The following is a 55,962-nucleotide window of genomic DNA, read 5'->3' as shown; positions in this document are numbered from 1 at the left end:
GCCGTTCTACGAGTCGTTGCCTGGCTCCCTGGACAAGGCGTACCTGGAGCTCAACAACGCCACCCACTTCACGCCGAACTCGTCCAACACGACGATCGCGAAGTACAGCATTTCCTGGCTGAAGCGGTTCATCGACAACGACACCCGCTACGAGCAGTTCCTCTGCCCGCTGCCTCGGCCGAATCTCACGATCGAGGAGTACCGGGGCAACTGCCCGCACAACTCCTGACACTGACGAATCGTCAGGGAGTGGAGAGTCGTCGTCCGTCGCCGGGGAGCCGGTGGCGGGCGACGCCTGCGTGTCCGGCGCAGGCCCTCTCGTGTCCGCTGCACAGCTGTCGCTTGTGCTCGTGCACACCCTGGTGCGGACGCCGGTGGTGGCGTGCCCAGAGCCGCGGACTCGGGGCTTCCAGGCCGTGTTACGCGACAGTAACGTGCGGGCGTGACCCTTTCGACGTCGTCCGTATCGAGCGTGCTCGGGCCTCCCGGACTGTATGGCCGCCGCGAGGAGATCGCCGCCGTGGAGTCCCTGGTGGGGCGCGTACGGGACGGCCACGGCGGCGTGCTCGTGCTGGCCGCGCCTCCCGGCCTCGGCCGTACCGCCCTGGTGGAGCATGCGCGGGCGATCTGCGGCCCGGTACCGTCCGTACAGCCGACCGCACCAACCCTGCCGACAGAGCTTGCGCACGAGGGGCCGCAGCTCGTCTGTATCGACGACGTCCACCGCTGGGATGCCGCGTCACGGGGCGCCCTCTCGGCCGACCTGCGTCACGTGTCCGCCTCGGCCCCGGTGGCCGTACTTCTCACCCTCGCTGAACACCGCACCGGCGCGGACGAGTTCGCCGGGCCGACGACGTTGCGCCTGGGACCGCTCGACGACAGCGCGGCCGCCGCCCTGCTCGATCGGCTCACCCGGGGCGCCGCCGACCCCGTCGTCGGAGCCTGGCTGATCCGCGAGGCCGTGGGGAACCCCCGCCTGCTTACCGCGCTCGTCGCGGCCCTCACCCCGGGCCAGCTCACCGGACGTACCCCGCTGCCCGATCCGCTGCCCGGCGGCGAGAGCCTCCTCGGCGACTACGCGCTCCGCATCGACGAACTGCCCGGCGCCGCACGCGCGCTGCTGCTGCTCGCCGCGGCGACCGAGGAGCACGAGCCAGACGGGGCGGGCGCGGACCTCGCCCTGGTGCTGCGGGCCGGTGGCGACCCTGCGGCGCTCGCCCCCGCAGAGGCGGCCGGGATTGTCGTCAAGGCGGGCGGCCGGATCCACTTCACCCACACCCTGCTGCGCCGAGCGGTGCTCCGACGGGCCCCGCTCGCCCGCCGCAGAGCCACCCACCTCCGCCTCGCCCGGGTCTGCCGCGACCGTCTCCCCCGCCTGGTCCAGCTCGCCTGCGCGGCGGACGACCACGACGCGCGGCTCGCCGGATCCCTCGCCGCGGCGGCGACCGCGCACCCGCCGCACGCCGAGCGTTCCGCCGCACTGGCCCGCGCCGCGGCGCTCACCGCGGACCCGGAATCCCGTACCGACCGGCTCGCCGAGGCGGCGGAAGCGGCCCGGCTGGCCGGGGACCCCGTACGAGCCCGTGCCCTCCTCGCACGGACGGGCGCCGCCCCCGCGCACGGTGGCGTCCATCGGGTGCGCGGGCTGCTCGCCCTCGCCGACGGTCCTGCCGACGACGCCAGGGAGTCCCTGCTCACCGCCGCCGCGCTGCTCCCGCCCGCACGGGCCCGCCGCGCGCTGCTCGGCGCGGCGGAGGCGGCCTGGGCGATGGGCGACGCGGCCGCCTACCGGGAGGCGATGACGCGATTTCCCGCCTGCGACGACGACCCGGTGCTGGAGGCGTACCGCGCGGGGATGTGCGCGGTTCTCGCTGGCCGCAGCGCCGAGGGCCACGCTCTGCTGCGTCGCTGCCTGGCCGGGTTAGGCGGGTCGGGCAGGACTGGCGGGGTGGGTGGGGCGAGCGAACCCGGCGAGCTGTTGCGCGCCGGTGCCGCCGCCCTCGTGGTCGGCGAGGTCGAGACCGCCTGCGAGGCCGGGGCGAGGGCGCTCGCGGCCGTACGCGCCTACGGCCCCGAGGTCCTGCTGCCCCGCGCCCTGGAACAGCTGGCCTACGGGGAGTTGCGCGCGGGACGCCACACCGGCGCCCGGGCGCACGCCCTCGAAGGGCTCAGGGCCGCGCATCGCATCGGGCAGCCCAACGTAGCCGTCTCCCTGCACGCCGTCCTGGCGCTCGCCGCATCCGTCGAGGGCGGTGCCGAACCGTGCGCCTCGCACGCGGCGGCCGCGGCGGCGGGTGCCGGGCCACACGGACTGACGCAGGCGGCCACCCTCGCCGTCTGGGCCGTCGCCCGTACGGAACTCGCCGCGGGGCGCCCTGCCGACGCGGCAGCGCGGCTCGCCCCGCTGATCGCCCCCGGGCCGCGGCGCGGTCATTTCGCCGTCAGGATGCTGGCCGTCCCCTGCTTCGTGGAAGCCGCCGTCCAGGTGGGGCGCACGGCGGAGGCCCGGCACGCCACGGCGGAGTTCACCCGCTGGAGCGAGGCCACCGCTGACCGGCTCGCGTCGGCCCAACTGGCTCGCTGCCGAGCCCTGTTGTGCCCGCCGCAGCAAGCGGCCGCCGCGTACGAGAGCGCGCTCGCGCACCACGACCGCCTGCCGGGCGAGTTCGAGCGCGGCCGTACGCAACTCCTGTACGGCCAGTGGCTGCGCCGTCGGCGCCGCACCCGCGAGGCGCGCGGTCCGCTGCGTGACGCGCTGGTCTCCTTCGAGCGGTGCGGGGCACGGGCCTGGGCGGACCGCAGCCGCGCCGAACTGCGGGCCGCGGGCGAGGCGGTCGCGGGCGAGCCGAGCCCCGGGCCGCTGGCCACGCTGACTCCCCAGCAGCAACGCATCGCCCGGCATGTGGCGGAGGGCGCCACCAACCGGGAGGTCGCCGTGCGCCTCTCGGTCAGCCACCGGACGGTCGACCATCACCTGCGCAACGTGTTCGCCGCGCTGGGCGTACGTTCCCGCGTCGAGCTGTCGCGGCTGCTTGCCGGGGAGGGAGGAGTCACGGAAGTGCCGGGCAGCGGCGTCGTCAGCGTCGGATGAGGCCGAGTTGCGTGCCCGTGGCGACGGCGGCCGTGCGGGAATCGACGTCGAGCTTGGCGTAGATGCGGGCCAGGTGGGATTTCACGGTGCCTTCGGTGAGGTGCAGGCGGGCGCCGATGGCCTGGTTGGACAGGCCATCGGCGACGAGGGCGAGGACTTCGGTCTCGCGCCTGGTCAGGGCGGTGCCGGGGGTGCGCAGGCGGCTCATGAGTCGGTCGGCGACAGTGGCCGCGAGTGTGGTGCGGCCAGCGGCGGCGGTACGTACGGCGGCGGCCAGCTCCTCGGGCGGGGCGTCCTTGAGCAGGTAGCCGGTGGCGCCTGCCTCGATCGCGGGCAGGGTGTCCGCGTCGGTGTCGTACGTGGTGACGATCAGGACGCGCGGTGCCTGCGGGCGGGCGGTGATGGCGGCGGTGGCCTGCGCGCCGTTCATCCCCTTGCCGAACTGCAGGTCCATGAGGACGACGTCGATGTCGCCTTGGGCTGCGCGGGTGATGGCCTCCTCGGCGGTGGCCGACTCGGCCGCCACGGTGATGCCCTCCTCGGTCTCCAGGACGGCGCGCAATCCGGCCCTCACCACGGGGTGGTCGTCGGCCAGGAGCAGGCGGATGGGCGTGTCGGTCACGGGTGGGCCTCGTGTGTGGGGTTGGGGGCGGGTGTGGCGTCGGGGGCGGGTTCGGAGGGCGGTTGGGGTGGGTCCAGGGACAGTCGGACGGTCAGGGCCGTGCCGTCGCCGGGTGACGAGTCGACGGTGAGCGTGCCGCCGAGCGCGTGGACGCGGGCGCGCATCGCGGCAAGGCCGAATCCGCCCGCCTCGGGGTCGGGGGCGGGCAGACGGTCGGGGTCGAAGCCGCGTCCGTCGTCGACGATGTCCAGGGCCACGCGGTCACCGAGGTAGCGGAGGGTGAGGTCGGCGGTGCGGGCCTCGGCATGGCGGACGGTGTTGGCCAGGGCGGACTGGGCGATGCGCAGCAGTGCGACCTCGTGGGCGGTCGGCAGTGGTCCGGGCTCGCCGGTGAGGCGGAAGCGTGCGGTGACCTGGTGGCGGGTGCTGGTGGTGGCGCACAGGCGTTCCAGGGCACCGGCCAGGGTGGTGCCCTCCAGGGCGGGCGGGGCGAGGGCGACGACGAAGCGGCGGGCCTCTGCGAGGTTGTCGACGGCGGCTTGGCGGGCCTGGTCGACGTAGCGTGCGGCGTTGTCCGGGGCGGCGGGGAGGGCACGTTCGGCGGCGCGCAGCAGGAGCTGGATGCTGGACAGGCCCTGGGCGAGGGTGTCGTGGATCTCGCGGGCGAGTCGTTCGCGTTCGGCGAGGACCCCTGCGGTGTGCTGCGCCGCGGCGAGATCGGAGCGGGTGGCGGTGAGCTCTTCGATCAGGCGTCTGCGCTGGTCGCTCTCCCGGTACAGGGCTTGGTATCCCCACACCACCGCGACGGCGACGGCCGCGCCCAGGCCAGGGCCGATGGCCATGGCCACGTCGAAGGTGCCCTGGTGGGCGGCGTACCCGGCGATGGCCGCCACCGCGGTCGCCGCCACTGCGGCGATTCCGGCGCGCCGCGGCAGCAGGTGGAGCTGGAGGAAGTACAGCGGGAACGCCACCCACACCCCGTCACCCGACAGGGACAGGAGCACCAGCCAGACAGCGCCCACGGCAGCCAGCCACAGCGCGGCCGCCCGCCGCGAGCGGCTCACTCCCGGCAGCGCCGGGCCGACCGCGTAGACCAGACCGCACGCGGCGGCCGCGGCGATGACCCATCCGGCGTGCGGGCGGCCGTCGGCCACGGCCCGGCCCGCGGCCAGCGCGAGCAGCCCGACCACCAGGAGGTGCAGGCACCAGGCCGAGGCCCGGGTGGTGGGGGTCAACGCCGGGGCGGTCGGAGCGGTCGGTGCTCCCGGAGCGGTCGAGGAGGTGGGGCCGGTGGTGTTCACAGTCCTACCAGCCTAAGGAGAACACCCGCGCAAAGCCTCCATCGAAAGTTAGAACTCGCGTGCCGCCTTTGGATGCGCCGAATGCTGTCCTGCGCCAGATGCCCTGCCAGGGGGCCGGAGAGCACGGTGGAGACACACCGATTCCACCACCTCCACCTGCCAGATTCCACCCACACGTTCATCCCTGAATTCCACCCCGAATTCCACCCCTGAAAGAGCGGGCCCAAGCCGTGTTCGTCGCCTGGAGAGACCTGAAGTTCGCCAAGGGGCGCTTCGCCCTGATGGGCACCGTGATCGTGCTCATCACCCTGCTGGTCGGGCTGCTTTCCGGGCTGACCGCCGGGCTGGGCCGACAGAACATTTCGGCGATCACCGGTCTGCCCGCGGACCGGATCGCCTTCAATGCGCCCGACAGCGGTGAGGACTTGTCGTACGCCAATTCCACCGTCACCGAGCGGCAATGGCAGCGGTGGGCCGAGGCGCCCGGTGTGCGGAGCGCCGAACCGCTGGGCATCACCACGACCAAGGCGACCGCCGGAAACAAGAGCGTCGGCGTGTCCGCTTTCGGTGTCCTGCCAGGCTCCGTGCTCGCCCCGGACGGCGACGAGATCGACGAGCACTCCACGGTCCTTTCGAGCGAGGCCGCGGACCACCTCGATGTGGCCGCGGGCGACACCGTCGTCTTGGCCGGGCAGAAGCTGACCGTGGCCGCGGTGAGCGGTGACGCCTCCTTCAGCCACACCCCCGTCGTGTGGACCAGCCTCGACACCTGGCAGAAGACGGCACCCCCTGTCGGCGGCAGCGACGGACGGCCGACCGCGACCGTCATCGCCCTCGACACCGCCTCCGACCTCGGGGCCACCGATCAGGCCGCAGGCACGAAGACGGTCTCCAAGGACGACTCGCTCTCCGCGATCGGCTCCTACACCTCGGAGAACGGCTCCCTGCAACTGATGCGCGGCTTCCTGTTCGCCATCTCGGCCCTGGTCATCGGCGCCTTCTTCACGGTGTGGACCATCCAGCGCAGCGGTGACATCGCCGTACTCAAGGCGCTCGGCGCCTCCACCGCCACGCTGCTCAAGGACGCGCTGGGCCAGGCCCTCGTGCTGCTGACCGGGGGAACCGTGATCGGCACCGGCATCGCCGCCGGTATCGGGGCGCTCGTCGCAGGCTCCGCGGTGCCGTTCCTCCTCACCCCCGCCACCGTCGTCGTCCCGGCCGCCGTGATGATCGCGCTCGGTGCGCTCGGGGCCGTGCTGTCCGTCCGCCGCATCACGTCCGTCGACCCGCTGACCGCGCTGGGGAGCGTCCGATGAGCCTCAACCTGACCGACATCACCCTCACCTACCCCGACGGCGACACCCGTCTGACCGCCCTCGACCATGTCACCCTCGACGTGCCCAAGGGCAGCCTGACCGCCGTCCTCGGCCCCTCCGGTTCCGGCAAGTCCAGCCTCCTCGCGGTCGCCGCCACGCTCATCACCCCCGATACCGGCACCGTCACCATCGACGGCACGCCCACCGCCGGACTGCCCCGGAGTGAGCTCACCGCCCTGCGCCGCCACAAGATCGGCATCGTCTTCCAGCAGCCCAACCTGCTGCCTTCCCTCACCGCCGCCGAGCAGTTGCAGGTCATGGCAGAGATCGACGGCCGCAAGGCACGTACGGCGCGGAGCCGGGCCGCGGAGCTGCTCGGCGCTGTCGGCCTCGCCGACCAGGCCGGACGACGCCCCCACCAGCTCTCCGGCGGCCAGCGCCAGCGCATCAACATCGCCCGCGCCCTGATGAACGACCCCACAGTGCTCCTGGTCGACGAGCCCACCAGCGCCCTCGACCACGAGCGCGGCGCCAGCGTCATCGACCTGATCACGCGCCTCACCCATCAACGGGCCACCGCGACGGTCCTGGTGACCCACGACCGCACACACCTCACCGCGGTCGACCAGATCGCCGAGGTCCGCGACGGGCGGATGCGTGTCAGTGCCGATCCGGTGCGCCCGAGATGAGGTTGGCGCCACACCTGGGGCAGTCCGCGCTCTTCTTCATCTTGATCGGATCCACGAGGAGATCGCACACCCGGCAGATGTAGGCGTTGACCTCGGAGGGGCGCCTGCCCCGGGCCCCTTCCAGGAAGACCTGGCCGTCGAAACTCCTGACGCAGAAGCTTCCGCACTGGTCGCAGCTCCAGCGCTCGTCGAAGGTCGTGGACAAGGTCCGGCACACAGGGCATCCGGAATGCCGCTCCTCGGCGGTCCATGGCCGTTCGGCCACCGGGGATTCCGGATCACGTATCCCGGAGGTGAACTGCAGGAGCGCGTAGGCGCTGTTCTCGACGAGTGACTTCGGCATGGCCGTGCGAGGGCCCCCGGGCAAGACTGCGAGGCTCGGCATGTCCGCGAGCGGGACGGTGCCCTTGGAGGGGTCGAGCACCGCTTCGAGCCACTGATAGAGGAGGGCACCCACCTGGGCCATGACCACTCCAGGGTCGGCCTCCTGCTGTGCCTGCTCTGTCACGAACACCTTGGTCTGGGACAGGGCGCTTGCGATCGCCTCCGGACTCCGGAAACCCGCGAGCGTGCCGGACAGCGCACCCTCGGAGAGGTCCCGGCCCCGGGCGTCTTCCGGGTCGGTCTCCGCTTCACCCGCACGAGCCGGATCCTTGGCGGCGCCGCTTGGCGCCAAGGGCGGTGCGGCCGTGGGGGCGCCGGGCGTTTCCGCACGGGTGCGAAGGACCCTCCGGGCGGGGCCTGCCTTCTGCTCGGCACGCTTGACGTTCCGCCAGCGCTCGCGCCACTCCTGCAGCAACGCCGGGTCGTCGGGGCTCAGTTGCCGGACGAGTTCGACGATGAAGTCGAGCTTGGGCAGTCGGCGCCCCTGGAACACCTCGGTGAGCGACGAAGCGGGCAGCGAGCAACGCCCGGCAGCCTTCGCGCCTTTGGTGAGGTCGGACCGGGGCGGGGCCCCGCAGTCGATGTGCAGCAGGCCAAGTGCCTCGGCGAACTCTTGGAGGGACCGGTCGTGGGCTGCTATCAGCTCAGCCGCTTCCGTCTGGGCCAACGCGCGGTCGGGCAAGTCCGTGTCCCCTCCCCTGAGTAGGGGAAGCATAGGGGCCGCACATCGAATATTCCCGCCGTACCGCGAATTCCCTCGAACTTCCTCGAGGTTCGGTGCACTTCGGCGATTGCTCCGCGATTTCGGCGGCCGACCTGCGCTCTTCGGGTTCGTGCGGGTCCGGACCAATTCCTGGGTCGGCGGCAGGTACCCGCGGTGCCATGGAGCCAGCCGCACATCCTGCCCGGCGTCCGGGGCCTCCAGGCAGCGCGGAGAAGAGGAAGAGGGGCCGTGAGCGAGAACAAGAAGAACGAGCCGCCGACCTGGCAACTGAGTCTGGGGCGTCAGGGACTGCGGGTAGATGCCGGGAGGCACCTTCGGCTGTCGATGTCGCTGACCCTGATCGGCTGGTTCGCCAGCACGGGCGGCTTCGTGGGAGCGATCTCCCACTGGAATCTGTTCGTGTAGCGGGGCAGGTGATGGGCCCCGCGAGGTTTGCGGGGCCCATCAGGCTCTCAATGCGAGGAACTCCGTCCGGAGCGGTCGGTGATCAGCCAGCGGAACGGCATGCCGGTGCGGCGACGTTATGACTCGCCGGTGATCCTGGCCGACCCGATCGTCGCCGCGGCGATCTCCCTGGCGGCGGTCCGGGTCGACGAGTTGGAGTTCAGGTTGGTCAGCGAGGCCCGGTTGAGTGCGTAGACGACGAACTCGTAGGTGTTCACTGTCGAGGGCGAGCACGGTCCCTGGTAGCCGTAGAGGTTCGCGCTGCCACGGTAGTAGACCTGCCTGGCTCCCGCCGGGGTCGAGGGCCGGTATTCATGGTCGACGTTCTGGGGGAGCGAGGTCGTGCCAGCCGCGATGTCGTAGATGACCCAGTGGATGAGGCTGGCGTTGTCGAGATCCCGCATGACGATCGCGTAGCTCTTGGCGGCGGTCGGAGCCCCCGACCAGGCCAGGGCAGGGGATTCGTTCTTTTTGCCGGGGTCGCTTCCCCCGCCGCTGGTGCACTCGTGGACCTTGGGGATGACGCCGCCGTCGGCGAATGCGGTGCTGGACAGGGCGAACGCGCTCCGGGGTGCCGACGGCGCCGCCGAGTTCGGCGAAGCGGTGGCTGGCGAGAGGCCGACGGCCCCGGTGATGAGCAGAGCACAAAGCGCGATTCTTGCACTTCTCACTGGAGGCTCCCGAGATACGTGGGGTCGCTTAGGTTTCCTTGGTGTGAGAGTGGGGTGTGGTGCGTGCCTGCGGCGGAACCAGCGTATGTATCTTGGATTCTGACGTCATGTCACTTATCGATCCGATCGAGGTACTTTTCACTTTCGGCTTTGTCATCTCGGACGGGACTGTCAATTTGACGGCCCCAGAAGGCCGCGGAGACCGTGGCCAAGTCCTCGCGGGGATTCGGTCCGGGCAAGCGCATCAACGGCCGCAAACGGCACGTGGTCGGGGACCTGGAAGGGCTTCCGCTGCTGATCAGCATCACGCCCGCCGACGTCCACCACACCCGGGCGGCCCGCATGGCCCTGTCCCGGCCGCGCCGCCATCACGTCGGCCGGGAGTATGCGACCTCCCCAGCACCCAAGGGCCATGTCCACCCGAGATGCGGTCGAGGCAAGCGGCCGTGCCTCCTCTGCGGGCGAGAGCCGTCACGCTCCTCGCCCGCAGGCGTTTCTGGGCTGTGCCTCGTGCGGGAGGCTGGTCCGCCCGGCGAGGGTGCGGGGTCAGGAATCGCGGGATTCGGTCCTGCTGAGGCGCTGTGCATTCTCCAGATAGCGGTTCCGGGCGTCGCCGATCCGTTGGAAACGCTCCGCGTGATCCTTGATCGCCTGGTGTTGCAGGGCGGCGTCAGCGCGCCACCACACGGGTACGACGTGTGCCTTGAGCTTGCATGCGACGTCGTCCTGGGCTGTGGCGGTCTCTGCGTGGGTGGGGTGTTCTCCCGTCCACCGGGGATCGTCGTTCGGAGCCATCGGATCGAGGTAGTCATGGCCGCGGCTCCGCATGCAGGCCCGCCATGCGGCGAACACTTTCTGGACGGCGGGTGCTTGCTGGGACTCCTTGTATGCGGTCAGGGATGCTTCGTTGACCAGATCGGAGTTCACCTTCGGTACATCGCGCATCAACTCTTGCTGGGCGCGCGCCGCGCAGCCCGATTGGCCGTCGGCACCGTAGGCGGCCTTTTGCTGCTGTGTGGTGAGGCCTGCGTCCCGTCGTCCCATCAGCTTTTCTGCGGCCGCGGAAGCCGGGTCGGGGATGGGGCGGTAGCCGTAACGTGCCGCCACCGCAGGTTCAGCCAGGCCGTATCGGCCGCGGTTCGGCCATGTTTTCGTTGCCGGGTGCGGAATTTCAGGCCAGTCGAGTCCCTGACGCGCCATGCATGACGTGGTCAACTTCTCCTGCGCCGTGGCGATAAGGGCAGCATTGCGGCCGTCCAACTGGTAGGCGTCAAGGGGCAGGACGAGGGTGCGGACCTCCCGGCTGGGAGCGGGCGGCGGACCCGGTGGGCGGGCGCCTTCGCTCGCCGGGGGGCCGGCACAGCCCACGGCGATCAGCAGCGTGAAGACAGCCGCGGTCGTCCTACGCTTATGCATGGTCATCAGCTCCCGGTAAGGCGGGGGCGACAGATGGTGCCGTGCCCCCGCCGAACGTGTGGGTTCACCTCGTGCGATGCGGTCGCGCAGTTGGCTCTGGGGTCAGGGGCACGACTTGTACAGCGAGCTCGTCTTGTACTTCACGCGGGTGTCCTTCAGGTCGCTCGACCATGTCCAGGGGTGGAAGGTCCAATGGGATCCGCGGTTGTAGTAATTCGTCCACAGCGTCCAGTAGCAGCCCCGGGTGAGGTTCTTCACCGAGCGGAGGTTGTCGTTGACTTTGTGCCCGTTGTTGTACTTGTTGTCGGACAGCTTCATGTCCGACTTGCAGAACGCCTTGTATCCGCCTGTATAGCGACCGTACTCATACGTGTGCAGTGGATTCGGGCAGGCCGCCGCGGTCGGTCCCGCAGCGCTGTCCGCGACGGACGCGGGCTGCGGGCCCCTCGGCGCGGTGTGGGCCTGTGCGGTGGGCGCGGCCAAGGCCAGGCTGGCGCCCAGGGCTACCGCGGCGGTGGCCAGAGAGAGGCTCTTTCGTGGATTCATGGACTGACTTCCTTCGTGACTCTTGGTCTGGGGCCGGACTACTGTGCCGCGCCTCGCACGGGTACGAGGCGTGTGTCTGGCTGCGCCGGAGTGTGGTGCCCGCCTGGCCCGCGCCCTGGTTGGCCGCGTATCCGGGCTTGCTCCACGGATTTCAGTGACCGTGGCGTTGTTCCACGGCCCGGATTCGCACTGCGGGACAGAACAGTGGTGGCGCTCGGGGTGGCCGGTCGGAATCAGAGCGGAGGCTACGGGTGGGGTGTCGTGAGAAGCAGCTGGACCCGGACACCCGATCTGGGCAGGTCACCCACTTCGTCGTGCTGCGGGCGGTTGTGCCCCGGCGTGGTCAGCAACTTAGGGCGTTCGTAGCCAAAGAGCGTCAACCGGGCGGTGTAGTTGTGGCGTCAACTCTCGCGGTACAGCGGAAAACGGCTGCAACTCCCGACGTACCTCGCCAGTCGGGCGTCAGGGCCCTGGCGTGCCAGGTGTCCACATGGGCCTCGTTCTGACTGAAGCCGTGCGGTGTCGGCGTACACACGAATGTGGCCAGTGACGTACGGGGGCACGGGATCTTGGAAGATTTCCGTGAAGAGGTGACAGGGCGTCACGCCGGTGCCACCGTCGTTCGTGGGTGCTGACCTGCTGGGGATCGTGTTTCCGCATCTGGATGCGGTCTTGGTGGAGCGGGTGCGGGTGGAGGGTGGGGCGGTGCGTGTCGTTGCCCGTACCCGTGACGGAGTAGGGGTGGTCTGCCCGGACTGCGCGACCACCGCATCGGCCCCGCCCCCGACCACGCCCACGCACTAGTCCGGCTCCGCGCCGTCCAGACCGGCCTCTTAGGACCGGGTCGGAAACGTCACCCAGCAGGCCCGGCCCGGCCAGGATGCGACCGGTCGCAAGGGGCACCGGCAACCGGGTCCGCCGCATCCTGCACCGACCTGCACCGAACACTGCGGCCGCCGCCATCGTCACCGGCAGCGGATCACCACACTCCCGGCAATACCGCCGAGTCGTCCCGCCAGCCCCCACGCCACAGATCATCCAGCCGTCTCGGCCTCACGGCCAGAGTTCAAATACACCTACTCAGTTGCCGCCCATGCCGTCGTTGGAGGTAAGCGCGGTGGTGAATGCCTCGATCGTGCGGCGGCGCGCGGTGAGGAAGGCGAGCCAGCTGCCGTCCGCGTAGTGGAGCCGGAAACGAGCCATGAGCTGGAGGCGGGGGCGGCGCTCCACGCGGGCGGACCAGGTGCGGGGGATCTCCCAGACGGGGGTGCCGTCCATGTGTCGTACGAGGCCGACCCGCTGGTCGGTCACCCGCATCAGCAGCGCGCCGGACGTGGGCGGCATGGCCGCGGCGATGCTCTGCGCGCCGCCCGACTGGGCGCCATAGCGCTGCATCAAGTGGTCACCGAGCATCCCGCCCGCCTTGCCGTGCTTGATCTTGATGCCCTCGGCGCTCTTCACAGGGACGACGATTCCGTAGGCGAGAAGCTGCTCACCCGGCGCCAACTGGCTTTCGGCGGACTTCTGCTGGATGGACATGACTTCCGGCATGCAATGTTCCCCGTGATCGTTTCGGCTTCGACGGGGGATCGTATCGGCCGAGGGTGCCGCGGCGGACGGCGCCCCTTGCCGTGCCGTCCGCCAGTACCGGTGTGAAACTGGCGCCGTGACACACACCGAACGGCAGACAGAGCAGCGGCTGGAGCGCGCCATCCTGGACCTGCTGGATCGTCGTGGACCGACTGCCACCATCTGCCCCTCGGACGCCGCGCGGGCGGTCTACGAAGGAGATGACGGCGGCTGGCGTGCGCTCATGGAGCCCGCCCGCCGCGCGGCCCGGCACCTGGTGGCGACCGGCGAGGTGGACATCACCCAGGCCGGTCGGACCGTCGACCCGGCCGAGGCACGCGGTCCGATCCGCATCCGCCGCGCCCGCCGCATCCGCTGACCTTGTGCCCTGGGGTGACTGTCCCGACCGCCCTGGCCGTCCTGCCTGTCGGACCTGCCTGCCTGTCCGTCCCGGCTGGGCCCGTTCACACGGCGTTCAGCGCACAACCATCAGCCGTTTCCGCATGTCTCTCAGGTGAATCACATCCGCGCACACGCGTTTCGAGCCTCGTGCGCGCTCTAGGAGGAACCGTGGGCATCCGCCGACCCGCCATATCTACCGCCGTAGCCGCCGCTCTGATCGGCTCGTTCGGCGTGCCGCTCGTCGCGGGCACCGCGTCCGCGCAGGACGCCGCCGCCACCGTGCGCGAGGACTTCGACGGCGACGGCCACCAGGACGTCGCCGTCGCCGCCCCCGGCGGGACCGTCGGCGGTCATGCCTGGGCCGGGTACATCACCATCAGCTACGGCTCCGCGCACGGCATCGACCCCGCACGCACCACCGTCATCACCCAGGACACGCCCGGCGTGCCCGGCTCCTCCGGCGACGACCAGGCCTTCGGCTACGCGATGATCGCCCGCGACCTCGACGGCGACGGCCTGACCGACCTGGCGGTGACCGCCCGCGGCTACCTCCCGGAGAACAACGTCAGCGGATCGGTGATCGCCCTGTGGGGCCGGAAGGACGGCATCTCGGGTCAGGGCGCCGTCCGCGTCTCCGCACCGGCGAACGCCCAGGTCGGCGAGGACATCACCGCGGGCGACTTCAACGGCGACGGGCACCCGGACGTGTTCATGGGCAATGGCGAGGACCGCGACTACCACGACGTGCTCTACGGCCCCTTCACTCGTGACGGAGCTCCCGCCCGCGAGCAGCAGGTGCAGGTGTACAGCACCGACAACTTCATCAACTCGACCGCCGCGGGCGACTTCAACGGCGACGGCATCGAGGACCTCGCGACGTTCTACGTGTACGAGAACCACGCCGAGGGCGGCAAGCTGTGGCTCGGCGCCAAGGACGGCCTGTCCACTGTTCCGCAGCGCCTGAACTCCTCGTCCGGCACCGCCGTCGCCGATTTCGACCAGGACGGCCGCGCCGACCTCGCCACCCGGATCTTCCCGAACGGCGACACCGAGGGCACCGAGGACGACCCCGGCACCGTCAAGATCTACTACGGTTCGCCGTCCGGCCCGAGCCAGTCCCGTACGCAGACGATCACGCAGAACACCGCGGGCGTGCCCGGAGCCAGCGAGAAGGGCGACCAGTTCGGCGGGCGGCTGAGCGCGGGCGACGCGAACGGCGACGGGTACCCCGATTTGGCCGTCGGCGTCCCCGGCGAGGCGATCGGCACGAAGAAGAAAGCCGGTGCGGTCGTGCTGCTCAAGGGGGGCCGGGGCGGTCTCACCGGCCAGGGCGCGCAGGCGTTCCACCAGGACACGGCGGGCGTGCCGGGCGTCGCGGAGTCCGGCGACGTGTTCGGCGGGTCGGTACGGCTGCTCGACGTCACGGGTGACGGCAAGGCGGACTTGGTCGCGGGCGCCCCGGGCGAGAACCTGGGTGCCGTCGTGAACGGCGGCGCGGTGTGGCTGCTGCGCGGCGCCACCGCCGGTCTGACGGCCTCGAATTCGGTCGCGGAGAACCCGACGGACATCGGCGCACCCGCGGCGAAGGCGCTGTTCGGCGAGAACCTGAGCGGGGACAACGGCACCGGAGTGGTGATCCCTTAGCCCTCCCCTGGTCCCCCTGGTCCCCTTGGTCCGGTAGTCCGGCGGCTGCCGCGGCTGCCGCGGCTGCCGCCGGACGGGAGCACCAACCCGCTCGCCCGCCCGGCGGCCCTGCGGCCCACGCAGGTCAGGAGCGTGCTCGCCGCGAGTGACGGGCGGTGCCGTCCGGGTCCGGGTCCACCCGCTGGATGCGGGCGCGCTCCACGACCTTCGGTCCCACCTCGGCGGCCTTGCGTACCAGCGCGCGCCCGTCCCAGTCGGTGGGCCAGCCGTGCCACAGCCGCAGCTTGCCGTCCACGAAGACCGCGCTGATCTGGTCGCGGTCGGCCAGCCGGACCAGTTCCCACGACAGGTCGTAGGACGGGGTGAGTTCGGGGACTTGGAGGTCGACGAGCAAGAAGTCGGCGGCCTTGCCGACCGCGATCTCGCCCGTCACCTTGCCAAGCCCGACGGCGTCGGCGCTCCGGGCGGTGGCGTGGGTCAGCCACGTACGTCCTGCACCGCACGAGGAGTCACCGGAGTTCATGCCGTAGGTCAGGCGCTGCGCGCTCTCCGCGGCGTCGACCAGGCGGAAGCCGCCGCCGCGGGTGCCGTCGGTGCCGGTGCCGAAGCAGATGCCCATGGCCTGCCACATCAGGGCGTGCGCGACGGCGTTGCCCTTCCAGGCGCTGGCCACCGGGTTATAGCTGACCGCGGCGCCGGTGTCGGCGAGCATGCGCATCTCGTCGGGGGTGAGCAGGGTGGCGTGGGCGCCGAGGGTGTGTGCGTTGAGGGCGCCGATGTGGTGCAGGTAGGACACCGGGCGGCGGCCCACGCTCTTGAGCGAGCGTTCCACCGCGGCCAGGTGCTCGTTGACGTGGACCTGGAGGACCGCGTCGGCCTCCGCGCACAGGTCGGCGGTCTTCTTGAGCACCTCGGCTGTGGCGTCCTCGGGGACGGGTATCGCCAGCGAGGGGTGGACCAGCCGCGAGTCCTGGAAGCGTTCCAGGTGTTCCTTGCCGCCCTTGCCGTCGGAGACGACCTTCGACAGCACGCAGCGCAGCCCGGCCTCTTCGGCGGCCTTGGCGATGACACCCACGTCGATGGGCGCGCGGGTGCCCGCGTCGGCGGCGGTGGTGAACCCGCCGCGCAGCGACTCCAGGGCCGCGAGCTTCGCCGACAGGTGGGCGGTCTCCTCGTCCAGGGCGTGTTCCAGCGGCTCCCAGACGGTCTTGAAGATCTCCGAAGGCTGCCCGAACGCCTGGGCCTTGCCGAAGCTCTGCGTCAGGTGGTGGTGGGCGTCCACGAAGCCCGGCATGAGCAGGTGGCCCTTCAACCGCACCAGGTGGGCGTCCCTATGCGCCTGGGTGAGCTTGCCGACCGGCCCGACGGCCCGGAACGTGCCGTCCTGGACGAGTACCGCGCGGTCCTTGACCGGCCCTTCGGGCAGCAGGACGACGTCCGGTACGAGCAGCAGCCGCCGGGCGCGGAAGTCCTTCGGGCCGAAGGCGGCTCGGCCGTCGTGTCCGGCTGCGGCCGCCGGTGCCGCGGATGCCGGTGCCGCGGCCGCCGGTGCCGCAGCCGCCGGTGCTGCCCCGGCGGCGCCGAGCAGGCCGCCGGTGCCGACCAGTCCGGCCCCGACGACGAAGCTGCGACGCCCCACGCCCATGTCCGGCACCTGGCCTGCCTGGCCTGCACGTTCCTGGGGCTCCGCACTCGCGCCCCCGTCCCGTCCGCCGATGTCGTGCCCCTCGTCCTCGTCCTCGCCCGACGATCCGTCCAGCCACACCTGCCGCACCACCGCACGCTCCTTCGCGTTCGCACAGGGAAGGCCCGGCCGCGCGGGGCGGCCGGGCCGGGGGCGCCGACCCTAAGCGAGTCCGAAGGGCGGAACAAGGGTTTCGACAGCCGGAAATGGAGGGGGAGGTTCGGGTCAGAGTCCCGATCGGCCTCAGCCCACGGCACCGTCACGGCGGCCGGGGTGGCGCAACGGATCCACGCCTCCCACCAAACCGCACGTCACAACCGTCGCCGCAGGTCAGAACAGGTGGCGTAACTTCCCGGAAACGTTGGCGTCCTAGGTTTGGCGGATGCCGTACGGGCACGGCCCCGCCCCAAAAGGGGCCGTCCCGGCGGGACATGCTCGACGACGGCCGAACTCTCTTCACCATGGCCGGACGCGGCCGGTGGCGTACAGGCAAAGCCTGTCCCGCGCACCGAGCAAAGGCGCGCACGGGCACGGTCCCCGGCCCCGACGTCCCGCGGAGGTCCCATGAACGACGCCTCACCCACCGAGCCCACGCCCCCGGCCGACGGCGTGGATCCGGGTGGGCCCTGTACGCACGGTCCGGCGCCGCAGAGCCGACGGCGGATCCGCGCGGACCTGGCCCGGCAGGTCGCCGAGGTGCTGCGCCGTCAGATCGCCTCCGGGGCGTTCGCCTCGGGGCTGCTGCCGGACGAGCGGACGCTGATCGCCGACTTCGCGGTGTCGCGCAACACCGTCCGCGAGGCGCTGGGCGTGCTGCGCGACGAAGGCGTGGTCGAGCGGCGCCAGGGCGTGGGCACGGTGATCGTGCGACGGCCCTACGAGCACACCTTGGAGCGGCTGACCGGCCTCGCCGAAACGCTCGGCACGCATGGCGAGGTGATCAATCAGGTACGGGTCGCGGACCTGGTGCGCCCGCCCGGCGAGGTGGCACGCAAGCTGCACGTCCCCGACGGCGGGCGGGTGGTCCACATCGAACGGCTGCGGCTGCTGGACGGCGTACCGCTGTCCCTGGACCTGACCTACCTGGCCGCCGACATCGGGGAGCCGCTGCTCGCCGCCGACCTGGCCGGACAAGACCTGTTCGGGCTCATCGAGCAGTCCACCGGCGGCCCGCTGGGCTCCGCGAGCGTCACCGTGCACGCGGTGGGCGGTGACCCGCACACGTGCGCGCTGCTGGACATCCCGTCCGGCTCGGCACTGTTCACCGTCGAACGGCTGACCAGAATGCCCGACGGGCGCCCGGTGGACCTGGAGTTCCTCCGCATCCGCGGCGACCGGCTGGCATTCCGCGCCGAACTCGTCCGCGCCGCACCGCAGTCGCAGGCTCAGGACGACGGCGGCGCTCGCCGGACAGGAGGCGAACGGTGAGCCCCGACCACCCCACGCCCCCTTCCCCCACGAGCCCATCCCCCACAGCCCTCTCCCCCTTGACCCCCTCCCTCTTGACCCCCTCCCCCAAGCCCACGGACACCAACAGCACCCCACGCGGCCCCGGCCCACTCACCATCACCGTGATGTGCCTGTGCGTCACCTTGGTGGTGGGAATGGTCTCCGCCGTGAACCTCGCCGTCCCCTCGCTGTCGCGCAGCGCGCTGCGCCCTTCGGCCGAGTCGGTGATGTGGGTGGTCGACGGCTATGTCGTGTTCTTCGCCTGCCTGCTCATCCCGGGCGGCGCGCTCGCCGACCGGCTCGGCCGCAAGCGCGTACTGGCCGCGGGCATGGGCCTGTTCACCGCCGGATGCGCGCTGTGCGCCGTCGCGCCGGGCATCGGCACGGTGATCGCGGGCCGGGTCGTCAGCGGCGTGGGCGCGGCCGCGGTGCTGCCGACGACGCTGGCCCTGATGGTGGACGGCGCGCCGGAGCACCATCGGCCGCGGCTGGTCGCGGTGTGGGCGTCGATGACGGGCCTAGCGGCCGTGCTGGGCAATGTCGGTGGCGGCGCGGCGCTGCAACTCGGTTCGTGGCGGGCGCTGTTCTGGTGCGTGGTGCCGTTGGCTCTGGTGGCGCTCGTGCTGGTGGTGGCGTTCGCCCCGGCGCCCCCGCGGCACGACAGGCCGTTGTCGATGGTGTCCGCGGGTCTGCTGACGGCCGGGTTCCTCGCGCTGCTGTCGGGCATCGTCTCCGGCCCGGAGGCCGGTTGGGGCAGCGCGCGGGTGCTGGGCGGGTTCGGTGCGGCGGCGGTGCTTCTGACGGCCTGGGCCCGCTGGGAACTGCGGCGTGAGCATCCGATGCTGGACCCCCGGCTGTTCACCGTGCCGGTGGTGCGGGCCGGGGCGGTCGGCCTGGCGCTGGTGTTCCTCGGCATGTTCGGCCTGTTCTACGTCAACGGGCAGTATCTGCAGTACGCCAAGGGCTACTCGCCGCTGGGGGCGGGGGTGCGGCTGCTGCCGATGGCGGCAGCGCTGTTGCTCGCGCCGCGCTGCACGGTGGCGCTGGAGCGGCGCACCGGCCCGCGGCTGACGCTGGGGGCAGGGCTTGCGGTGCTGGCGGCCGGTCTCGGCACGGTCTCGCTGGTCGGCCCGAGCACCCCGTATTCCCTGTACGCGCTCGGGGCGACCCTCACCGCGACCGGGTGCGGCCTGGCCACGCCGCTGCTGTCGCACGGCATGATGTCCGCGCTCCCCGCGCACCGGGCCGGGGTGGGCTCGGGGTTGCAGGGTCTGGCGCGGGAGCTGGGCAGCGCGCTGGGCGTGGCGGTCAGCGGCAGCGTGGTGACCCAGGCCTTCACGGCTGGCCTCCCGGCGCCGCTGCAGGGCCCCGACGCGCCGACGACCGTCCCCGCCGCCGAACAGCGCCTGGTCGCGGAGCAGTTGACCGCCCCCGGTCTGCGGCACGCCGTCGTCACCGACTTCACGAACTCCCTGGACACCGCGATGCGGGTGCTGGCCGTCCTGGTGGTGGCACTCGGCGCGCTGGTGGTCGCCTGGTATCCGCGCCGCGAGCACCGGGCGCCGAGGCCGTAGCCATTTGTCACCCGGGTGGCTAGTCCCCCAACGCGTCGCTGGTTCACGGTGGTTGCTCCTAGCCGAGTGGAAGGAGCAAGCGGTGAGACGAAGACGATTTGTGGCGGGGACGATCGGCGCGCTCTCGGGGGGGGCGGTGGGCATGACCAGTACCGTGCCTGCCCCGCCGACCGAGGCGTACACGGAACGTCTCGACGCTTGACGCTGCGCCAGTCGCCCTTTCACCTGGCGGGGCCGCGCACGCTCGGCGCGGCCCCGTCAGGAGATTCCCCTTCCCGGCGCTCGGGCTCAGCGGTCCTGGGCCAGGGCGTACAGCTCGCCCAGCAGACTCCCCTCGGTCGCGACGAGTTCGTCGAACGTGCCCTCTTCCCGGACGGCCCCCTGGTCGAGGACGACGACGCGGTCTGCCATCCGTACGTTGTCCAGCCGGTGCGTCACGACCACGGTGATCCGGTCGGGGGCCATGGCCCGCAGTTCCTGGAAGATCGTGTGCTCGCCGCGGGCGTCCATCTCGCTGGTCGGCTCGTCCAGGACGAGCACGCCAGGTTCCCGGTACATGGCCCTGGCGCAGGCCAGACGCTGCCACTGCCCACCGGACAGCTCGTGGCCGCCCCACACCGACCGGGCGAGGAGCGTGTCCAGTTGGCCGGGCAGTTCGCGCAGCGCCTTGGTCATGCCGACCCGTTCCACCGCGTCCCAGATCCGCTCGTCACCGTACTCGCGGGGCTGTCCAAGAGTGATGTTCTCCCGGGCCGCCAGGGGCCAGTGGCCGTTCTTCTGCGGGACCAGGCCCACGTGCCGCCAGACCGACTCCGCGTCGGCGGTGGTCAGATCGGTGTCGTCCCACAGCACCTTGCCGCCGGTGGGCACGGTCAGCCCCGTCAGCATCCGGATCAGTGTCGACTTGCCCGCACCGTTCTCCCCGACCAGCGCGACGACCTCACCGCGGTTGAGCGTGAGAGTGATCGGGCGCACGGCCGAGGTGCCCTTGCTCGGGTACGTGTACGAGGCGCCCTCGAGACGGATCCGCCGCGGGGATCCGGCCTGCACGGTGCCGCGGGCCGTGGTCATGGCGCGGACCTCGTCGACGAACTCGTAGTAGTCGGAGAGGTAGAGGCCGTGGTGGAACATCACCGTGCTGTATCTGATGATCGAGTTCAAGGCGCGCCCGGCGGTCTGGGAAGCGACGACGGCGGTGCCCGCGATGGCCGTCGACATGGTGCCCGCGAGCACCAGCGCGGCCAGGGAGGCCCACATGCCGAGGGTGAACAGGCCGCCGAGGGAGGCGGCGAGCAACGTGATCAGGAGATAGGGACGGGCCCCCTCCAGCTCACGCCCCTCCACGCGGTCGCACATCGCCCGGTACCAGAAGTGCAGGTAGCCGCCCATCGTGTTGGCCCGCAGTTCGTCGGCGAGCTCGGCCGTGGTCAGCCACCAGCGCATCATCCCGCGAACATTGCGGGCCGAGACCGTCCGGTCGTGGACGCGGTAGTCGACCCGCGCCGCGATGACTCCGCCCAGGCCACGGGGTACGACGGACAGCAGCAGCACACCGAGCAGCAGCGGGTGCAGGGAGGTGAGGACGGTCGCCGCGGACACCAGCTGGACGAGGCCGTTGGTCAGGGTCTTGGCGTCGTCGGCGAGGTCGACGGCGCGCATGGCGCCGATTTCCGCCGCCTTGCTCCGGTCCCCGAAGCCCTCCGCGTCGTACGCGGCGAGCTCGGCCCGCATGTGCAGGTCGACCAGGGTGAGGTCCGCGGCCGAGGCGATCTTCGGGTTCAGCCGCCGGGTCGCCCAGTCCGCGAGGATCCACATCGCGGCACCGGTCGCCATCGCCACCACGGCGACGGCCAGCGCGGGCCACGCGTGGGTGAGGCCCGCGCGGGGGTCGGCGGCCGTCAGCTGCGGCAGGGCGCGGGCGACGGCGCCGAGCATCACGGCCGTGCCGAGGCCGGAGAGCAGCTGGCACACCACGACGGTGAGGGCCATACGTCGGTCGACCGTCCAGGCCAGCCGGGCCGTCTGGAGCAGCGCCGCGGGGATGCGGCGGGCCATGTCGCGCAGGGTGGCGTCGTCCATGGCACGACGGTGCTTGCGGCCGTTGTAGTCGAGCTCCGGCGGCTCGGACGGCTCCGGAACTGCGGTACGGGGAGCGGGGACGGAAGCGGGTGGGTTGGCGGCAGCCGCATCGATCGGCCCTTCGACCGCTTCCTTGGCAGTCTTCTCGTTGTCGCGCGGCGTCGTCATGCCCCCCACCCCGATGACGGTCGTGATGCGGAAGCGAACAGGACGCGACGTACATCGACCGGTCGCCGGAACGCGGTCGCCGCGACGGCCTGCGCGGGAGGATTCTCGAACACGGGGCGAAGGGCGGTAAGCACGCGGACGGGATTCACAAGGTCTCCTCGGTAGTGGTGAACGAACACGACACCGGGACAACGCTGCTGATCACAGGGCCGATACGGGCAGCCACGGGCGACGGATCGAGCGAAAGTTCGATGCCGGGCGGGCAGAGCAAGTGCCTGCGGCCCAGACGCCTGACACGTCCGCGTTCGATTCACTCTCACGGGGATAGCTGGAGAACGGCTGAAACTCGCTCAACCCACTTAAGGGCAGGCAACCTTCATAACAAGCCATCCGGTCCCTCAGCCTCGACGAACCCATCGATCAAGGGGGCAGGACATGTCAGGACGGACCGCTCTGGCGGGTGTGACCGCATTGGCGGCAGTGACAGCAGTGACGGCAGGGGCACTCGTAGCACCCGCCACGGCCTCCACCCACGACCGTCACTCCGCGACCCAGCAAGCCATGGACACCGCGGTCAAGGACGGCGTCCCCGGGGTGACGGGCCAGGCGAAGGACAAGTACGGCACCTGGAACGGCACTTCGGGTGTCGGCGACCTCACGACCGGCAGCCCGCGCGACTCACGCGACCACTACCGCATCGGCAGCATCACCAAGACCTTCGTGGCGACGGTTCTCCTGCAGCTCGCGGGAGAGGGGAAAATCGACCTGGACGACACGGTCGACCACTGGCTGCCCGGCCTCGTGCGCGGCAACGGCCACGACGGCAGGCACATCACGGTCCGCCAGGTCCTCAACCACACCAGCGGCATCTACGACTACTACGCGGACGACGACTTCGCAGCCTCCTTCAGGCTGCGGGACGGCTTCTTCGAGCACCGCTACGACACCTGGCGACCCGAGCAGCTGGTGGCGATAGCCATGCGGCACGAGCCGACCAGCTCCAAGCCGGGCAGATCGTGGCACTACTCCGACACCAACTACATCGTCGCCGGAATGATCGTGCAGAAGGTCACCGGGCAGTCGTACGCGCACGAGGTCCGCAAGCGCATCATCGAGCCATTGGGGCTGCGCGACACCACGGACCCAGGCACCGGCCCGGGCATGCCGCGGCCGAGCAGCCGCGCGCACTCCAAGCTCGCCGACGACAGCACGGGCCCGACGTACGACGTCACGGAGTTCAACCCGTCCGCCGCCTGGACGAGCGGCGGCATGATCTCCGATTCGGCCGATCTGAACCGCTTCCACGCCGCCCTCCTCGGCGGCAAGTTGCTGCCCAAGCGGCAGCTGGCCGAGATGATGACGACCGTCCCCATGGGCGAGGGGTTTCCCGGGGCCCGCTACGGTCTCGGCCTCGCCCAGCGCACCCTCAGCTGCGGCCAGGAGGTCTGGGGCCACCACGGCGGCATCCTCGGCTCCACCTCCGAGGCGGTGACGACCAAGGACGGCCGCCACTCGCTCGCCTTCAACTTCAACGGCGACTGGACCGGCAACAGCAACGCGGTGCTCGAAGCCGAGTTCTGCGGGCCGGGGACCGCGGGACAACGGATCAATAGGATGACCGCATGGGACGCTCGAAGCCGATAGAGCCACTGACTCAGCCGCTCGTGGACGGTGTGGTGGCCGTGCGGTCCCGACGCGCGTCGGATCTGCCCGCCATCGAGGCAGCGAGCCACGACCCCGAAACCCTCCGCTGGCTCGATGACGCGCCCATGGACGCAGCCGACCGCGACACGAACATGTCCCGGGCCGAGGAAGCCTGGCGAACCGGGCGGTCGGCGCCTCTGGTGATCGTGGACGCCGCGACGGACGAGCCCGTCGGGATCATCAATCTGCAGTTCAGGGATGATGCCGTGGCAACCGTCGCGTACAGCGTGTTCCCCGCGCAGCGCGGCCGCGGCATCGCCCCGAGGGCCGTGCGACTGCTCGCGGGCTGGGCTCTGGACGGACTCGGGCTGACGCAAGTGCTGCTCGAAGCCGCGGAGGACAACACGGCGTCGGTCAGGGTCGCCGAGAAGTGCGGGTTCGAGAGGATCGGCAGCCGGGTCGAGCCTGATGCGGAAGGTCCGTACACCAAGCTCGTGTTCGCGTGCACGAAGGGCTGAACGCCTCCAGGGCAGGGGGTTCCGGGCGGCTCTCACCGACCGGAACCCCCTGCGCGGTGCGCAGCGCGGCCAGGAACTGCTCGACCACGGACTCCTGCTCCGAGCGGCTCACCCGCATCCGGGGCTGCCGCGCCGCCACATGCTCACGTGCGCGCCGTGCGATCTGGCGCACCGCGACCGCGGATTTGCCGACGGCCTCGGCGATCTCGCCGTACGGCATCTCGAACACCTCGCGGAGCACGAACACGGCCCGCTCGGTCGGCCCGAGCGTTTCGAGCACCGTCAGCAGCGCGATCGAGACGCTCTCCGCCAGTTCGACGTTCTCGGGCACGGCGCCGAACCGCTGGATCATGTTCGCTGCGAGCTCGGCGGGGAGCTCGGCCTTCGGGAAGACACCGGCGCCCCCTCGGATGTGACAGCGGAGACCGTACGCCGCCCCATTGACTGTGCCCCGTCAAGACGGGAATCTATTGCACACTCGCGAACGGAGTTCATGTACATGAACCCTCTACATGAACCACAGGTTCTGCGTGAGCAGCTATGAGGAGGCAGCGGGACATGGGTGCATCGAGACGGTCCGTATTGGGTGCCGCGCTGGGCGGAGTCGCAGGGGCCGCGCTGCCAGGAGCCGCGGCGGCCCACACCGCAGCGCAGGGCGCGGCCGCCGCCGGGTGGCAGTTGCGGTGGTCGCCGACCGCGCGCGACGACGGCATGCGGGCCTGGGAGACCGTCGAGGACGACCGCGCCGGGTCGCACCCGGCGGCCAAGCCGCACATCCGCACCGACGGCGACAACTGGCGCTTCACCATGCACACGGTGGACCGGGACAGCTCGACCGACCGGCAGCGGCAGGAGGTCACCGGATGCCGTGACGGCGACACGTTCCTGCGCTGGCTGCCCGGCCAGACCTGGCGGCTGACGTACTCCATGTACATCCCGGACTCGCTGCGGGCGACCACCACGTTCACGCACATCATGCAGATGAAGCAGCCCGGCAACGGCACCTCACCGATCGTCGTGCAGTCGCTGCGGCGGGTGGACGGGGAGCAGACCATCGAGCTGAAGGTCTTCGAGTCGGACACGCTCGTCGGCCGCACCGCGCTGCCGCCGCTGCACAACAAGTGGACCGACGTGGACTTCCAGATCAAGATCGGCGACGGCTCTTCGGGTTCCGTGCGCTGGATCCTCAAGAGCGGCGGCAGCACGGTGATCGACAAGTCCAAGACCGGTGTCGACACGCTCCTCGCCGACCGGGTGCGGCCCAAGTGGGGCATCTACCGCTCCCTGGGCGACAGTTCGGGCTCCCTCAAGGACTGCCACCTGCTGCTCGCCAAGCCGCGCGCGTATCAGCTCGTCTGAGAGCCGGTCTGGCTGAGGTCGATGTGCGTCGAGGCGCAGGACGGGCACTTGTCCCGCACCGGCACGGTGATCGTCCTGCCCTGGTACGTCACCTGCTGACGAGGCACGGGAGGTCGGGGACCGACCGCCGCACACGCCCGTGACGCGCGGCCGGGAAAGGCGTGATGGCGGTGCACGGAGGTCGTCGAAGACCGGAGGGTGACCGCGTTACGCGCGGATCACCGCGACCCGCTCCGCAAGCGTCATGATGGGCCTGCGCTTGTACTTGGCCACGACCTCGTCCCTTCAGACGCGGTGGACGGTGTGCAGGGAGTCCGCGTAGATTCCCGGCCCGTCCAGGGTGGACGCACCCGAGACGTCGGCCATGGTGGGGCCGTCGGCGCTCTTGCGGCTGGAGAGGAAACGCCGCTTGCCCGCCCGGTCGGGGCCGAGGTAGATGCCCACGTGATCGACGTCGTACGCGTCCGGATCCTCGGGGTCCCCCGCCACGTCGTTGACGTCGAACAGGACCAGGTCACCCGGCTGCAACTGCCCCAGATCGGGCGTGGAACCGCCACTGCCCGCCCGCTGGGCGACGCGGACGCCGGGCGCGAAGTCCACCATCGCGCCGGACTTGCGGGGCAGTGTCTTCTTCGCCGGGTCCTTCAGCGCCACCATGCCCACGCCCAGGTGGAAGCCGTAGACCATCCGCACGTAGCCGGAGCAGTCCAGGTTTCCGCGCTGGCCGTCCTCCGGCCGCCTGGTCTGGTCGGGGAAGGTCCACGACCGTGCCATGTAGTCGTGGAAGTCCGCGCCGACGGGACGCAGCCCCTGACTGTCGGGCTTTCCGTACCCGGCCTCGCCCAGGACGTCCGCGCCCGCCACCCGCGGGTCCGCGCCCCGCACGCCCGGGGCGCCGGGCAGGAACATCATCGCGTACGAGAGGACGTCCGGGGCCATCGAACCTGCCCAGCCGCGCACGGAAGCCTCGACGGCCGGTGTCCACTCGCCGTCGAACGGCGCGTCCAGGAGCCGCACCCAGTCGCGATGGGTGACCGAGGGCGGCGCCTCCCAGGTCGCGGCGGTCACCTCGAAACGGCCGACGGTCAGGGTGACGGGCAGATTCGTGCAGCCGGGAGAGGCGAAGCCGCGGACGCCCACCCGCCCGCTGCGCAGCCCGGCCTCGGAGTCCTCGATCTCCGCGGTGGGCCGCGTGGGTTCCGCTCCGGCAGCGGGCCACGCCGTTACTTGCGCCTTCGCGCCCTTGCGGCGCACCCGGATCCGCCACGCGTCGCCCGCCCGCACATCCGTGGCGAGCGGTCCCGCCTCGGCCAGCAGCGTCGTCTCGCCGTTCAGCACCTTCTCGACGCGCAGGTCGACCTCCCCCTTCGTGGTGAAGGAGAGCCTGGCCCGGTAGTGGGCGCCGCCGCCCCGGTACCCGAAGAGCAGGGCGAAGGAACAGGCGTTGCCCGTGGGCACCTTGTCGAAAGCGGCCTCACAGGAGACGTCGGCGTCGGATATCCCGTCGTCGGCCAGGGTGGCGTAGCGGCCCGCCTCCGTGTCCTTGAGGAGCATGGTCGCCGCGCCCTTGGCGTGGACACCGAAGTCGGCATCACCGGCCGTCCCCCCGTACACGCTCCAGGTACCGCCGCCGGGCGAGGTGCCCCAACCGGGCTTCAGTTGCCTGGCGGGCAGGAGCGCCGGATCGGGGACCAGCCGGTCGAACACGTCGATGAAGGACTGCTTGTTCTCCGTGAACGTCCGCTCGGGCCCGGCCAGCAGGACGGTACGGGCCCCCTTGGTCAGCACGGCGACCCGCTGCTGCCCGTGCCGAATCTCCGTGCGCGCGGGCGCACCCGGCAGCACCGTCGCGCTCAGCTCCCCGAGAGAGGAACGGGCGAAGGCCGCCGTGTCGTACGGCGTGCCGGTGAAAGTCATCGAGGAGCGCGGGCCGGTCGTGGAAGCGGACGCCGGTACGGGCGACGCGGCGGGTGTGGAGGGAGTGGCGCGGGCCGGGGACGCGGTGGCGGCGGCCGGGGGAATCGCGGCCGAAACGGTGAGGGCCCCGAGGGCGCCGAGGAGACTGCGGCGGGAAGTGTCGGTCACGCGTCACATCATCACCACGGCTCCCCGGAAGGACCTCGTCCGGTACTACGGCCCCAGGACCCCCAGGACCCCCACCGCTGCCGCAGCTGTTAGAAGGCCTCGATCCGTACGCGCTCGCCCGCCTCGTGCGCCTCGCCCGCCTCGTCCGTGAGGAACGCCGCCATCGCCCGTCCTTCCTCCGCGACATCGGCGCGCTCCGCACGGGAGAAGCGCCGCAGCGGGGTCGCCACCACGCTGTCCTTCTCCACGGTCCAGGTCGCCGCGACCCGCCCGTCGACCAGCACGACACGTTCCCCGGCGACCGACAGGCCGCGGTGGTCGTCGTCGATGATCCGGCCGCGCTCCTGGTAGCCGAGGATCGCGTTGTCGAACGCGGGCAGGAAGCGCACGGGTGCGGGCGTATCGGGGTCCGGGCGCGGCGCGTCGGGGAGGTCGAGCAGTTCGCGGCCGCGCTCGTCGCGGAAGGAGACCAGTTCCGCGCGGGTGGCGGCGACCGCGGCCGGGAGCCCGGCGAGGCCGCTCCAGGCGCGCAGGTCGGCGGTGGCGGCGGGGCCGAACGCGGCCAGGTAGCGGCGCAGGAGGGCTTGGCCCACCAGGACCGGGTCAGCCGTGTCGGGCTCCCTGCCCAGCCAGGTGGCGAGCGGGAGGTTGCGTACGCCGCCCTTGGTGCGCCACAGGCCCCGCGGCGGCAGCTGAACCATCGGCACCAGGGCGGCGATCAGCATCTCCCCCAGCGCGCGCGGCGCCACCCCCGGCCAGCGCTCTGCGACCGCCCTCGTGAGCTCGGCCATGGTGCGCGGCTCCCCGTCGGCCATCGTCTTCCGGCCCGCCGCGGCGAGTTCGTCGAGGTCCACGCCGTCGAGCTCGCGGCGGTAGACCCCGAGCACCCGCTGGCGGAGCATCGCGTCGTGCCGGGTGCGCCAGGCGAGGACGTCGTCGGCGGTGACGAGGTGGACCGTGCGGCGCATGAGGTGCGTACGCACCACACGGCGCTCGACGAGCAGGTCGGAGAGGGCTTCCGGCTCGAAGGCCCGCAGCCTGGACCAGAGTCCGACGAACGGCTCCTGCGGTTCCTGCGCCTGCAGCCCGCAGAGGTGCGCGACCGCGTCCAGCGCGGGCATGTCGGCGCGGTCGAGGAGCAGTTGCCGGGCGAGCGTGGCGCGGCCCAAAGTCCGGGCGTCGAGGACGGTCACCGGGCCACCGCCGGGGACTCGTCGGCCGTCCGGTGGGCGGGCCCCGGGGCCGGTCGGGTCGAGGTGGCGTGCACGGACATGCGGCTGCTCCTGGGGTCTCACGGCTCGGCGCGGCGCCAGGACGCGGCGTGCTGCGCTGCCACGTCCCTCGGCCGAGCACCACAGTCGCAGACGACGCGGTCAGCTTCTGTCCGCGACTCCCTCCCCCGCCGTCCTGCGGATCGCGCCCCCCTCAGATCGCGATCGACTGCTGGAGCCAGCGGCTGACGCGGTACGGGAGCCACCAGGCGTACGGGCCGATGTCCATGACGAGTTGTTCGGCGCGGAAGTCCTCCAGGACGGCCTTCGGCACGCTGTCGGCGAGCGCGCCGTGGTCGAGGCGGTCGATGACCGTCTCGTACTCGGGTTCGTCGGCGGTGAAGCGGCGCAGTTCGCCCCAGCGGCGGTCGCGGATCTGGATGAAGCCGGGGCCTTTGCGCCACAGGCACTTGCACAGGTAGTGGCCGCGCCGCCAGGTGTTCAGGGCCTCCTCGGCGCCTGCCGGGCCCAGCAGCGCGGCGGGCGGCTGGAGGTGGCTGAGCAGTCGCCAGGTGTCCTCCGCGGCCGGGTCCAGGCGCAGTTCCCACTCCACCATGACGGCCCGCGCGGTCAGGTCCCGGACGAGGCCGAGTCCGTGCAGGGCGGCGGACGGGTCCGCGGTGGCGGTGAGGTCGACGGGGGCGGGCAGCCGCACCCGGCGCGCGCCGAGCTGCCACAGGCGCTCGGCCTGGCCGCGGGGCGGTCCCGGCAGCGGCACCTCGCCGAGGAACATGCCGGGCAACTCGCACGCGGCGGGGTCGTAGTCGCGCCAGGCCAGGAGTGTCGGCGTGGCGAGGGTGGCGGTCATCTTGCTCCTCCAGGTCGGGCCGGGTCGGGTGGGTCAGGCCGGTTCGGGGACGCCGGTGCCGTCCTGGGCAACGGACGCGGGGTCGGCGTCCGCCGCGTGGATGTGCCGCATGAAGTCGAGGCGGAGCAGGTCCTCGTTGACCGCGGCCGGAGCGATGTGCACGTACTGGCCCGCATCGGTGAAGACGATGCCGAGGGCCGTCCAGGAGTCGAGGAGTTCCTGGACTTGGGTCTCGTCGCGGGCCGGGGCGGGGACCCGTGCGGCGGCCTTCCGCAGGAGGGCCTGAACGCTGTGCGGCTGGTCGAGGAGGCGGAAGACGGCCAGCTCGAAGGGGTCGGTCAGCTCCATGGCGTGCCAGGAGAAGGTGCGTCGACGGCTGACGAGGACGATACGGTCGCCGTGGTCGTCGTGGGTGAGACGGGCGTCGGTGTGGTGCTTGCGCCAGTCGGCGAGGGCCGCGTTGAGCGTTTTCACGGTGGGCTCGTCGATGCCGCGGGCCGGGGCCTCGAAGACGTACGCCATGCCGTACAGCTCTTCTTCGGGCAGGTCGTAGGTGAAGCGGTAGTGCCCCTCGGGCCGCAGGCCGGTGAAGCCGAGTTCGGGGCGTTCGAAGTAGGGGCTGAAGCGCTCGATGGCGATGCGGGCCGAGAGGTCGACGGGCGGGTCGAGGTGTTCGAGGGCGGGGATCTGCGCGATGACGGGGTCGTAGTCCTCGGCGCTCTCGCCGGGGAAGCCGTGGAGGTAGTTCCAGGCGACGGAGAGTCCGGTCTCGGCGCCGTCGCGCAGCATCCGGACGTTCTGGCAGCCGCTCACACCCTTGTCCATCAGGTCGAGGACCCGGCTGTTGAGGCTCTCGATGCCGGGCTGGACGTAGATGAGTCCCGCTTCGGCGAGGGTGCGCAGCTGGCTGCGCTTCATGTTGGCCTTGATCTCGATGTGCAGGCGCAGGTCGTAGCCGCTGTCGATGATGCGCGGCAGTACGGTCGTCAGGTAGCGCATGTCGAGGATGTTGTCGACGACGTACATGTCCAGGACGCGGTGGCGGCGGGCCAGGTCCATGATTTCGTCGTAGAAGGTGTCCGGGCTCTTGGAACGGAACTCCATGAACGAGCCGTTGAGCCCGCAGAAGGTGCAGTGGTGCTTCTCGCCCCACCAGCAGCCGCGTGCGCCCTCGACGACGAGCTTGGGCTCCACCCAGTTGCGGGCCACGGACGCGGCGAGGCGTTCGAAGTAGCCGCTGTAGTCGGGCGGCAGGATCGCGGCGGGCGGCAGCGGCTTGGCGGCCATGGGGTTGGCGACGCTCTTGCCCGCGGCGTCGCGGTGGCAGAGCCCCGGGATGTCGTCGAGCGGCGTCTTCTCCGTGAGCGCGGTGAGGAGCGCGGGGAAGGCGGCCTCGCCCTCGCCTCGTACGACGTGGTCGACGAAGGCGAAGTTGCGGTGCACGGCGGCGCCCTGCTCGCCGTCGCAGTTGGCGCCGCCCATGACGGTCACGAGGTGCGGGGCGAGCTCCTTGACGCGGCGGGCGCAGGCCAGTGCGGCGGTGTTCTGCTGGAAGGTGGAGGTGAAGCCGACGACGTCGGGTTCGCTCGCCACGACCTGACGGGCGATCATCTCGACGAACTCGGGGACGATCCGGTGGAGTTCGCGCGTCATCTTCATCCGCGCGGCCTTCAGCTTGCCGGTCATCGTGGCGGTGAACTCCTCGTCCCGCCAGTTCGGGTCGTCGTAGAGGGCCGAGGAGAAGACCCAGTCGCCGCAGCCCATGAAGTACGAGGAGAGCGCGTAGTACTCGTAGTCGTCACCGGTGAACTCGGTGCGCTCGGTGATCCAGTCGGTGAAGGCGAGGTTGGCGTGCAGCACCTCGGCGGTGGCGCCGGGAACGCGCTCGTCCACGCTCCGTTTGAGGATGCCCAGGGCGAGCGAAGGAAGGTCGATGGGCGACCAGGGCATGTTGACCAGCAGTACGCGCACGGGCGCTCCTCCGGGGGTGTGGGTCGGCCGGCCCCCGGGAACGTGCCCGGGAGCCGGCCGGTGAGGATCAGTCCTCGACGGTGTCTTCGCCGTCTTCGGCGTTGCGGAACGGGACGGTGACCGTGATGCCGACACTCGGCCTACGGTTCGTCTCGTCCTCCGCGAGCGGGTCGTTGTGGATGACGTCCTTCTGCATGGCTCTCTCCTCTCGGTCGTTCAGTGATTCGGTGATCCACTCATTCAGTGCTGAACTGTGTGGTGCATCGACCCCGCACCTTTCGGAGCGGGGCGTCTGGGTGGGCGGAGCTCCCGGTCGAGGAAGAGCACCGCGCGGCGCAGTACGGCCATGTGGTCGCCGCCGTCGTAGCCGTCGTGCCCGGAGTCCAGCCACAGGGACTCGTGCCGGGCACCGGCCGCGTCGAGCGCGCCGAGGTAGGAACGGACCTGGTCCGCAGGGCACTTGGTGTCGTGCGTGGCGGCGACGACGAGGAGCGGGTCCCGTACGCGGGCGGCGTACCGGATCGGGGAGCTGTGCGCGTATCGCCCGGGCACCTGGTCGGGGGTACCGCCGAACAGCCGCTCGTCCAGGGCGCGCAGGGCCACGGTGCCCGATGCGTGGGCGGCGGCGTAGTCGGCGACGGGCTTCACGGCGACGCCTGCCCGCCACAGGCCGGGCCGCGTGCCGAGGGCGAGCAGGACGAGGTAGCCGCCCCACGAGGTGCCCCACAGTCCGGTCGCGTCCGGGCGGATCAGGCCGCGCGCGGCGAGGTCGGCGTGGACGGCGGCGAGGTCGGCGACCTGGGTGTGGCCGACGCCGTCGCGGAACGCGCGCTGCCAGCGGGGTCCGTAGCCGGTGGAGCCGCGGTAGTTGACCCGGGCGACGGCGAAGCCGGAGGCGACGAGCGAGTGCACGGTGCCGTCGTAGGCGTCCCTGTCGTGGTCGGCGGGGCCGCCGTGCACGAGGAACACGGCGGGGTACGGGCCTGGTCCGTCCTCGGGGAGGCTCAGCAAGGTGTGTACGGGACCGTCGGGGCCCGGTGTGCGGATGTCCTGCACGGTGCCGGGGACGCGGCCCGCGACGGTGCCGAGCGGGGGCAGCGGGGTGCCGGTGCTCGAGGTCATCGTCGGGGGGTGCGTGGTGTCGGTCCAGAGGGTGTGGAGGTCGCCGCCGGGGCGCGGGGCCGCGTCCAGGAGCGTGCCGGGCGGCGTGGGCACGGGTTCCAGGGTGCGGCTTTCGAGGTGGGCTCGGTGCAGCAGGGAGCGGCCGTGGCGGTCCTGGCGGATCAGGACGGAGCGGCCGTCCGGGTACCAGCGGGCGGTGATCTGGGTGTCGAAGGCGCACCAGTCGTGGGTGACGGTGCCGGTTGCGGGGGCCCAGGTGGCGAGCAGGTAGCGCTCCTCGCGCTCGCGGACGAGGAGGAGCGTGGAGCGCGGTCCCGCGGGTGCGAAGCCGAGGGCCCACAGTCTGCCGTGCGGGCCGTCCCCGGGCAGGACCGCGGCCACGGTGCCCGCGGGGGTGAGCACGGTGACGGCGGCGGGCGAGTCCGCGGTGCGGGTGAGGGCCAGCAGATCGCCGCCGGGGGCGAGTCCGGCGAGGGCGGCGGGGCCGTCGACGCGCATCACCTCGCGACCTGGGCCGCCGCGCGGGCCGATGCGGATCGTGGTGCTGTCGTCGAGTCCGATGCCGACCGTGGCGATGGGTCCGCCGATGACGGCGAGTCCGCGGGCGGTGCCGTCCGGGATGCCGGTGAGCCCCGGCCGGTCGGGGCCGCCCGTGAAGGCCTGGTGGCGCCAGTGGCCGACGCCCCTGGCGTCCTCGGCGAACCACCAGACCCGTGCGTCCCGGTCGATGGCGCCGTGCAGGGTGCCGCCGGGCCGGTCGGTGACCCTGCGGGAGCTGCGGGCCGCGGTGTCCCAGGTGTAGACCTCGCAGCGGCCGTCGGCGTCGGCGGTGAAGACCATCCGGCGCGGATCGGCGGCGCACACTTCGGGCAGCGCGGCGCGGTAGACCTGGAAGCGGCTCATGCGGCGGCCTCCGCGAGGGCGGACCGCCGCGTGGTGTGCACGGCGAGCAGGGTCAGCAGGGCGGCGCAGCCCAGTGCGGGTGCGGCGGTGCCCACCCGGTCCGCGAACAGTCCGGCGAGGACGGGGGCGAGGGCCGCGGTGCCGCCGGACGCGGTCGCGAGCACCGCGCCGACCCGCGCCTGCAGCGAGGGCTCCGTCACGACGAGGGCGCGCGCCTGGAGGACGACGGCGGGCAGCGGCACGAGCAGGCAGACCGCGCCGAGCAGCAGGCCGTACGTCCAGGGTCCTGCGGCGGTGGCGAGGGCCGCGGTGAGCGGTACGAGCAGCCAGGTCACGGCGACGAGGACCCGGGCGGCGCCGACCCGGACGGCGACCCGGGGCGCGGCGAGCGAACCGGCGAGACCCGCGGCGCCGGAGACGGCGAGGACGCCGCCCAGCGGGAGGGCGCCGGAGCCGGAGCGTTCCAGCGCGAAGACGGCGGCGTAATAGAGCGCGACGGCAACGCCGTTGACGAGGGCGATCCACACCAGCACGAGCCGGAGCAGCGGCTGCTGCCGCACCAGGCGCAGTCCCGCTGCGGCCTCGCGGAGCAGGCCGCCTCCGGTGGGCTCCGCCGGGGCTTTCAGCTCGGCCCGCATGCCGCGTACGCAGCAGGCGGCGACGGCGTACGAGAGGGCGTCGGCCACGAAGGGCAGCGCACGCGAGAGCTGGTAGGCGGCGCCGCCGAGGGCGGGCCCGAGGATGAGCGCGCCCTGGTCGGCGGCGGCGAGCCGGGCGACGGCGCGGGGCTGGTCGTCGGGCGGGCAGACCAGGGCGACCGTGCCGCGTGAGGCGGCGTCGTGGGTGGCGGTGGCGAACCTCTCGACGAGGACGGCGCCGAGCAGGTGCGGGAGTTCGAGGTGTCCGAGGGCGAGTACCAGGGCGACGGAGCCCATGGCGAGCGCCGAGACGGTGGCGGACCAGAACATGATCGTCTTGCGGGCGCCGCGGTCGGCGGGGACGGCGGCGAGCGGTCCGAGCAGGATTCCGGCGGCCAGGGAGAGCCCGGCGACGAGTCCGGCGGTCTGTGCGGAGTGGCCGAGCGAGAGGAGCAGCAGCGGGAGTACGACGCCGGAGGCCTGGGTGCCGAGGGCGTCGGCGGCGTTGGCCCACCAGAAGAGGCGGAAGTCGCGGGCGGAGGTGCCTTCGTGAGAGGCAGGTCCGGTGGTGTTGGGTCCGGAAGGGATAGCTCCGGAAGCGGTGGATCCGCCGTGGTCCGGCGTGTCCGCCTGCGCAAACGACTCCACGCATTTCCTCCATGAACATGAAGCAGCTGTGAAGAGATGTGTAGGAAGTGAAATGAGAGCGGGATCGTAGCCAGCGCTCCGAGCGAGCTACAAGGCGCGGGAGCCACTGACCGAAAAGCGCGGCGAGGGCGGCACGAGACGAGTTTCTGCCGCAACCACAAGAGGAGGCGCGGCCTCCGGCAAGGCCCATGAGACCGGTGGTGCGTGAGTGACATCTGCGACCCGAGGGACGCCATAGAGGACACGTACATCAATGTGCGAAGGGGGGTAATTACGTACGTACGAGCCCTCGCCTAGGGTGGCGGGGGCAGCAGTCGGCGGCGCCGGTCGAACGGGAGTATGGCCGGTTCGCGCCGATACGAACGGCACCGCCAGGACCGCGGAGGGCGAGCGATGGAACCCAGTGGGCAGGGCTGGTTGCAACTGGCCGAGTTCGCCGTGGCCTTCGCCCTGTCCGCCGCGATCGGCCTGGAGCGCGAGATCCGGCAGAAGGCCGCGGGCCTGCGGACCTACACCATCGTCGGCGTGGGCTCCGCCCTGTTCACGCTGGTCAGCAAGTACGGGTTCACCGACGTGCTGCAGGCGGGCACCGTCACCCTCGACCCGTCACGGGTGGCCGCCCAGATCGTCTCCGGGCTCGGCTTCATCGGCGCCGGAGTCATCTTCGTGCAGCGGGGGTCCGTACAGGGCCTGACCACGGCGGCCACCATCTGGCTGACGGCCGCCGTGGGTTCGGCGGCGGCGGCCGGGCTGCCCTGGCTCGCGGTGCTCGCCACCGCCTCGTACTTCTTCGTCGCGTACGCCATCAGACCCCTGGCCCGCAGGCTCTCACTGCTGCGCTCGGTGCCCGTGCACTTCCGCATCACCTACCTGCAGCGCCCCGGCCTGCTGCACGACCTGTTCGCGGAGTGCACGCGCGCCGGTTTCGACATCGCCGAAGTACGCACCCTCAGCGCCACCGGCCCCATCGGTGCGTACGGCGGCGACACGGAACACACCGTCGAGGTGCTGCTGGCCCTGGCGGGCCACGGCGACGGGGACGCGCTGACGGCGCGGTTCGTGGCGGTGGACGGCGTCGTGGCGTGCGCCCGGCCCGGCTACGGCGACGAGTGAGCGTCGAGCACTCCGGCCACCAGCGACCGCGCGTAGGCCGCGTCGTGCCCTGACGGGCGGAACAGGATGCGGTACATCATCGGTGCGACGACGTGGTCCAGCACCGTCTCGACGCCGGGCCGGGTCTCCCCGCGGTCGCCCGCGCGGCCGAGGATGACGTCGATCTGTTCGGCCGCGTACGCGGAGCACTGGCCCGCGTTGCTGCCGTCCGGGTCGCCGAGCAGGGCGTCGCGGATGTACGCGCGGCCCGCGGGCGACGCCATCTCGTCGAGGAACTGCTCGGCCCAGGCCTGCAGATCGGTCCTGAGGTCGCCGAGGTCCTCCGGCGGCGCCTCGGGACGCAGCCGTTCGACCGCCACGTCCGACAGGAGCGTCTGCAGATCGCCCCAGCGGCGGTAGACCGTCGAGGGGGTGACTTCGGCGCGGGCCGCGATCAGGGGAACCGTCAGCGCGTCGCGGCCCACCTCCTCCGCGAGTTCACGCACGGCGGTGTGCACCGCCTCCTGGACGCGGGCGCTGCGCCCGCCGGGGCGCGCCATCGGTCTACGACTCACGAGATCACCTTAAAGCCGTTCCTACGACGCCACGGCGACCGGAGCGTGTCCACGCGCGGGCACCGTCTCCTCGTACGCGTGCCCCACCCGCAGCACCATGGCCTCGGCGAGGGGCCGCCCGAGCAGCTGCATGCCGATGGGCATCCCCGCTCCGTCGTGCCCGACCGGGACGGACAGCGCCGGGACACCGGTGATGTCCGCGGGGGCCGACAGGCGGACGTACGCGTCGGAGACGCTCTCGCTCGTACCGTCGGGCCAGCCGATGACCTCCTGGTCCGAGCGCACCGCGGTGACGGGAACGGTCGGGGCGGCGACCACGTCGACCTCCTCCAGCATGCGCAGCCACGCCTGGCGCATGAGCGTGCGGGCCCGCTGGGCCCGCAGATAGTCCCCGGCGGACATGAGCGCGCCCGCCTCCAGCAGGACACGGATGTCGGCGCCGTACTGCTCGGGAGCCGAGCGCAGCGTCCGCTCGTGATAGGCGGTGGCTTCGGGGACCATCAGGCCCCACTGCGTGGCCTGGACGTAGCGGGCCATCGGAATCTCGACTTCGACGAGCGTCGCGCCGAGCGCCTCGAGCTGGGCGATGGCACTCCGCACCGCCGCCTCCACCTCGGGGTCGACGTGCTCGAAGTAGTAGTTGCGCGGGACACCGACCCGCACGCCCGTCAGGTCCGCGCCCGGGAGCGGCCGGTAGTCCACGGACGACGGGGTGGGAAGGCTGGCCGGGTCACGGGGGTCGTGGCCCGCGAGGACGGACATCACCAGGGCGGCGTCCTCGACGGTCCGCGTCAGGGGGCCCACGTGGTCCAGCGACCAGGACAGGGACGTCACGCCGCGCCGGGGCACGAGGCCGTACGTGGGCTTGAGGCCGACGACACCGTTCAACGCGGCCGGGACGCGGATCGATCCTCCGGTGTCGGTGCCCAGGGCGAAGGTCGCCGCGGCCGCCGCCACGGCGACGGCCGAACCGCCGCTGGAGCCGCCCGCCACGCGGTCCGGGTCCCAGGCGTTCCGGGTCTGGGGCGTGGTCAGTCCGTAGGCGAACTCGTGCGTATGGGTCTTGCCCACCAGGGCGGTACCGGCAGCGGCCAGTCGTGCGGCGACCGTGCTGTCGGCGACCGCGCGGTGGTCCGCCCGGACCCGGGAGCTTGCCGTGGTCGCCACACCGGCGACGTCGATCAGGTCCTTCAGCGCCACGGGGATTCCATGGAGCGGACCCTTCAGGTGATCGGTTGCGGCTGCGCGTGCCGACTCGCGCGCCCGCTCCGCCGTCACGGTCACGTAGGCCTGGAGGCCGGGTTCCGTCCGTGCGATCCGGTCGAGCACCGAGTCCACCAGCTCGACGGGGGACAGTCGCCGCGCCCGGATCTCGTCCGCGGCGGCGGCCAGGGACAACTCATACGGCTGCATCGTGCGCCTCCTCTGCCACGCGGTGGGCGGCGGGCGGAGTGTCGGCGAAGTCCAGTTCGCGCAGGACGGCGACGACGGAGTGGATGTGGTCGGCCGTGGCTGCCACCGCCTGACTGCGGTCGCCTGCCAGCGGAAGTCCGGAGCGCGCGGCCCACCGGGCGGCCTCCGGCGGCGTGAGCTGCGGTGGGGCGTCGGACATGGAGATCCCTTTCGCTGCGGTGCGGTGCGGGCGTACGAACACCTCGCACCGCTAAAAGCTAAGCGTTTGCGTTAGCCACAACGTAAGACCTACTCTCGCTTAACGCAAACGGTTAGCTTTAGACCCGCCAGCACCGAAGGGACCGCCCCATGCAGACGCACGCTTCACCCACCCAGACCGCCACCCCGACCCCCCACTGGGCCGTCGGCGACGTCACCGTCCACCGCATCGACGAGATCCCGCTGCCGCCCGCGACCGGCCCCTGGCTGCTCCCCTCCGCGACGCCCGACGTGACAGCCCCACACCACTGGCTGCGCCCGGACTTCGCCGACGACGCGGGCGTCCTGCACCTCGACAGCCACAGCTTCGCGCTCACCGTGGGCACCCTGCGCGTACTCGTCGACACCGGCATCGGCAACGGCAAGACGCGGGCGAACCCGGCCTGGCACGACCTGAGCACCGACTATCTGCAGCGCCTCACCGACGCGGGCTTCCCGCCGGACTCGATCGACCTCGTCGTCCTCACCCACCTGCACACGGACCACGTCGGCTGGAACACCCGGGAGGTGGAAGGCACTTGGCTCCCCACCTTCCCCAACGCCCGCTACGTCACCTCCCGCGTCGAGCGGGAGTTCTGGGCCGGATACGACATGGACGAACCGCGACGGCAGATGTTCCGCGACTCCGTGCATCCGGTCGAGGACGCGGGCCTGCTCGACCTCGTCGACGTCCCGGCCGAGGGCACCGAGGTCGCCCCCGGCCTGCGTCTCGTGCCCACCCCCGGTCACACCCCAGGCCACATCGCCGTCCAGGTGAACAGCGGCGACGCATCAGCCCTGATCACCGGCGACCTGCTCCACCACCCCGTACAACTCCCCCACCCCGCCATCGGAAGCTGCGTGGACATCGACCCCGCGCAGTCCGAAGCCACCCGCCGCGCCCTGCTCGCCTCGCTCGCCGGTACGGAGACGCTGCTCCTCGGCACCCACTTCCCCGACCCGACGTCCGGCCACGTGGTCTCCGACGGCGACGGAGCTGCGTACCGTCTGGCACCGGTCCCGCCGACACGCGCGGGGTCCTGACACCCCTGCCCGCACTCAGGCCCGGCGGGCGAAGGAAGCGAGACGGTCGGCGAACTCGGCGACGAGGTCGCGCAGTTCGTCGGGGCGTTCGATGACGAAGGGCCTGTCGAGCGAGGCGAGCAGCGGAGGCAGCCAGTCGAGCCGCTCCGCCCGCACTTCGGCGCGCAGCCAGGGTTCACCGTCCTCGCCCTCCGCGGTGACGCACTCCTCCAGCCTCGCGACGCTGACTGGAAGCCGGGCGCGGACCTGTTCGACGGTCCCCTGGATCCGCAACGTCACCTCGTACCGGTAGGCGGCGTCGGCGAACCCCGTCAGAACACGGTCCGCCGGATCGAGCCCGTCCAACACCTCGAACGAGCCGGGCAGGGGCCGCACGGTCGCGATGCGGTCGAGCCGGAACGTCCGGTCCTCCTCGATCTCCGGATCGAGTCCCGTCACGTACCACCGGCCCGCATGCGCGACGAGGCCGTACGCGTGGAACGTGCGGTCACTGCGCCGGTCCTTGCGGTCCGTGTACCGGAGCGAGACCGGCCGACGATGGCGTACCGCGTCGGCGAGAGCGAGCAGGACCTCCGCGTCCGGTGCGGCGAACACGCCCGGTTCGCCGGTGAAGGCCAGGGAGTCCAGGACCGTGTCGAGTCGGCGGGCGAGACGGGCGGGCAGCACCCGCCGGATCTTGGCCGCCGCGGTCTCGCTCGCCGTGTCCCCAGGAGTGAGCCCCGCCCGGCGCCCCGCGACCAGACCGAGCAGCACGGCGAGCGCCTCGTCGTCGCCGAACATCAGCGGGGGCAGCGCCGTGCCGGGGGCGAGCCGGTATCCGCCGTAGCGGCCGCGCACCGACTCGACCGGCACGTCGAGGTCGACCAGCTGATCCACGTAGCGCCGCACGGTCCGCCCGTCGACCCCGAGCCGGTCGGCCAGTTCGGCCACCGTGCGGGTGCCGCCCGACTGCAGCAGTTCCAGGAGTGTGAGCACGCGGCCGACGGGTCGAGACATGTTTGCACCCTAACGCCAATAGAGGACCGATTCTGTCCACTATTTGTCCTAGCGTGTGGTGCACACCGACCGCAGCAGCCAAGGAGAAGAGCATGAGCACCAAGGAATCCACGAACTTCGTCTCCGTCCGCATCATCACCGGCGACGTCGCCCGCCTCGTCGAGTTCTACGAGAAGGCCACCGGCGCGCAGGCCGCCTGGGCCACCGAGGACTTCGCCGAACTCAGGACCCCGACCGCCGCCCTGGCGATAGCAGGCACGCGCACCGTCCCGCTGTTCGCGCCCGGCTCCGCGCGCCCGGCCGCCAATCAGAGCGTGATCATCGAGTACCTCGTCGACGACGTCGACCGCGTGCACGAGAACCTGTCCGCCTGGATCACCGACTTCGTCAGCGGACCGACCACCATGCCCTGGGGCAACCGCTCCCTGCTGCTCCGCGACCCCGACGGCAACCTCGTCAACTTCTTCACGCCCGTCACTCCGGCGGCCGTCGCGAAGTTCGCCTAGCTGTTCTCCGGCTGCAGGGTCAGCCGCCACCGGCCGTACCCCTGATCTGCAGCAGCCCTTCGGACGGCAACGTGACGGTCCCCCGCAGAGCCTGCCCCTCCGTCAGCCTTTGCTCCTGCCCGGAGTCGGTGAGGGTCCGGAAACTGAGTTCTCCGCCGTCACCGCTCGTCCACTCGAAACTCAGCCTCGCCGTCCCGCCCGAATAGTTCAAAAGGTCCCCGTGTTTGCCGGTGACCTCCCCGCTGAGCTGCGTCAGCTCATCGAGGCGCAGCTCGCGCAGGTGCCACGACCCGTGTGTGACGGAGTTTCCCCTGGTGCTGAACCGGCGGATGCGGAAACTGTTGTAGCGGGCGGGCAGGACGAAGCGGTTGGGCCCCAGTCCCATGATGGTCGCCAGGCACGGGCCGACGGACTCGTGGTCCGGCCCTCGATCCAGCGCGTGCAGGTGGTACTGAGAGGTGAACCAGCCGCCCCGAAAGTCCATCACCGTCGGCATCTTCGCGTCGCGCGCGTTCCGCGGAGGCATTTCCACCTCCCGGTTGCGCCACCCGCTCACCGAGAATGCAGCACCGTCCGTCATTCCCACCCACCCCTTGATCGCGCATGTCGCGATCCGCAATCTATACCTCGACTCGCATGTATGTACGGGTAAATGAGCTGATGGGGTCGGTGAACCGCCAGTGCGCTAAACACCCCCCTGCGCGGGGTGCGCCTCGCGCCAAGCCGCCATGGAGAGGTTCCAGTCGTCGCCGTCGAGCGCGGTGAGCGAGGCCGGGAAGAGGCCGTCCTCCTCCTTAGCGATGTGCAGATGCAGCTCGTCGACGGCTTCGACGAGGGTGCGTACGTCGCCAGGGTCCGACAGGTCGAGGGCGGGCAACAGGGCGGCCAGCTCGCGGTGTTCGAGCTCCAGGTTCGCGATGTAGTCCGCGTACTCGGGATCCTCGCGCATCACCGTGAAGAGGCCGTTCTCCTCGCCCCGCCAGTGCGCGTGCAGTTCGCGGGCCATCTCGTCCACGAGTACGCGCGCCCGGTCCGTGTCACCCCTCTCCAGCGCGCGGACCGCATCCCCCGCGGCATTGGTCACGCGCTCGTGCTCGGCGATGAACTCCTTGATCAGAGGGACCTCTCGGCAACCGCAGTAGTGGCACATGAGGGTGTTCTAGGCGAGATACCGGCTCCCGGCACGGTGCCACGCGCGCGTGAGCGCCCCCATCACCCCCCGTGTCAGAAGTCGGCAGACATCACGCGTCCGGCGTGCGCTCGTGTGCGTAGATCGGGGTGCCTTCCGCGTCGTACGGGAGGGTGGAGATGACGTCGGCGTAGCCCCGTTCCATGGCCTGCCGTTGGCGGGCCGTGTGCGGACTCGCGGGGTGCCTGGCCAGGCGCGCCATCACTTCCTCGTGTGCCTCCGTGACCTGCTCCGCGGTCGCCCGCCAGTCGGCCTCGTCCGGTACGCGGACCAGTTCCACGCAGGGCGGTGGCGTGCCCTCTGCCAGCGCGGCCGCCGCCCGGTCGTGACCGTCGAGGAGCAGCCAGCCGTCCAGGTGGGACACCCACCACAGCAGTACGGGCGCGAGGGTGCCCTCACGGACGTGCTTGCGCTGGGCCTTGACGCGTGGGGCGTCCTGCGCCGGGAGCGGGCGCAGCGGCAGGACACCGTGCCACCCTCCCCCGCAGAGCATTTCGAGAGTGGCGTCGGGCCAGTCCTGGACGAGGTCGCAGCTCCAGATGCCGGGAGCGAACGTGGTGCGCGGGGACAGCCGCCAGCGTCCGTGGTGGAGGGGGCCGTATCCCTGCGCATCCTCCAACCAGCGCGCGTACCGGTGGGTCCAGTCGCCCCCGGCCCGCATCATCGCGGCGGGCAGGGGCGGCAGCGGGGAGCGGTGTCCAGGCAGGCGGTGCAGGTGGAGGTCGCGGCAGCATCCGTCGCCCTCCGACCGGGCCCTGATCAGTGGCCGTTCGCCCTGCAGCAGGGTCCAGCGGCGGCTCGTGGTCCACTCGAAGCGCAGTGCTGGCAGTGACGGGGGTGACTGTCTTGGGGGCGCGCCCGTCGCGGCATGCGGTACGGCATCCGGCACGGTCAGGACCAGCCCGCCTCCCGGCAGTGGTTCCCTCGTCGCCCTGTTCATGGGATCAGTGTCGGTACCAGGGGCCCGGCTCGGCAAAAGCATTTTCCCCAGCTCGGCAGAAGCATTTCCCGATCACCGCTTCGCACCCCGTCGTCACGCGAGGGCTTCCGCGATGCGGGCAAGCCAGCGGTCCACGGGCCCTGCGGTGAGCACCCCGCTCCCCGCACCGGCCAACTGTCCGGCGGCGGGCAGCAGTCGGGCGCGCACCCGCTCCAGACCGGGCCGGTCGCCCGACCGCAGGGCCGCCTCCGCCTCCACGCAGCACAACGCCTCGTAGAGCAGGTCCGGCGGCGGTTCGGGGAGGGCCCGCAGCGCCGCACGCGCCTGGGCGTGGCGCCCCGTCTCCGCGAGGGCCAGCGCCTCGGCCCAGGGATGGTACGGGCCCCAGTCCACCGTCAGGTCGACGTCGGGGGGACGCAGGTGCGCCAAGCGCAGGGTCACCAGTGCCAGCGGCAGAAGGCCGGTTCGCATCCCCGGCATTCCGGCCTCGTCCAGGTGTGCCGCCGCGACGCGCGTGGCGGTCTCGGCGCGGTCCGCTTCCCCGGAGACCGCCAGTCGCAGAGCCTCGTACCACCGCGTGAAGACGCCCACCAACGGCAGTTCGTGACGCTCCGAGAGCCGTGTCGCGGCCGCCGCGTGCGCGTCGGCCCCCGGAAAGTCGCCGAGCGCGGCGCGTGCCTGCAGGCGGATGAGGTGGCCGAGCACTTCGAAGGTCACCAGGCCGTGCCGGGCGCAGAGTTCGACGAGCTCGGCGCCGATGGCGTCGCGCCGTGGGGCAAGGCCCGCGCGGGTGAAGGACTGCATGAACGTCCCGTTGAGCGCGAACGCGAGCAGCGCGGGGTCGTCGAGGTGCCGGGCGAGCCGCTCCGCCTCGCGCGCGGCTTCCGGCCCGCGCGGTGTCCTGGCGCCGCGCGTCTCCACCGCGACGGTGGCGAGGAGACGGCAGCGCGTCGCGTCGGACGCGTCCTCCGGCAGGTGCGCGAGGGTCCGTTCCGCGGCCGCGACGATCTGGCGGGCCAGCTCCGAGTCGTCGCTGCGCGGCCAGATCGCGGGGACGTCGAAGGCGCCGATGACGCGGGCGGTCAGCTCCGTGTCGCCGAACTCCTCGGCCGCCTCGACGGTCGCCATGCGGTGGCGCCGGGCCGCCTCCAGTCCCCCGGCGCCGGTCACGGCGAGGCTGCGGACCAGGCCGACGGTCGACTCCAGGCGGGCGCGGGCTCCGGCCTCGACGGTGCGGTCGTACGATGCGGCCGCCTCGCTCCAGAGCCGGGACGCCGTCGCGGCGGGGCCGGACGGCGGGGGCGTCATGGTGGTCGCCGGATGGGGCCCTCCGGCCAGGTCCAGGTCGGCGTCCTGCGCGAGGATGTCCGCCTCCAGGCGGCGCAGGGCGGGGCCCGGGTCGAGTCCCAGCTCGTCGGCGAGCGTGGCGCGGGCGCGGCGCAGCGTCGCGAGCGCGTCGCCCTGTCGGCCGGTCCGGTACAGCGCGAGGGACAGCAGCCGCCAGGCGTCCTCGCGCCACGGGTGGCGGGTCACGTGCGCGTCGAGGTCGGGCACGACGTCGGCGGCGGCGCCGAGCGCCAGCGCTGCCTCGGCGCGCCGCTCGACGGCCAGCGCCCGCAGTTCGGCGAGCCGGGAACGCTCCGTGCGCGCCCATTCCTCGTCCGCGAACTCGGCGTAGGCAGGACCCCGCCACCACCCCAGTGCCTCGTCGAGCCGGTGCAGCGCGTCCTGCGGCGGCAGCTGCCGGGCCTCGCTCACGGCGGTCTCGAAGCGCCAGGCGTCCACGGCGTCCGGCGCGGCCCGCAGCACGTACCCGGGGCCCTCGGTCACGAGGAGGCGGGCGGGAGTGCGGCGGGGCCGGTCGGGTTCCAGGACCTTGCGCAGGGCGGCGACGAACGTCCGGACCGTACCCAGGGCGCGTTCCGGCGGGTCCTCCCACAGGTCGTCGATGAGGCGCGGGACGGGCACGACGTGGCGGCGGGCGACGATGAGACGGGCCAGGACTGCCCTCTGCCGCGGGCCCGCGAGGGCGAGCGGGCCGTCGGAGTTCCAGGCCGCCACGGGGCCTAGGACGCCGAAGCGGACCTGCTCCGTTGCCGTCGCACCCGCCGACCCCGCCGACCCCGCCGATCCCGTCATGCCCGACACGTGCGCTCCACCGCGCTCTCCGTATCCGTCGCCCACCGGAGGCTTGTCTTTCGCTCTCTGATGGCGTGCCGTCCGTTCACTGATCGCTTGCTGATTCACCGGCGGCAGGCTGAAGACGTCCGCCGCTGGCGGCCTCGCCCCATCCTCCCGGAGAACTCACCATGACACCGACCGTCCCCGGCTTCGATCACCAGCACGTCCCTGTCGCGGACGGCGTACGTCTCCACGTCGCCGTCGGTGGCTCGGGCAGCCCCATCGTGCTGCTGCACGGCTTCCCGCAGACGCACCTCATGTGGCGGCACGTCGCGGCCGACCTCGCCAGAGAGCACACCGTGATCTGCCCGGACCTGCGCGGGTACGGCGCCAGCGACAAGCCCGCCGACCTCGACGGAACAACGTACTCCAAGCGCACGATGGCGGCCGACGTCGTCGCGCTCGCCCGCGCCCTCGGCCACGACCGGTTCGCCCTGGCCGGGCACGACCGTGGCGCCCTCGTCGCCGTACGGGCCGGTCTCGACCACCCGGAGGCGGTCACGCACCTTCTCTCCCTCGACGTGCTGCCGACCCTCGACATGTGGGACGTCATGCACGGCACCACGGCCGCCGTCGGCTTCCACCTGTACCTGATGGCCCAACCGCCTGGCCTGGCTGAGGAGTTGATCGGCGCCGCCCCGGACGCGTTCTTCGGCCACTTCCTCGACGTCTGGACGCGCGATCCCGAGGCGATTCCCGCCGACGTACGCGCCGCCTATCTCAAGGCGTCCCGCGAAGCCGTGCCGTCCATCGTCGCCGACTACCGTGCCTCCGCCCACATCGACGTGCAGCACGACCAGGCCGACCGGGAGGCGGGCAACCGTCTCACCATGCCGGTGTCCGTGCTCCAGCAGGACTGGGGATCGGCTCTCGGCTTCGACGCCGCCGCGCTGTGGCGCGCCTGGGCCCCCGACCTGCGGCACGGGACCGTGGACTGCGGCCACTTCATGGCGGAGGAGGAGCCGACCGTGGTCGGCGGTGCGATCCGCGATCTGCTCGCCCGCTGACGGAAGCCCTCGCTATCCCCGGGCGCGTTCGAGTTGCTCGATCAGGTCGGCCAAACCGTCGGCGTGGAGGTCGAACGTGTCCGAGGGGGCGGGCGGATCGCCCACGGGGCGTGCGACGTAGGCGGTGCGCAGGCCGAGCTGTTGTGCGGCGCGCAGGTCCCAGGCGTGGGCGGCGACCATCAGCAGCCGCTCCGGAGGACGTCCGGAGACGGCGACGGCCAGTTGGTAGACCGCCGGGTCGGGCTTGTAGGACCGGGCGTCCTCGGCGGACAGCGCCTGGTGCCAGCGCAGTCCTGCGTACGCGTTGAGCTCGAGCAGCGCCGATCTGCTCGCGTTGGAGAGCCCCAGCAGCGGAAACCGTTCGGCGAGCCGTGAGAGCCCGGCCAACGTGTCGGGCCAGGGAGAGAGCCTTCGACCTGCCGGAGCCAGCGTCGCCACCGCGTTCGCGTCCTCGACGCCCACGGCGTCGGCGACGAGCCGGGCGGCCTCCAGGTCGAGGACGTCGCTGGCGCGGTAGGGCCGGGCACCCTCGACCATGTTCCGCTGCTCGCGCTCGATGTGTTCCTGCCACAGCGACAGGAGCTGCTCGACCTCGGACTCGTCGAGCGAGGGGGCGAGTGTACGGATTCCGGCGCGGATCCCGGCGGGTTCGTCGACGAGCGTGCCGAGGACGTCGAACACGACGGCGTCGATCTCGAGCTCTGGCATGGGAGGGGCTCCTGGCGTGTCGTGGGGCGGGGCGGGGTGACGGGCCGACTGTCGGCCCAACACAGCGCAACGCCAACCGAATTCCCCTGCTGCTTCCCCTACTGCACGGAGCTACTGCACAGAGCGCGTGTCGCAGACTCGCGGGAGCATGAGACCTCCCCGCCTTCGATGAACGCAGCGACCAGGCCGTGGGGCGCGGTGTCGCCGAAGAGGAAATTGTGGAGCTGGATGCCGTCCCTGGCGGCTTCGGCGCCGCGCGGGAACATGGCCTGTTCGTAGGTGGTGAGCGCGGCCTCGATGTCGCCGGGGTGTGCGGCAAGGGCCTGGCCCAGCTCGGCGCCGTCGAGCATGGCGAGGTTGGCTCCCTCGCCGTTGGGGATCGAGAGGTGGGCCGCGTCGCCGAGCAGGGTCACGCCCGGCACCCGCTCTCCCAGCGGTGCCCGGTCGGCAGGGCGTGCAGCAGGCGCAGGACCGGCGGCGTGTCGGTGCCGGTGATCAGCGTCGTCAGCTCGGGCGCCCAGCCCTGGAACTCCCGGGCGATGCGCGCGGCCGCCGCATCGGCATCGCCGAAGTCGATGGCGGTGAACCACTCCTGCGCCTCGGTGAGCGCGACGTAGGCGTGGAGGGTGTCGCCCCGCTCCCGGTGGGCCTGAATCCCTTTTCCCGGCTCGGGCGCGAGCATCATCCCGCCGCCGACCGCCTTCGCGGTGTCCGGGTGGCGGGTGTCGGCGTCGTACAGATAGGTCTCGACCGCGAGCAGTTCCTCGCGGGGATCGATCTCATCCTCAACGGCATTACGCAGCCGCCTGGTTGACGGCTCGGATCACCGGCCGGAGACCTTGTGCACAGCTGTGTCGTCGGAGTTGAGCAGCCGCCCGTCCGCGGACAGCACTTCCAGAGTGCGGAGGCTCTGACCCTGTCGGCGGTCGACCAGCTGTGAGTGCGGTTCGCCGGGGGCGAAGAAGTTCTGCTCGCCCCACTGCCGCAGCGCCACGATGACAGGGAAGAGCGCCTTGCCCTTGGGGGTCAGGACGTACTCGCGATAGGCGCTGCCGTCCGACGCCGGGACGGATTCGAGGACCCCGCCCTCCACCAACGTCCGCAGGCGCGCGGTGAGGATGTTCTTCGCCACGCCGAGGCTGCGCTGGAACTCGCCGAAGCGTCGGCTTCCGTCGAAGGCGTCCCGCACGATCAGCAGGGACCACCAGTCACCGATCGCGTCCACCGACCGGGCGACGGGGCATTCACTGTCGTCGAAACGCGTCCTGGTCACCACGGCATCCACCCTTCACTCCCACGCTGGTTGCAACATGCTACCAACCGGCGCTACCGTCGCCACCTTCACTGGTAGCAAGATGCAACCAGTTTCCGGATACGGACAGGCGGAGGCATGCTCATGGACTGCGACAGCGAGGCTGTGACCCGACGGGCCGGGGGCGGACTCACCCCGTCCCCCCTCTCCCGCGCCGTCATCACCCTGTTCGCCGTCGCTTGCGGCGCAGCCGTGGCCAACGTCTACTTCTCCCAGCCGCTCCTGGTGACCATCGGCCACGACCTCGCCATGAGCCCCGCACTGATCGGCAGCGTGGTCACGCTCACACACGTCGGATACGGACTCGGGCTCTTCTTTCTCGTACCGCTGGGCGACATGGCAGACCGCAGACGGCTCATCGTGGCCCAGTTGCTGCTCCTCGTGGGCGCGCTGGCCGTGGTGGCCACCGCCCGGACGGCGGGGATGCTGCTCGCGGGCATGGCCGCCACCGGACTCCTCGCGGTCGTCACGCAGACACTCGTGGCCTTCGCCGCGTCACTGGCGCCTGCCGCCGGGCGCGGACGGGTCGTCGGCCTGGTCACCAGCGGTGTGGTCGTCGGGATCCTGCTCGCCCGCACCGCGTCCGGTCTGCTGGCCGACCTCGCGGGCTGGCGGTCCGTCTACCTCGCCTCCGCGTCGCTCACCGCCCTGCTCGCCCTGATCCTGCACCGGGTGCTGCCGCGCCACAGCGCCACTCCACAGACTGCTCTTCGCTACGGGGAGCTCCTGCGCTCCACGGTCACCCTGTTCGCACGGGAGCGGCTGCTGCGGCTGCGGGCCCTGTTCGGCCTGCTGGTCTTCGCCGCCTTCAGCACCTTGTGGAGCAGCGTCGCGCTGCCGCTCAGCGAGGCTCCGTACTTCCTGTCCCACAGCGCGATCGGCGCGTTCGGGCTGATCGGTGCCGCGGGTGCGCTGGCCGCGACCGTGGCGGGACGCCTCAACGACCGCGGGCTCTCGCGCCGGACCACCGGCATCGCCCTGGCGCTGCTCACCGTCTCGTGGCTGCCCCTGGCCTTCACCCGCAGCTCTCTCGGGGCGCTGGTAGTCGGGGTGATCCTGCTCGACCTCGCCGTCCAGGCGGTCCATGTCACCAACCAGACCCTGATCTACGCGCTGCACCCGGACGCGGGCAGTCGGCTGATCGGTGGCTACATGGTCTTCTACTCGATCGGCAGCGCCACCGGTGCCATCGCCGCGACCTCCCTCTACACGGTGGGCGGTTGGGGTGCCGTGTGCGCGCTGGGTGCGGCGTTCAGCTGCCTCGGGCTCGCGCTGTGGGCGTGCACTCGGCACAGCACGGACGAGGGGACGAGGCGGGGTGATTGAGCGTCAAAGGCCGTTGTCAGTGCCTCCCCATAGAGTGAATACATCACTCGGGGAACGTCGGAGGGGGAGCACAAACGTGTCCGCAAACAGGATTCAGCACAAGGTCAATCACGTTGCACTGGTAGTGGACTGTTCGGGCTCGATGCAGCCGCACCAGAGCCAACTCATTCGTGTTGTGGACGAGTTCGTGGCGGGCTTGAAGGCGGAGTCGGACAGCCTCGGCCACGAGACCCGGATCAGCCTCTATTCCTTCGACCACAGGGTGGAGAACCTGGTCTGGGACATGGATGTGAAGCACCTCCCGTCCATGCAGGGGCTGTACAGGGTGAAGAATGGTGCGACGGCGCTCATTGAGGCTTCGCTGAAGTCCCTGGACGACCTGGGCCACATCTGGGAGGAGTACGGCGAGCACAGCTTCCTCCAGATCGTGGTGACGGACGGCGAGGAGAACGCGTCAGGCGGAGACAGGCGCCACGACGGCGACATGACCGTCCTGGGCCCCTGGCTCGACCGGATCGCGGCGAAGATGGGCGGCCTTCCTGACCACTGGACGTCCGCGATCCTCGTGCCGAACTCGCTGGCCAAGCGCACCGCGCAGAACTACGGCTTCCCGGCAGGGAACATCGCCATCTGGGACGCGGACTCCCAGAAGGGCGTCGAGGACGCGATCGGCACGGTGCGCGCCGCCGCCACCAGCTTCCTCCGGGGAAGGGAGCAGGGGGTCCGCGGCACGAAGAACCTGTTCGCCGTCGGACAGGACATATCGGTGGATGAGGTGCGGGCGAACCTCGAACCGATTCCGGCCGACAAATACCGCCTCCTGAAGGTCGACAAGGAGGTCGAGATCCGCCCCTTCGTCAATTCACACCCGGGCGTCGCGTACGAAAGGGGTGCTTGTTACTACCAGCTGGGTGCCCGGGCGCAGGTTCAGCAGAACAAGGAAGTCATCGTGGTCGAGAAGGACACCGACCGGGCTTATACGGGGGACGCGGCGCGCAGTCTCCTCTTCGGTACGGGTATTCACGGAACCGTATCCGTGAAGGCGGGGAACAATCCCAAGCTGGAGGTATACGTGCAGAGCCGTTCGGTGAACAGGAAACTGAAGCCGAATACGCGCCTGCTCATCATGCTCTGAAGCGACTCACGTGAGGAAGGTCCCGTGTGGAGGGACCTGCGTGTCCCGGTGGCGGGCGCAGGATGAAACCATCGGGGGATGTCTGACTTGATCATTGCCGCCTGCGACGGTGCGGCGAAGAAGAACCCCGGGCCCGCGGCCTGGGCCTGGGTGGTCGCCGACTCGGAGGGTCACCCGCAGCGCTGGGAGGCCGGTCCGCTCGGCCACTCCACGAACAACGTGGCCGAGCTGACCGCACTGGCCGAGCTGCTGGAGTCCACCGACCCTGTCGTGCCGATCGAGGTACGGATGGACAGTCAGTACGCGATGAACGCGGTCACCAAGTGGATCGCCTCCTGGAAGCGCAACGGGTGGCAGACCGCGGCGAAGAAGCCGGTCGCCAACAAGGAACTGGTCGTGCGCATCGACGCGCTGCTGCAGGGCCGCCAGGTGACGTTCCGGCACGTGGCGGCGCACCAGGTCGACGGCGACCACCTCAACGCGATCGCGGACGTCGCGGCCAGCGACGCCGCGACGAGCCAGCAGCCCGCGGGCACGGCCCACGGCGCGACGGAGATCCCGGAGCCGCGGGCGGAGCGCATGACTGCCGCCCCCGCGAACCGCGCGCCCAAGAAGGCCACCGGCCGCACGAAGAAGGCGGGCTCGAGCGCCGTCATCAAGGCCAAGTACCCCGGCCGCTGTCACTGCCAGAAGCCGTACGAGGCCGGAGAGAAGATCGCGAAGAACGCACACGGCTGGGGCCACGTGGAGTGCCGGGACACCGGCGGTGAGTAGCCCCACCCACCGCCCCTCCCGGTGGCAGTTGATCGCCCCACACGCCGCACCCGGCACGCCCGGCCCGACGCGCGCCTGACGCGCATCTGACGCCTCAAAGCGGCTCCCGCTCACAGCGGGAGCCGCTTTCGTGTGCGCCCGTCGTTGCGGCAAACGGGCGAGAACGCGTGTCCGGCCGCCGGGGCGGGCGTTGATCACGGCGGGCGCCCAGAGTGGTGCTGCTCCGGTCTCGCACGGCGTGTGGTGACCTGACCGGGCGCCTTCGGCTTCATTCAACTGCAAGGAGAACCACCATGTCCGCAACGAAGAAGACGCTGAGCGTGGTCCTGGGCACCGGCGCCCTGGTGATGGGTGCGGCGGGCCTGGCCACGGCCGACGCCGGCGCCCAGGGCGCGGCCCAGAACTCGCCGGGTGTCATCTCGGGCAACGCCGTCCAGGTGCCGATCCACATCCCGGTCAACGCCTGTGGCAACACCGTGGACATCATCGGCCTGCTCAACCCGGCCTTCGGCAACACCTGCGTCAACGACTGACCAGGCACCCCGCGCCGTAGAGAGCTCGCCCAGGCTCATACGGCACGAGCAGGCGCGCCGCCGATCTTCCCTTTCGGCGGCGCGCTTTTCGTGCGGCGGGCGGGACTACCAATTGTCCGGCCGCACCTCGTAGGTGAGCGTGTAGTGGGCACCGTCGCCGCGGAACTCGGCGACCTGCTCACCGCGGCCCGAGACGGCGGGGCTGATGTGGAAGTCACCCAGGTGGTCGTTCGGGTCGAGGGTGTCCTCCTCCCACACGGAGACGACGTCGGCCGCGCTGTTGGACAGCGTGAACGGCCCGTTGTTGACGTTGCTGACGTCGCCCTTGTTGATGTCTCCGCGGCCCCAGACGCGCCCGCCGCGGAAGTCCACCCACGTCTCGTCCTCGCTGCCGTCCTGGGTCTCGATGCACCGCAGTTGGTAGAACTTGACCTGGTATCCCATCTCTGTCTCCCAGGTCCTTCTCCTCGTCGGACGGGTTTCCGACACCCATGAGAATGCGCGCATCACGGCTACCGTCGCGTCCACTCTGGAGTGGAATACTGGTGTACGACCCAGGGTGTACGTTTCTGCGCCGGGACGAGCACGTTTCATGGACCCATGAGCGACTCGAGCGACCCCATGGATGAGTCGACCGCGCTGGTCACGGCCGCGGACGTCACCCTCGAACCGATCGGCGCCAGGGCGCTCCTCGTGGACCGGGACGTGCTCCTCGTCCCCGATCCGCCGCCCCTCCTCGTCGAGCCGCCGGGGGCGCTGTTCGCCGTGATCGCGCCGGTGCCCGAGGGAAGCGGGCCGGTGGAGCGGATCGGGGTGGCCGACGTGGAGCACCTCGAGAACGGCGAGGGCGAGTCCTCGTCGGACGTGCTGGCCAGCGTCGTGCGACTGACCGGGCGCTCGCGCTATACGGTGCGCGCCGAGCCCGCCACACAGCAACGGCTGGCCGAGGCGCTGCTCGCCGAGGACGGCGACCTGTGGGCGGCGATGCGCGAGCTCGGCTACGACTCCCCGGAGCCTGCCCGGCCCAGGAAGGCCGCCCTGACCGGCATGAGCGAGGACCGGATCGATGCGCTCGCGGCCGGTCCCTGCCGGGTCATCCGCACCTGTCTGCCCCACCCGCCGCGCCCCGACGAGCCACACCCACCGACCGGACCGTGATGACCGGACCCGGAGCCGTCCTCGGGAGGCTGTACCGGGCGACGCCCGCCGTCCAGGACTCGGTGCTGGCCGCCGCCCTGCTGCTGCCCGACCTCTTTCTCTTCTCGAACTTCGCGCTCCCCCACGTCTGGGCCTGCGCGAACGGGTGGCCGTGTGCGGCGGCACGTTCGACGCCGATCCGAACGGGGACGGCGGCTTCCGTGTCGCCGCCACCCTGCCGACGGAGGAGCATGACCGGCAGGAGGTCGCGTCATGATCCGGGTACTGATCGCGGACGATCAGGCGATGGTGCGGTCCGCGCTCGCCATGCTGCTCACCGGCGAGGACGGCATCGAGGTGGTGGGCGAGGCGGCCGACGGCGCCGAGGCCGTGGCCCTCGCCGCCGGGCTGCGTCCCACCGTCGCCGTCATGGACGTACGGATGCCCGGCACGGACGGAGTGGAGGCGACCCGGCAGATCACCGCCGACGCCTTCCCCGGCGAGACGCGGGTGCTCGTGCTGACGACGTACAACGTCAGCGAGGCCGTCTACCGGGCGTTGCGTGCCGGGGCCTCCGGTTTTCTGCTCAAGGACGCGGCCCCCGGTGAGCTGGTGAGCGCGGTCCGGGCGCTCGCCGACGGGGACGGCTGGCTGGATCCCGCGGTGATCGCCGACATGCTGGCCGAGTTCGCCGCCCGGCCGGAGAGGAGCAGGCCCGCTCCCGCGGAGCTGGCAGCGCTGACCTGCCGGGAGCGCGAGGTTCTGGTCCTGGTCGCGCACGGGCTCTCCAATGCCGAGATCGCCGCTCATCTCTTCATCGGGGAGGCGACGGTCAAGACCCACATCGGGCGGATCCTCCTGAAGCTCGGCATGCGGGACAGGGCCCAGGCGGTCGCCGCGGCCTACCAGAGCGGGCTGGTCGAGCCGGGCTCGTCGCCGCCGCTGCCCTGACCCGCGGACGGCGGGCGTGGGTCAGCTCTGCGCGGTCGGGCGGACGACGATCTCGTTGACGTCCACGTCGGCGGGCTGTTCGACGGCGAACGCGATGGCCCGCGCGATCGAGACGGGCGGGATGGCGAACTCGTCGCGCATCCGCGAGACGTCCGCACGGACCCTGTCGTTGGTCGACGCGTCGGCGAAGTCGGTGTCCGTCACCCCCGGCGAGACGGTGGTCACCCGCAGCGTGGGTCCGGCCTCTTGGCGCAGCCCCTCGCAGATGGCCCGTATCGCGACCTTCGTCCCCGCGTACACGGCCATCGCCGGGACGATGCGGTACCCCGCGGTGGACGCGGTCACGATGAACTGGCCGCTGCCCTGGGCGCGGAAGACCGGGAGTGCCGCGCCGATGCCGTGCAGCAGGCCCTTGATGTTGACGTCGACCATGTGGTCCCACTCGTCGGTGCGCAGATCGTCCAGGAGCGAGATGGTGCCCACTCCCGCATTGCTCACCAGCACGTCGAGGCGGCCGAAGCGCTCCTCCGCGAGCGCGACCAGGGCACGCAGATCATCGCCGCGCGTCACATCCGTGCGCAGGTGGACGGCTTCGCCTCCCGCCCGCACGATCCTTTCGGCCAGTGCCTCGAGCCGTTCGGTGCGGCGCGCGCCGAGGACGAGCCGCGCACCCCGTTCCGCGAGCAGCAGTGCGGTGGCCTCGCCGATGCCGCTGCTCGCTCCGGTGATGGCCACGACCTTGCCGCTGATGCCTGTCATGCGCTGTGCTCCTCCGTCGTGCTGTTCCTGCATGCCGTTCACCGACAGTCTGGAGTGCACTTAATCTGGTATCCAGAGCCGACTTATTCTGGAATCAAAGGTGGTAGTCATGGCAGAGACGCAGGATCGGCGCGCCGAGCTGGGTGCGTTCCTGCGCAGCCGCAGGGAGCGCATCACACCCCGCGAGGTGGGCCTGCCGTCGACGCGGCGGCGCCGCACGCCGGGCCTGCGGCGGGAGGAGCTGGCCCTGCTCGCCGGGATGAGCGCCACTTGGTACACGTACCTCGAACAGGGCCGGGACATCCGGGTCTCGGACCAGGTCCTCGACGCGCTCGCCGACACCCTGCGCCTCGCCCCGCACGAACACGACCACCTGCTCCGGCTCGCCGGACGCGCCCCCAAGGCGGGGGCACCGGAGCCGGAATCCCTCACGGCCGAGATCGCGGCCGTCCCGCTGCTCCTCCAGCCGCACCCTGCGTACGTCATCGACGGCACCTACGACGTACTGAGCCACAACCAGGCCGCCGAGTACCTGTTCCCCCACCTGAGCAGTGCCGCGGACCGGCCGCCCAACTTCGCGCGCTGGGTCTTCCTGGAACCCGTGGCCAAGGAGGTCCTGGTCGACTGGGAACCCGAGGCACAGGGCCTGCTCGCCCGGGTCCGCACACTGGCCGGTGCCCATCCCGGGGACCCCCGGTACGCGCGGCTCGTGGCGGATCTCCACGACGGCAGCCCCGAAGTGCGGTCGTGGTGGCCGCGGTTCGACGTCGAGCAGCGCAGGGGCGGGCACAAGAGGCTGAGGCCGCCGGGGCGCGGTGTGATCACGTACGCCTACACCGCGTTCCACGTGGCCGGGCACCCGGAGCAGACGCTGGTGATCTACGCGGAGTCGGAGGGGCCATCGACGTGAGGCGACCGGCGTCGGCTGGCGGACGGCACGGCCGGAGACCATCTGCCCATCCACTGTGCGGCGCCCCACGCCTCGTACCGTCGCACCTCGGTGAACCCCAACTTCGCCGCGAGGCGCATCGAGCGGGCGTTGGCGGTCTGGGTGCAGAGGACGAGCGGCTCGCCGGGAAGCTCGTCGGCGAACCAGCCGAGTGCCGCCGCGCACGCCTCCGCGGCGTACCCGTGCCCCCATGCCTGCGGCAGGAATAGATAGCCGAGTTCGGCTTCCCCGGCGTCCGGACGGATCCGGCTCCGGTGCTCCGCGGCGCGTCGCTTGAGCTCGATGGTGCCGATCATCGAGCCGTCGAGCTCGACCACGAAGAGGCCGGGGCGCCTCCCGGGCGTCTCGGGCACGGCGCGCTCGCACTCTTCACGTGGTTGGGGGCCGCCCAGGTACGTGTGCACCTCCGGTGAGGTGCTCAGCTCGATGAATGCAGCGCGGTCGCGGCCCTCGGACTC

The 55,962-nt window shown here is 71.5% G+C and carries 52 protein-coding genes and 3 pseudogenes (2 of these 55 cut by a window edge); 24 read left to right on the top strand and 31 right to left on the bottom strand.

Going from position 1 to position 55,962, the window contains the following annotated elements; all coding sequences use genetic code 11:
• Together bdeA and AC068B_RS28270 are read left to right on the top strand one after the other, a co-directional pair.
• A protein-coding gene (bdeA, locus tag AC068B_RS28275; protein ID WP_478674431.1) for a bis(hydroxyethyl) terephthalate hydrolase crosses the window boundary here: on the top strand, positions 1-229 show its final stretch. It extends 668 nt beyond the left edge of the window; the window shows 229 of its 897 coding nt (coding positions 669-897); its start codon lies beyond the left edge, outside the window; it ends in the stop codon at positions 227-229.
• A 213-nt stretch (positions 230-442) separates the two neighbouring features.
• Positions 443-3,091, top strand: a complete 2,649-nt coding sequence (locus tag AC068B_RS28270) for a LuxR C-terminal-related transcriptional regulator (RefSeq protein WP_478674430.1) — start codon at positions 443-445, stop codon at positions 3,089-3,091.
• Here the strand turns inward: AC068B_RS28270 and AC068B_RS28265 are convergent.
• On the bottom strand, positions 3,078-3,713 hold the full coding sequence (locus tag AC068B_RS28265) for a response regulator (protein WP_478674429.1): 636 nt from the start codon (positions 3,711-3,713) through the stop codon (positions 3,078-3,080). The two genes, AC068B_RS28270 and AC068B_RS28265, sit on opposite strands and share 14 nt — an antisense overlap.
• The gene (locus AC068B_RS28260) at positions 3,710-4,948 is read right to left on the bottom strand and encodes a sensor histidine kinase (RefSeq protein WP_478674428.1); all 1,239 of its coding nucleotides are present in this window, start codon (positions 4,946-4,948) and stop codon (positions 3,710-3,712) included. Before AC068B_RS28260 ends, AC068B_RS28265 begins: the two co-directional genes overlap by 4 nt.
• 296 nt (positions 4,949-5,244) lie before the next feature.
• Here AC068B_RS28260 and AC068B_RS28255 point away from each other — a divergent pair, with 296 nt between their 5' ends.
• Complete coding sequence (locus AC068B_RS28255; RefSeq protein WP_478674427.1) at positions 5,245-6,330, top strand: ABC transporter permease; 1,086 nt, start codon at positions 5,245-5,247, stop codon at positions 6,328-6,330.
• On the top strand, positions 6,327-7,019 hold the full coding sequence (locus AC068B_RS28250; RefSeq protein ID WP_478674426.1) for an ABC transporter ATP-binding protein: 693 nt from the start codon (positions 6,327-6,329) through the stop codon (positions 7,017-7,019). The genes AC068B_RS28255 and AC068B_RS28250 overlap by 4 nt, the downstream gene beginning before the upstream one ends.
• Here the strand turns inward: AC068B_RS28250 and AC068B_RS28245 are convergent.
• Entirely contained in the window at positions 6,991-8,085 is a 1,095-nt protein-coding gene (locus AC068B_RS28245) for a hypothetical protein (RefSeq protein WP_478674425.1), read from the bottom strand. The genes AC068B_RS28250 and AC068B_RS28245 overlap by 29 nt on opposite strands.
• Positions 8,086-8,355: 270 nt before the next feature.
• On the opposite strand from AC068B_RS28245, the gene AC068B_RS28240 reads away from it, so the two are divergent.
• Complete coding sequence (locus AC068B_RS28240) at positions 8,356-8,532, top strand: hypothetical protein (protein WP_468568873.1); 177 nt, start codon at positions 8,356-8,358, stop codon at positions 8,530-8,532.
• A 116-nt stretch (positions 8,533-8,648) separates the two neighbouring features.
• Here the strand turns inward: AC068B_RS28240 and AC068B_RS28235 are convergent, their stop codons facing one another.
• Positions 8,649-9,242: a YbhB/YbcL family Raf kinase inhibitor-like protein gene (locus AC068B_RS28235; protein WP_478674424.1), complete on the bottom strand. Its 594-nt coding sequence runs from the start codon at positions 9,240-9,242 to the stop codon at positions 8,649-8,651.
• Between the two features lie 204 nt (positions 9,243-9,446).
• Between AC068B_RS28235 and AC068B_RS28230 the strand changes: the two are divergent.
• A pseudogene (locus AC068B_RS28230) lies at positions 9,447-9,593 on the top strand (transposase); the annotation flags it as partial.
• A gap of 195 nt (positions 9,594-9,788) precedes the next feature.
• Here the strand turns inward: AC068B_RS28230 and AC068B_RS28225 are convergent.
• The 3 genes from AC068B_RS28225 to AC068B_RS28215 form a co-directional block, all read right to left on the bottom strand.
• Positions 9,789-10,664 carry a hypothetical protein gene (locus tag AC068B_RS28225; protein WP_478674501.1) on the bottom strand — a complete coding sequence of 292 codons (876 nt, stop codon included), beginning with the start codon at positions 10,662-10,664 and terminating at the stop codon, positions 9,789-9,791.
• A 96-nt stretch (positions 10,665-10,760) separates the two neighbouring features.
• A complete protein-coding gene (locus tag AC068B_RS28220; RefSeq protein WP_478674423.1) occupies positions 10,761-11,204 on the bottom strand; it encodes a hypothetical protein in 444 nt (147 codons plus the stop codon).
• Between the two features lie 1,080 nt (positions 11,205-12,284).
• On the bottom strand, positions 12,285-12,755 hold the full coding sequence (locus AC068B_RS28215; protein WP_478674422.1) for a hypothetical protein: 471 nt from the start codon (positions 12,753-12,755) through the stop codon (positions 12,285-12,287).
• A gap of 115 nt (positions 12,756-12,870) precedes the next feature.
• Here AC068B_RS28215 and AC068B_RS28210 point away from each other — a divergent pair, with 115 nt between their 5' ends.
• Together AC068B_RS28210 and AC068B_RS28205 are read left to right on the top strand one after the other, a co-directional pair.
• A complete protein-coding gene (locus AC068B_RS28210; RefSeq protein WP_478674421.1) occupies positions 12,871-13,152 on the top strand; it encodes a DUF3253 domain-containing protein in 282 nt (93 codons plus the stop codon).
• A gap of 191 nt (positions 13,153-13,343) precedes the next feature.
• Entirely contained in the window at positions 13,344-14,819 is a 1,476-nt protein-coding gene (locus AC068B_RS28205; RefSeq protein WP_478674420.1) for an FG-GAP and VCBS repeat-containing protein, read from the top strand.
• Between the two features lie 124 nt (positions 14,820-14,943).
• Here the strand turns inward: AC068B_RS28205 and AC068B_RS28200 are convergent, their stop codons facing one another.
• A complete protein-coding gene (locus tag AC068B_RS28200; protein WP_478674496.1) occupies positions 14,944-16,464 on the bottom strand; it encodes an amidohydrolase family protein in 1,521 nt (506 codons plus the stop codon).
• A gap of 603 nt (positions 16,465-17,067) precedes the next feature.
• On the opposite strand from AC068B_RS28200, the gene AC068B_RS28195 reads away from it, so the two are divergent.
• Together AC068B_RS28195 and AC068B_RS28190 are read left to right on the top strand one after the other, a co-directional pair.
• Complete coding sequence (locus AC068B_RS28195) at positions 17,068-17,931, top strand: GntR family transcriptional regulator (protein WP_478674419.1); 864 nt, start codon at positions 17,068-17,070, stop codon at positions 17,929-17,931.
• 74 nt (positions 17,932-18,005) lie between these two features.
• Positions 18,006-19,526: an MFS transporter gene (locus tag AC068B_RS28190; protein ID WP_478674418.1), complete on the top strand. Its 1,521-nt coding sequence runs from the start codon at positions 18,006-18,008 to the stop codon at positions 19,524-19,526.
• Positions 19,527-19,814: 288 nt separating this feature from the next.
• On the opposite strand, the gene AC068B_RS28185 is transcribed toward AC068B_RS28190, so the two are convergent.
• Entirely contained in the window at positions 19,815-21,773 is a 1,959-nt protein-coding gene (locus AC068B_RS28185) for an ATP-binding cassette domain-containing protein (protein WP_478674417.1), read from the bottom strand.
• Positions 21,774-22,208: 435 nt separating this feature from the next.
• Here AC068B_RS28185 and AC068B_RS28180 point away from each other — a divergent pair, with 435 nt between their 5' ends.
• Both AC068B_RS28180 and AC068B_RS28175 read left to right on the top strand, forming a co-directional pair.
• A complete protein-coding gene (locus tag AC068B_RS28180) occupies positions 22,209-23,417 on the top strand; it encodes a serine hydrolase domain-containing protein (protein WP_478674416.1) in 1,209 nt (402 codons plus the stop codon).
• Positions 23,396-23,935, top strand: a complete 540-nt coding sequence (locus AC068B_RS28175; protein WP_478674415.1) for a GNAT family N-acetyltransferase — start codon at positions 23,396-23,398, stop codon at positions 23,933-23,935. The genes AC068B_RS28180 and AC068B_RS28175 overlap by 22 nt, the downstream gene beginning before the upstream one ends.
• Positions 23,936-23,984: 49 nt before the next feature.
• Here AC068B_RS28175 and AC068B_RS28170 read toward each other — a convergent pair.
• A pseudogene (locus AC068B_RS28170) lies at positions 23,985-24,266 on the bottom strand (sigma-70 family RNA polymerase sigma factor); the annotation flags it as partial.
• Between the two features lie 227 nt (positions 24,267-24,493).
• Between AC068B_RS28170 and AC068B_RS28165 the strand changes: the two are divergent.
• A complete protein-coding gene (locus AC068B_RS28165) occupies positions 24,494-25,294 on the top strand; it encodes a heparin lyase I family protein (RefSeq protein ID WP_478674414.1) in 801 nt (266 codons plus the stop codon).
• A gap of 285 nt (positions 25,295-25,579) precedes the next feature.
• Here the strand turns inward: AC068B_RS28165 and AC068B_RS28160 are convergent, their stop codons facing one another.
• The 7 genes from AC068B_RS28160 to AC068B_RS28130 form a co-directional block, all read right to left on the bottom strand.
• Positions 25,580-27,379, bottom strand: a complete 1,800-nt coding sequence (locus AC068B_RS28160) for a hypothetical protein (RefSeq protein WP_478674413.1) — start codon at positions 27,377-27,379, stop codon at positions 25,580-25,582.
• 89 nt (positions 27,380-27,468) lie between these two features.
• Positions 27,469-28,572 carry a winged helix DNA-binding domain-containing protein gene (locus tag AC068B_RS28155; RefSeq protein WP_478674412.1) on the bottom strand — a complete coding sequence of 368 codons (1,104 nt, stop codon included), beginning with the start codon at positions 28,570-28,572 and terminating at the stop codon, positions 27,469-27,471.
• Positions 28,573-28,804: 232 nt separating this feature from the next.
• A complete protein-coding gene (locus tag AC068B_RS28150; protein ID WP_356265392.1) occupies positions 28,805-29,458 on the bottom strand; it encodes a DUF5825 family protein in 654 nt (217 codons plus the stop codon).
• 33 nt (positions 29,459-29,491) lie between these two features.
• The gene (locus AC068B_RS28145; protein WP_478674411.1) at positions 29,492-31,429 is read right to left on the bottom strand and encodes a RiPP maturation radical SAM C-methyltransferase; all 1,938 of its coding nucleotides are present in this window, start codon (positions 31,427-31,429) and stop codon (positions 29,492-29,494) included.
• A gap of 67 nt (positions 31,430-31,496) precedes the next feature.
• Positions 31,497-31,625, bottom strand: coding sequence for a hypothetical protein (locus AC068B_RS28140; protein ID WP_263399473.1), 129 nt, complete (start codon positions 31,623-31,625; stop codon positions 31,497-31,499).
• Between the two features lie 44 nt (positions 31,626-31,669).
• Complete coding sequence (locus AC068B_RS28135) at positions 31,670-33,454, bottom strand: alpha/beta hydrolase family protein (protein ID WP_478674410.1); 1,785 nt, start codon at positions 33,452-33,454, stop codon at positions 31,670-31,672.
• A complete protein-coding gene (locus AC068B_RS28130) occupies positions 33,451-34,740 on the bottom strand; it encodes an MFS transporter (RefSeq protein ID WP_478674409.1) in 1,290 nt (429 codons plus the stop codon). The genes AC068B_RS28135 and AC068B_RS28130 overlap by 4 nt, the downstream gene beginning before the upstream one ends.
• A gap of 393 nt (positions 34,741-35,133) precedes the next feature.
• On the opposite strand from AC068B_RS28130, the gene AC068B_RS28125 reads away from it, so the two are divergent.
• On the top strand, positions 35,134-35,853 hold the full coding sequence (locus AC068B_RS28125) for an MgtC/SapB family protein (RefSeq protein WP_478674408.1): 720 nt from the start codon (positions 35,134-35,136) through the stop codon (positions 35,851-35,853).
• Here AC068B_RS28125 and AC068B_RS28120 read toward each other — a convergent pair.
• The 3 genes from AC068B_RS28120 to AC068B_RS28110 are packed head-to-tail and all read right to left on the bottom strand — an operon-like array spanning position 35,838 to position 38,019.
• On the bottom strand, positions 35,838-36,392 hold the full coding sequence (locus AC068B_RS28120) for a TetR/AcrR family transcriptional regulator (RefSeq protein ID WP_478674495.1): 555 nt from the start codon (positions 36,390-36,392) through the stop codon (positions 35,838-35,840). The genes AC068B_RS28125 and AC068B_RS28120 overlap by 16 nt on opposite strands.
• 36 nt (positions 36,393-36,428) lie before the next feature.
• Entirely contained in the window at positions 36,429-37,820 is a 1,392-nt protein-coding gene (locus AC068B_RS28115) for an amidase (RefSeq protein ID WP_478674407.1), read from the bottom strand.
• The gene (locus AC068B_RS28110; RefSeq protein ID WP_478674406.1) at positions 37,807-38,019 is read right to left on the bottom strand and encodes a hypothetical protein; all 213 of its coding nucleotides are present in this window, start codon (positions 38,017-38,019) and stop codon (positions 37,807-37,809) included. Before AC068B_RS28110 ends, AC068B_RS28115 begins: the two co-directional genes overlap by 14 nt.
• A 149-nt stretch (positions 38,020-38,168) precedes the next feature.
• Here AC068B_RS28110 and AC068B_RS28105 point away from each other — a divergent pair, with 149 nt between their 5' ends.
• Positions 38,169-39,101 (top strand): MBL fold metallo-hydrolase, encoded by a 933-nt coding sequence (locus AC068B_RS28105; protein ID WP_478674405.1) that lies wholly within the window; start codon positions 38,169-38,171, stop codon positions 39,099-39,101.
• A 15-nt stretch (positions 39,102-39,116) separates the two neighbouring features.
• On the opposite strand, the gene AC068B_RS28100 is transcribed toward AC068B_RS28105, so the two are convergent.
• On the bottom strand, positions 39,117-40,097 hold the full coding sequence (locus AC068B_RS28100) for a helix-turn-helix transcriptional regulator (RefSeq protein ID WP_478674404.1): 981 nt from the start codon (positions 40,095-40,097) through the stop codon (positions 39,117-39,119).
• A gap of 92 nt (positions 40,098-40,189) precedes the next feature.
• On the opposite strand from AC068B_RS28100, the gene AC068B_RS28095 reads away from it, so the two are divergent.
• The gene (locus AC068B_RS28095) at positions 40,190-40,603 is read left to right on the top strand and encodes a VOC family protein (RefSeq protein WP_478674403.1); all 414 of its coding nucleotides are present in this window, start codon (positions 40,190-40,192) and stop codon (positions 40,601-40,603) included.
• Between the two features lie 19 nt (positions 40,604-40,622).
• Here AC068B_RS28095 and AC068B_RS28090 read toward each other — a convergent pair whose 3' ends face one another.
• From AC068B_RS28090 to AC068B_RS28075, 4 genes are all read right to left on the bottom strand, one after another.
• Positions 40,623-41,183, bottom strand: a complete 561-nt coding sequence (locus tag AC068B_RS28090) for a hypothetical protein (protein ID WP_478674402.1) — start codon at positions 41,181-41,183, stop codon at positions 40,623-40,625.
• A 105-nt stretch (positions 41,184-41,288) separates the two neighbouring features.
• Positions 41,289-41,753: a hemerythrin domain-containing protein gene (locus tag AC068B_RS28085; protein ID WP_478674401.1), complete on the bottom strand. Its 465-nt coding sequence runs from the start codon at positions 41,751-41,753 to the stop codon at positions 41,289-41,291.
• A gap of 91 nt (positions 41,754-41,844) precedes the next feature.
• A complete protein-coding gene (locus tag AC068B_RS28080; RefSeq protein WP_478674400.1) occupies positions 41,845-42,732 on the bottom strand; it encodes a hypothetical protein in 888 nt (295 codons plus the stop codon).
• Between the two features lie 93 nt (positions 42,733-42,825).
• Positions 42,826-44,871 (bottom strand): AfsR/SARP family transcriptional regulator, encoded by a 2,046-nt coding sequence (locus AC068B_RS28075; RefSeq protein ID WP_478674494.1) that lies wholly within the window; start codon positions 44,869-44,871, stop codon positions 42,826-42,828.
• A gap of 170 nt (positions 44,872-45,041) precedes the next feature.
• On the opposite strand from AC068B_RS28075, the gene AC068B_RS28070 reads away from it, so the two are divergent.
• Positions 45,042-45,920 carry an alpha/beta fold hydrolase gene (locus AC068B_RS28070; RefSeq protein ID WP_478674399.1) on the top strand — a complete coding sequence of 293 codons (879 nt, stop codon included), beginning with the start codon at positions 45,042-45,044 and terminating at the stop codon, positions 45,918-45,920.
• A gap of 12 nt (positions 45,921-45,932) precedes the next feature.
• Here the strand turns inward: AC068B_RS28070 and AC068B_RS28065 are convergent, their stop codons facing one another.
• The 3 genes and pseudogenes from AC068B_RS28065 to AC068B_RS28055 all read right to left on the bottom strand — a co-directional run bounded on the left by AC068B_RS28065 (position 45,933) and on the right by AC068B_RS28055 (position 47,904).
• The gene (locus AC068B_RS28065) at positions 45,933-46,628 is read right to left on the bottom strand and encodes a haloacid dehalogenase type II (RefSeq protein WP_478674398.1); all 696 of its coding nucleotides are present in this window, start codon (positions 46,626-46,628) and stop codon (positions 45,933-45,935) included.
• A gap of 98 nt (positions 46,629-46,726) precedes the next feature.
• Positions 46,727-47,379 (bottom strand): annotated as a pseudogene (locus AC068B_RS28060) (FAD-dependent oxidoreductase); the annotation flags it as partial.
• Positions 47,380-47,451: 72 nt separating this feature from the next.
• Positions 47,452-47,904: a winged helix-turn-helix transcriptional regulator gene (locus tag AC068B_RS28055; RefSeq protein ID WP_478674397.1), complete on the bottom strand. Its 453-nt coding sequence runs from the start codon at positions 47,902-47,904 to the stop codon at positions 47,452-47,454.
• 120 nt (positions 47,905-48,024) lie between these two features.
• Between AC068B_RS28055 and AC068B_RS28050 the strand changes: the two genes are divergently transcribed.
• The 4 genes from AC068B_RS28050 (at position 48,025) to AC068B_RS28035 (ending at position 51,708) form a co-directional block, all read left to right on the top strand.
• Positions 48,025-49,266 carry an MFS transporter gene (locus AC068B_RS28050; RefSeq protein ID WP_478674396.1) on the top strand — a complete coding sequence of 414 codons (1,242 nt, stop codon included), beginning with the start codon at positions 48,025-48,027 and terminating at the stop codon, positions 49,264-49,266.
• A gap of 76 nt (positions 49,267-49,342) precedes the next feature.
• A complete protein-coding gene (locus AC068B_RS28045; RefSeq protein WP_478674493.1) occupies positions 49,343-50,401 on the top strand; it encodes a vWA domain-containing protein in 1,059 nt (352 codons plus the stop codon).
• 78 nt (positions 50,402-50,479) lie between these two features.
• The gene (locus AC068B_RS28040; RefSeq protein ID WP_478674395.1) at positions 50,480-51,175 is read left to right on the top strand and encodes a ribonuclease H family protein; all 696 of its coding nucleotides are present in this window, start codon (positions 50,480-50,482) and stop codon (positions 51,173-51,175) included.
• Positions 51,176-51,468: 293 nt separating this feature from the next.
• Positions 51,469-51,708 carry a chaplin gene (locus AC068B_RS28035; protein ID WP_478674394.1) on the top strand — a complete coding sequence of 80 codons (240 nt, stop codon included), beginning with the start codon at positions 51,469-51,471 and terminating at the stop codon, positions 51,706-51,708.
• Positions 51,709-51,813: 105 nt separating this feature from the next.
• Here the strand turns inward: AC068B_RS28035 and AC068B_RS28030 are convergent, their stop codons facing one another.
• Entirely contained in the window at positions 51,814-52,152 is a 339-nt protein-coding gene (locus AC068B_RS28030; protein ID WP_478674393.1) for a hypothetical protein, read from the bottom strand.
• A 156-nt stretch (positions 52,153-52,308) separates the two neighbouring features.
• Between AC068B_RS28030 and AC068B_RS28025 the strand changes: the two genes are divergently transcribed.
• Entirely contained in the window at positions 52,309-52,866 is a 558-nt protein-coding gene (locus tag AC068B_RS28025; RefSeq protein ID WP_478674392.1) for a hypothetical protein, read from the top strand.
• 252 nt (positions 52,867-53,118) lie between these two features.
• Positions 53,119-53,796, top strand: a complete 678-nt coding sequence (locus tag AC068B_RS28020) for a response regulator (protein WP_478674391.1) — start codon at positions 53,119-53,121, stop codon at positions 53,794-53,796.
• A gap of 21 nt (positions 53,797-53,817) precedes the next feature.
• Here AC068B_RS28020 and AC068B_RS28015 read toward each other — a convergent pair whose 3' ends face one another.
• A complete protein-coding gene (locus AC068B_RS28015; protein ID WP_478674390.1) occupies positions 53,818-54,555 on the bottom strand; it encodes an SDR family oxidoreductase in 738 nt (245 codons plus the stop codon).
• 109 nt (positions 54,556-54,664) lie between these two features.
• On the opposite strand from AC068B_RS28015, the gene AC068B_RS28010 reads away from it, so the two are divergent.
• Positions 54,665-55,465: a helix-turn-helix transcriptional regulator gene (locus AC068B_RS28010; protein WP_478674389.1), complete on the top strand. Its 801-nt coding sequence runs from the start codon at positions 54,665-54,667 to the stop codon at positions 55,463-55,465.
• Here AC068B_RS28010 and AC068B_RS28005 read toward each other — a convergent pair.
• Positions 55,435-55,962, bottom strand: partial view of a GNAT family N-acetyltransferase gene (locus AC068B_RS28005; RefSeq protein WP_478674388.1) — the 3' portion only. The gene runs 66 nt beyond the window's last position; only the last 528 of its 594 coding nucleotides appear in the window; its start codon lies off the right edge, out of view — the gene reads right to left on this strand; the stop codon is at positions 55,435-55,437. The two genes, AC068B_RS28010 and AC068B_RS28005, sit on opposite strands and share 31 nt — an antisense overlap.

Source organism: Streptomyces sp. NPDC042371, assembly GCF_056437465.1.
Note: the sequence above shows the minus strand (reverse complement) of the source record. Positions and strands in the feature narration are given on the sequence as shown.

Excerpts from the sequence above, each read along its gene's own strand:
- AC068B_RS28250 (WP_478674426.1), top strand. The coding sequence starts at position 6,327 with ATGAGCCTCAACCTGACCGACATCACCCTCACCTACCCCGACGGCGAC.
- AC068B_RS28225 (WP_478674501.1), bottom strand. The coding sequence starts at position 10,664 with ATGACCATGCATAAGCGTAGGACGACCGCGGCTGTCTTCACGCTGCTG.
- AC068B_RS28220 (WP_478674423.1), bottom strand. The coding sequence starts at position 11,204 with ATGAATCCACGAAAGAGCCTCTCTCTGGCCACCGCCGCGGTAGCCCTG.
- AC068B_RS28215 (WP_478674422.1), bottom strand. The coding sequence starts at position 12,755 with ATGCCGGAAGTCATGTCCATCCAGCAGAAGTCCGCCGAAAGCCAGTTG.
- AC068B_RS28200 (WP_478674496.1), bottom strand. The coding sequence starts at position 16,464 with ATGGGCGTGGGGCGTCGCAGCTTCGTCGTCGGGGCCGGACTGGTCGGC.
- AC068B_RS28195 (WP_478674419.1), top strand. The coding sequence starts at position 17,068 with ATGAACGACGCCTCACCCACCGAGCCCACGCCCCCGGCCGACGGCGTG.
- AC068B_RS28185 (WP_478674417.1), bottom strand. The coding sequence starts at position 21,773 with ATGACGACGCCGCGCGACAACGAGAAGACTGCCAAGGAAGCGGTCGAA.
- AC068B_RS28180 (WP_478674416.1), top strand. The coding sequence starts at position 22,209 with ATGTCAGGACGGACCGCTCTGGCGGGTGTGACCGCATTGGCGGCAGTG.
- AC068B_RS28175 (WP_478674415.1), top strand. The coding sequence starts at position 23,396 with ATGGGACGCTCGAAGCCGATAGAGCCACTGACTCAGCCGCTCGTGGAC.
- AC068B_RS28165 (WP_478674414.1), top strand. The coding sequence starts at position 24,494 with ATGGGTGCATCGAGACGGTCCGTATTGGGTGCCGCGCTGGGCGGAGTC.
- AC068B_RS28150 (WP_356265392.1), bottom strand. The coding sequence starts at position 29,458 with ATGACCGCCACCCTCGCCACGCCGACACTCCTGGCCTGGCGCGACTAC.
- AC068B_RS28140 (WP_263399473.1), bottom strand. The coding sequence starts at position 31,625 with ATGCAGAAGGACGTCATCCACAACGACCCGCTCGCGGAGGACGAGACG.
- AC068B_RS28135 (WP_478674410.1), bottom strand. The coding sequence starts at position 33,454 with ATGAGCCGCTTCCAGGTCTACCGCGCCGCGCTGCCCGAAGTGTGCGCC.
- AC068B_RS28125 (WP_478674408.1), top strand. The coding sequence starts at position 35,134 with ATGGAACCCAGTGGGCAGGGCTGGTTGCAACTGGCCGAGTTCGCCGTG.
- AC068B_RS28120 (WP_478674495.1), bottom strand. The coding sequence starts at position 36,392 with ATGGCGCGCCCCGGCGGGCGCAGCGCCCGCGTCCAGGAGGCGGTGCAC.
- AC068B_RS28115 (WP_478674407.1), bottom strand. The coding sequence starts at position 37,820 with ATGCAGCCGTATGAGTTGTCCCTGGCCGCCGCCGCGGACGAGATCCGG.
- AC068B_RS28110 (WP_478674406.1), bottom strand. The coding sequence starts at position 38,019 with ATGTCCGACGCCCCACCGCAGCTCACGCCGCCGGAGGCCGCCCGGTGG.
- AC068B_RS28105 (WP_478674405.1), top strand. The coding sequence starts at position 38,169 with ATGCAGACGCACGCTTCACCCACCCAGACCGCCACCCCGACCCCCCAC.
- AC068B_RS28100 (WP_478674404.1), bottom strand. The coding sequence starts at position 40,097 with ATGTCTCGACCCGTCGGCCGCGTGCTCACACTCCTGGAACTGCTGCAG.
- AC068B_RS28095 (WP_478674403.1), top strand. The coding sequence starts at position 40,190 with ATGAGCACCAAGGAATCCACGAACTTCGTCTCCGTCCGCATCATCACC.
- AC068B_RS28090 (WP_478674402.1), bottom strand. The coding sequence starts at position 41,183 with ATGACGGACGGTGCTGCATTCTCGGTGAGCGGGTGGCGCAACCGGGAG.
- AC068B_RS28085 (WP_478674401.1), bottom strand. The coding sequence starts at position 41,753 with ATGTGCCACTACTGCGGTTGCCGAGAGGTCCCTCTGATCAAGGAGTTC.
- AC068B_RS28080 (WP_478674400.1), bottom strand. The coding sequence starts at position 42,732 with ATGAACAGGGCGACGAGGGAACCACTGCCGGGAGGCGGGCTGGTCCTG.
- AC068B_RS28075 (WP_478674494.1), bottom strand. The coding sequence starts at position 44,871 with ATGACGGGATCGGCGGGGTCGGCGGGGTCGGCGGGTGCGACGGCAACG.
- AC068B_RS28070 (WP_478674399.1), top strand. The coding sequence starts at position 45,042 with ATGACACCGACCGTCCCCGGCTTCGATCACCAGCACGTCCCTGTCGCG.
- AC068B_RS28065 (WP_478674398.1), bottom strand. The coding sequence starts at position 46,628 with ATGCCAGAGCTCGAGATCGACGCCGTCGTGTTCGACGTCCTCGGCACG.
- AC068B_RS28050 (WP_478674396.1), top strand. The coding sequence starts at position 48,025 with ATGGACTGCGACAGCGAGGCTGTGACCCGACGGGCCGGGGGCGGACTC.
- AC068B_RS28040 (WP_478674395.1), top strand. The coding sequence starts at position 50,480 with ATGTCTGACTTGATCATTGCCGCCTGCGACGGTGCGGCGAAGAAGAAC.
- AC068B_RS28035 (WP_478674394.1), top strand. The coding sequence starts at position 51,469 with ATGTCCGCAACGAAGAAGACGCTGAGCGTGGTCCTGGGCACCGGCGCC.
- AC068B_RS28030 (WP_478674393.1), bottom strand. The coding sequence starts at position 52,152 with ATGGGATACCAGGTCAAGTTCTACCAACTGCGGTGCATCGAGACCCAG.
- AC068B_RS28025 (WP_478674392.1), top strand. The coding sequence starts at position 52,309 with ATGAGCGACTCGAGCGACCCCATGGATGAGTCGACCGCGCTGGTCACG.
- AC068B_RS28020 (WP_478674391.1), top strand. The coding sequence starts at position 53,119 with ATGATCCGGGTACTGATCGCGGACGATCAGGCGATGGTGCGGTCCGCG.
- AC068B_RS28015 (WP_478674390.1), bottom strand. The coding sequence starts at position 54,555 with ATGACAGGCATCAGCGGCAAGGTCGTGGCCATCACCGGAGCGAGCAGC.
- AC068B_RS28010 (WP_478674389.1), top strand. The coding sequence starts at position 54,665 with ATGGCAGAGACGCAGGATCGGCGCGCCGAGCTGGGTGCGTTCCTGCGC.